This window comes from Pseudoalteromonas sp. SWXJZ94C (assembly GCF_015864385.1).
In the GTDB taxonomy this organism is placed as follows: domain Bacteria; phylum Pseudomonadota; class Gammaproteobacteria; order Enterobacterales; family Alteromonadaceae; genus Pseudoalteromonas.
In genome coordinates this window covers 57672-115342 of the sequence record NZ_JADYXF010000005.1, presented here as the reverse complement: position 1 = coordinate 115342, position 57671 = coordinate 57672, and the positions used below count along the sequence as shown (strand labels likewise).

52 protein-coding genes and 1 pseudogene (2 of these 53 cut by a window edge) are annotated in these 57671 nt (G+C 37.0%); 24 read left to right on the top strand and 29 right to left on the bottom strand.

All coding sequences use genetic code 11. The features are described 5' to 3' along the window. From I6F65_RS03455 to I6F65_RS03420, 8 genes are all read left to right on the top strand, one after another. Nucleotides 1–535: the 3' portion of an SDR family NAD(P)-dependent oxidoreductase gene (locus I6F65_RS03455; protein WP_024610739.1), read on the top strand. Its footprint begins 176 nt before the window's first position; 535 of the gene's 711 nt are visible here — the last part of the coding sequence; its start codon lies beyond the left edge, outside the window; it ends in the stop codon at nt 533–535. Further along, the gene (locus tag I6F65_RS03450) at nt 532–1788 is read left to right on the top strand and encodes an NAD(P)/FAD-dependent oxidoreductase (RefSeq protein WP_197111570.1); all 1257 of its coding nucleotides are present in this window, start codon (nt 532–534) and stop codon (nt 1786–1788) included. Before I6F65_RS03455 ends, I6F65_RS03450 begins: the two co-directional genes overlap by 4 nt. After that, the gene (locus tag I6F65_RS03445) at nt 1781–2518 is read left to right on the top strand and encodes a DUF1365 domain-containing protein (protein ID WP_197111568.1); all 738 of its coding nucleotides are present in this window, start codon (nt 1781–1783) and stop codon (nt 2516–2518) included. Before I6F65_RS03450 ends, I6F65_RS03445 begins: the two co-directional genes overlap by 8 nt. Before the next feature lie 39 nt (nt 2519–2557). Continuing rightward, nucleotides 2558–3820: a cyclopropane-fatty-acyl-phospholipid synthase family protein gene (locus tag I6F65_RS03440; RefSeq protein WP_024610742.1), complete on the top strand. Its 1263-nt coding sequence runs from the start codon at nt 2558–2560 to the stop codon at nt 3818–3820. After that, complete coding sequence (locus I6F65_RS03435; protein WP_029880411.1) at nt 3795–4298, top strand: DUF2878 domain-containing protein; 504 nt, start codon at nt 3795–3797, stop codon at nt 4296–4298. Before I6F65_RS03440 ends, I6F65_RS03435 begins: the two co-directional genes overlap by 26 nt. A 144-nt stretch (nt 4299–4442) precedes the next feature. Next, nucleotides 4443–4838 (top strand): chalcone isomerase family protein, encoded by a 396-nt coding sequence (locus tag I6F65_RS03430; RefSeq protein WP_139015432.1) that lies wholly within the window; start codon nt 4443–4445, stop codon nt 4836–4838. Between the two features lies 1 nt (nt 4839). Next, nucleotides 4840–5379 carry a DUF3833 domain-containing protein gene (locus I6F65_RS03425; protein WP_197111566.1) on the top strand — a complete coding sequence of 180 codons (540 nt, stop codon included), beginning with the start codon at nt 4840–4842 and terminating at the stop codon, nt 5377–5379. 208 nt (nt 5380–5587) lie between these two features. Continuing rightward, entirely contained in the window at nt 5588–5863 is a 276-nt protein-coding gene (locus tag I6F65_RS03420) for an HU family DNA-binding protein (RefSeq protein ID WP_024610746.1), read from the top strand. 92 nt (nt 5864–5955) lie between these two features. Here the strand turns inward: I6F65_RS03420 and ilvN are convergent, their stop codons facing one another. The 8 genes from ilvN to I6F65_RS03375 all read right to left on the bottom strand — a co-directional run bounded on the left by ilvN (nt 5956) and on the right by I6F65_RS03375 (nt 16416). Beyond that, entirely contained in the window at nt 5956–6453 is a 498-nt protein-coding gene (ilvN, locus tag I6F65_RS03415) for an acetolactate synthase small subunit (RefSeq protein ID WP_024610747.1), read from the bottom strand. Beyond that, nucleotides 6453–8177: an acetolactate synthase 3 large subunit gene (locus tag I6F65_RS03410; RefSeq protein WP_024610748.1), complete on the bottom strand. Its 1725-nt coding sequence runs from the start codon at nt 8175–8177 to the stop codon at nt 6453–6455. The genes ilvN and I6F65_RS03410 overlap by 1 nt, the downstream gene beginning before the upstream one ends. Nucleotides 8178–9310: 1133 nt before the next feature. Further along, nucleotides 9311–10318: an isocitrate dehydrogenase gene (locus tag I6F65_RS03400; RefSeq protein WP_024610749.1), complete on the bottom strand. Its 1008-nt coding sequence runs from the start codon at nt 10316–10318 to the stop codon at nt 9311–9313. 186 nt (nt 10319–10504) lie between these two features. Next, entirely contained in the window at nt 10505–12193 is a 1689-nt protein-coding gene (locus I6F65_RS03395; protein WP_197111596.1) for a hypothetical protein, read from the bottom strand. Between the two features lie 7 nt (nt 12194–12200). Continuing rightward, complete coding sequence (locus I6F65_RS03390; protein WP_024610751.1) at nt 12201–12587, bottom strand: DUF3192 domain-containing protein; 387 nt, start codon at nt 12585–12587, stop codon at nt 12201–12203. Between the two features lie 93 nt (nt 12588–12680). Next, nucleotides 12681–13454, bottom strand: a complete 774-nt coding sequence (xni, locus tag I6F65_RS03385; RefSeq protein ID WP_166110267.1) for a flap endonuclease Xni — start codon at nt 13452–13454, stop codon at nt 12681–12683. A gap of 10 nt (nt 13455–13464) precedes the next feature. After that, nucleotides 13465–14808, bottom strand: coding sequence for a nucleotide 5'-monophosphate nucleosidase PpnN (gene ppnN, locus I6F65_RS03380; protein WP_197111564.1), 1344 nt, complete (start codon nt 14806–14808; stop codon nt 13465–13467). Between the two features lie 72 nt (nt 14809–14880). Next, complete coding sequence (locus I6F65_RS03375) at nt 14881–16416, bottom strand: GGDEF domain-containing protein (protein ID WP_197111562.1); 1536 nt, start codon at nt 16414–16416, stop codon at nt 14881–14883. Nucleotides 16417–16620: 204 nt separating this feature from the next. Between I6F65_RS03375 and I6F65_RS03370 the strand changes: the two genes are divergently transcribed. The 3 genes and pseudogenes from I6F65_RS03370 to I6F65_RS03360 all read left to right on the top strand — a co-directional run. Then, nucleotides 16621–18408, top strand: coding sequence for a M61 family metallopeptidase (locus I6F65_RS03370; protein WP_024610754.1), 1788 nt, complete (start codon nt 16621–16623; stop codon nt 18406–18408). 220 nt (nt 18409–18628) lie between these two features. Further along, nucleotides 18629–20719 (top strand): bifunctional diguanylate cyclase/phosphodiesterase, encoded by a 2091-nt coding sequence (locus I6F65_RS03365; RefSeq protein ID WP_197111560.1) that lies wholly within the window; start codon nt 18629–18631, stop codon nt 20717–20719. Nucleotides 20720–20813: 94 nt separating this feature from the next. Then, nucleotides 20814–21104, top strand: a pseudogene (locus tag I6F65_RS03360) (S46 family peptidase); the annotation flags it as partial. Nucleotides 21105–21616: 512 nt separating this feature from the next. Here I6F65_RS03360 and I6F65_RS03355 read toward each other — a convergent pair. Then, a complete protein-coding gene (locus I6F65_RS03355) occupies nt 21617–22426 on the bottom strand; it encodes a hypothetical protein (RefSeq protein WP_197111557.1) in 810 nt (269 codons plus the stop codon). Between the two features lie 203 nt (nt 22427–22629). Here I6F65_RS03355 and I6F65_RS03350 point away from each other — a divergent pair, with 203 nt between their 5' ends. Then, entirely contained in the window at nt 22630–23901 is a 1272-nt protein-coding gene (locus I6F65_RS03350) for an O-acetylhomoserine aminocarboxypropyltransferase/cysteine synthase family protein (protein ID WP_166110248.1), read from the top strand. Between the two features lie 165 nt (nt 23902–24066). Here I6F65_RS03350 and I6F65_RS03345 read toward each other — a convergent pair whose 3' ends face one another. After that, a complete protein-coding gene (locus I6F65_RS03345; protein ID WP_024611089.1) occupies nt 24067–24753 on the bottom strand; it encodes a LipL32 family surface lipoprotein in 687 nt (228 codons plus the stop codon). Between the two features lie 1013 nt (nt 24754–25766). Here I6F65_RS03345 and I6F65_RS03340 point away from each other — a divergent pair. Then, nucleotides 25767–25964 carry a hypothetical protein gene (locus tag I6F65_RS03340; protein ID WP_197111555.1) on the top strand — a complete coding sequence of 66 codons (198 nt, stop codon included), beginning with the start codon at nt 25767–25769 and terminating at the stop codon, nt 25962–25964. A gap of 106 nt (nt 25965–26070) precedes the next feature. Beyond that, nucleotides 26071–26502, top strand: coding sequence for a hypothetical protein (locus I6F65_RS03335; RefSeq protein WP_197111553.1), 432 nt, complete (start codon nt 26071–26073; stop codon nt 26500–26502). A 598-nt stretch (nt 26503–27100) separates the two neighbouring features. Here I6F65_RS03335 and I6F65_RS03330 read toward each other — a convergent pair. From I6F65_RS03330 to hisG, 10 genes are all read right to left on the bottom strand, one after another. Then, nucleotides 27101–27289, bottom strand: a complete 189-nt coding sequence (locus I6F65_RS03330; RefSeq protein ID WP_197111551.1) for a DUF1289 domain-containing protein — start codon at nt 27287–27289, stop codon at nt 27101–27103. 2 nt (nt 27290–27291) lie between these two features. Beyond that, nucleotides 27292–27846: a hypothetical protein gene (locus tag I6F65_RS03325; protein WP_197111549.1), complete on the bottom strand. Its 555-nt coding sequence runs from the start codon at nt 27844–27846 to the stop codon at nt 27292–27294. Nucleotides 27847–27955: 109 nt separating this feature from the next. Further along, complete coding sequence (hisIE, locus tag I6F65_RS03320; protein WP_165727992.1) at nt 27956–28570, bottom strand: bifunctional phosphoribosyl-AMP cyclohydrolase/phosphoribosyl-ATP diphosphatase HisIE; 615 nt, start codon at nt 28568–28570, stop codon at nt 27956–27958. Then, nucleotides 28561–29340, bottom strand: coding sequence for an imidazole glycerol phosphate synthase subunit HisF (gene hisF, locus I6F65_RS03315; RefSeq protein ID WP_197111547.1), 780 nt, complete (start codon nt 29338–29340; stop codon nt 28561–28563). Before hisF ends, hisIE begins: the two co-directional genes overlap by 10 nt. Further along, the gene (locus I6F65_RS03310; protein ID WP_010552951.1) at nt 29322–30056 is read right to left on the bottom strand and encodes a 1-(5-phosphoribosyl)-5-[(5-phosphoribosylamino)methylideneamino] imidazole-4-carboxamide isomerase; all 735 of its coding nucleotides are present in this window, start codon (nt 30054–30056) and stop codon (nt 29322–29324) included. Before I6F65_RS03310 ends, hisF begins: the two co-directional genes overlap by 19 nt. A gap of 33 nt (nt 30057–30089) precedes the next feature. Continuing rightward, the gene (gene hisH, locus I6F65_RS03305) at nt 30090–30680 is read right to left on the bottom strand and encodes an imidazole glycerol phosphate synthase subunit HisH (RefSeq protein ID WP_197111545.1); all 591 of its coding nucleotides are present in this window, start codon (nt 30678–30680) and stop codon (nt 30090–30092) included. After that, nucleotides 30677–31738 (bottom strand): bifunctional histidinol-phosphatase/imidazoleglycerol-phosphate dehydratase HisB, encoded by a 1062-nt coding sequence (hisB, locus tag I6F65_RS03300; protein WP_007580650.1) that lies wholly within the window; start codon nt 31736–31738, stop codon nt 30677–30679. The genes hisH and hisB overlap by 4 nt, the downstream gene beginning before the upstream one ends. Continuing rightward, nucleotides 31735–32844 (bottom strand): histidinol-phosphate transaminase, encoded by a 1110-nt coding sequence (hisC, locus tag I6F65_RS03295; RefSeq protein ID WP_197111542.1) that lies wholly within the window; start codon nt 32842–32844, stop codon nt 31735–31737. Before hisC ends, hisB begins: the two co-directional genes overlap by 4 nt. Next, entirely contained in the window at nt 32834–34135 is a 1302-nt protein-coding gene (gene hisD / locus I6F65_RS03290) for a histidinol dehydrogenase (protein ID WP_197111541.1), read from the bottom strand. Before hisD ends, hisC begins: the two co-directional genes overlap by 11 nt. A gap of 5 nt (nt 34136–34140) precedes the next feature. Next, complete coding sequence (gene hisG, locus I6F65_RS03285; RefSeq protein WP_197111539.1) at nt 34141–35040, bottom strand: ATP phosphoribosyltransferase; 900 nt, start codon at nt 35038–35040, stop codon at nt 34141–34143. Nucleotides 35041–35460: 420 nt separating this feature from the next. Between hisG and I6F65_RS03280 the strand changes: the two genes are divergently transcribed. Next, nucleotides 35461–35697, top strand: coding sequence for a hypothetical protein (locus tag I6F65_RS03280; protein WP_197111537.1), 237 nt, complete (start codon nt 35461–35463; stop codon nt 35695–35697). 67 nt (nt 35698–35764) lie between these two features. On the opposite strand, the gene I6F65_RS03275 is transcribed toward I6F65_RS03280, so the two are convergent. Together I6F65_RS03275 and I6F65_RS03270 are read right to left on the bottom strand one after the other, a co-directional pair. After that, complete coding sequence (locus tag I6F65_RS03275; protein ID WP_197111594.1) at nt 35765–37621, bottom strand: cytochrome c/FTR1 family iron permease; 1857 nt, start codon at nt 37619–37621, stop codon at nt 35765–35767. 278 nt (nt 37622–37899) lie between these two features. Then, the gene (locus I6F65_RS03270) at nt 37900–39183 is read right to left on the bottom strand and encodes a sodium:proton antiporter (protein WP_166110224.1); all 1284 of its coding nucleotides are present in this window, start codon (nt 39181–39183) and stop codon (nt 37900–37902) included. A gap of 421 nt (nt 39184–39604) precedes the next feature. Here I6F65_RS03270 and I6F65_RS03265 point away from each other — a divergent pair, with 421 nt between their 5' ends. The 3 genes from I6F65_RS03265 to I6F65_RS03255 all read left to right on the top strand — a co-directional run bounded on the left by I6F65_RS03265 (nt 39605) and on the right by I6F65_RS03255 (nt 42630). After that, nucleotides 39605–41521, top strand: coding sequence for an ATP-dependent DNA helicase (locus I6F65_RS03265; RefSeq protein WP_166110221.1), 1917 nt, complete (start codon nt 39605–39607; stop codon nt 41519–41521). 9 nt (nt 41522–41530) lie between these two features. Then, nucleotides 41531–42232, top strand: coding sequence for a tRNA (adenosine(37)-N6)-threonylcarbamoyltransferase complex dimerization subunit type 1 TsaB (tsaB, locus tag I6F65_RS03260; protein ID WP_197111535.1), 702 nt, complete (start codon nt 41531–41533; stop codon nt 42230–42232). Nucleotides 42233–42300: 68 nt separating this feature from the next. Then, complete coding sequence (locus I6F65_RS03255) at nt 42301–42630, top strand: hypothetical protein (RefSeq protein WP_024611099.1); 330 nt, start codon at nt 42301–42303, stop codon at nt 42628–42630. 94 nt (nt 42631–42724) lie between these two features. Here I6F65_RS03255 and I6F65_RS03250 read toward each other — a convergent pair whose 3' ends face one another. Continuing rightward, nucleotides 42725–44014, bottom strand: coding sequence for an alkaline phosphatase (locus tag I6F65_RS03250; protein WP_197111533.1), 1290 nt, complete (start codon nt 44012–44014; stop codon nt 42725–42727). Nucleotides 44015–44404: 390 nt separating this feature from the next. On the opposite strand from I6F65_RS03250, the gene I6F65_RS03245 reads away from it, so the two are divergent. The 3 genes from I6F65_RS03245 (at nt 44405) to rnd (ending at nt 48206) form a co-directional block, all read left to right on the top strand. Beyond that, nucleotides 44405–45256, top strand: coding sequence for an alpha/beta fold hydrolase (locus I6F65_RS03245; RefSeq protein ID WP_197111530.1), 852 nt, complete (start codon nt 44405–44407; stop codon nt 45254–45256). 115 nt (nt 45257–45371) lie between these two features. Continuing rightward, the gene (gene fadD, locus I6F65_RS03240; RefSeq protein ID WP_024611102.1) at nt 45372–47024 is read left to right on the top strand and encodes a long-chain-fatty-acid--CoA ligase FadD; all 1653 of its coding nucleotides are present in this window, start codon (nt 45372–45374) and stop codon (nt 47022–47024) included. Nucleotides 47025–47075: 51 nt separating this feature from the next. Beyond that, the gene (gene rnd / locus I6F65_RS03235; protein WP_166110207.1) at nt 47076–48206 is read left to right on the top strand and encodes a ribonuclease D; all 1131 of its coding nucleotides are present in this window, start codon (nt 47076–47078) and stop codon (nt 48204–48206) included. A 463-nt stretch (nt 48207–48669) separates the two neighbouring features. On the opposite strand, the gene minE is transcribed toward rnd, so the two are convergent. Genes minE through minC form a run of 3 tightly spaced genes read right to left on the bottom strand, consistent with a single transcriptional unit; the run spans nt 48670 to nt 50454 of the window. Beyond that, nucleotides 48670–48933: a cell division topological specificity factor MinE gene (minE, locus tag I6F65_RS03230; RefSeq protein WP_008172115.1), complete on the bottom strand. Its 264-nt coding sequence runs from the start codon at nt 48931–48933 to the stop codon at nt 48670–48672. 1 nt (nt 48934) lies between these two features. Further along, complete coding sequence (gene minD / locus I6F65_RS03225) at nt 48935–49744, bottom strand: septum site-determining protein MinD (RefSeq protein WP_008172113.1); 810 nt, start codon at nt 49742–49744, stop codon at nt 48935–48937. 5 nt (nt 49745–49749) lie between these two features. Beyond that, a complete protein-coding gene (gene minC / locus I6F65_RS03220) occupies nt 49750–50454 on the bottom strand; it encodes a septum site-determining protein MinC (protein WP_024611104.1) in 705 nt (234 codons plus the stop codon). Nucleotides 50455–50609: 155 nt separating this feature from the next. On the opposite strand from minC, the gene I6F65_RS03215 reads away from it, so the two are divergent. Both I6F65_RS03215 and I6F65_RS03210 read left to right on the top strand, forming a co-directional pair. Then, a complete protein-coding gene (locus tag I6F65_RS03215; protein WP_024611105.1) occupies nt 50610–50891 on the top strand; it encodes a YcgL domain-containing protein in 282 nt (93 codons plus the stop codon). Then, on the top strand, nt 50884–51900 hold the full coding sequence (locus I6F65_RS03210) for a lytic transglycosylase domain-containing protein (protein ID WP_197111528.1): 1017 nt from the start codon (nt 50884–50886) through the stop codon (nt 51898–51900). Before I6F65_RS03215 ends, I6F65_RS03210 begins: the two co-directional genes overlap by 8 nt. A 40-nt stretch (nt 51901–51940) precedes the next feature. On the opposite strand, the gene I6F65_RS03205 is transcribed toward I6F65_RS03210, so the two are convergent. Then, complete coding sequence (locus I6F65_RS03205) at nt 51941–52486, bottom strand: GbsR/MarR family transcriptional regulator (protein WP_024611107.1); 546 nt, start codon at nt 52484–52486, stop codon at nt 51941–51943. Between the two features lie 402 nt (nt 52487–52888). On the opposite strand from I6F65_RS03205, the gene adhP reads away from it, so the two are divergent. Then, nucleotides 52889–53899, top strand: a complete 1011-nt coding sequence (gene adhP, locus I6F65_RS03200) for an alcohol dehydrogenase AdhP (RefSeq protein WP_197111526.1) — start codon at nt 52889–52891, stop codon at nt 53897–53899. A gap of 275 nt (nt 53900–54174) precedes the next feature. On the opposite strand, the gene I6F65_RS03195 is transcribed toward adhP, so the two are convergent. Together I6F65_RS03195 and I6F65_RS03190 are read right to left on the bottom strand one after the other, a co-directional pair. Further along, a complete protein-coding gene (locus I6F65_RS03195; RefSeq protein ID WP_197111524.1) occupies nt 54175–56592 on the bottom strand; it encodes a TonB-dependent siderophore receptor in 2418 nt (805 codons plus the stop codon). Between the two features lie 275 nt (nt 56593–56867). Beyond that, nucleotides 56868–57671: the 3' portion of an amidohydrolase family protein gene (locus tag I6F65_RS03190; RefSeq protein ID WP_197111523.1), read on the bottom strand. 471 nt of this gene lie beyond the right edge of the window; only the last 804 of its 1275 coding nucleotides appear in the window; the start codon falls outside the window, past its right edge; its stop codon occupies nt 56868–56870.

Here is a 57671-nt window from a genome sequence, read left to right as displayed (position 1 = left end):
AAAGCAATCGACAATAGGTTTTGCTCAATTTGACAGAGTGATCCTAAATGCAGGTAATTGTGAGTATGTAGATGATGCACGTAACTTTGATAGTGCTCTGTTTGAAAGAGTTGTATCGGTTAATTTACTTGCAATGGGATACTGCTTAGAAGCCTTACTTCCTAAAATAAACGTGGGTGGGCAACTCGTTTTAGTAAGCTCTAGTGTTACTTATTTACCGCTTCCTCGCTCAGAAGCTTACGGGGCATCAAAAGCCGGTGTAAGTTATCTAGCTAAAAGTTTAGCCATTGATTTAAATGACGTTGATGTAACACTCGTTCATCCTGGTTTTGTTAAAACGCCTCTAACTAATAAAAATGACTTTCCAATGCCTATGGCTGTATCTGCAAGCGAGGCTGCAGATTATATGATTAAAGGAATACATAAGCGTCGTAAAGAAGTGCATTTTCCTTATCGTTTTACCCTTATTTTAAAAGCACTGCGAATACTCCCTTTACCGCTTTGGCTTAAAATTGCAAAAGGATTAACCCGTTGAAAAAAATAGCAATAATTGGCTCAGGTGTATCTGGTTTAACATGCGGGCATTTGCTGCATAAGCATTACGATGTAACTCTATTTGAAAAAAATGATTATATTGGAGGACACACTGCAACGGTTGATGTTGATGTAAGTGGTATCAAATACGCAATAGACACCGGTTTTATTGTATTTAATGATAGAACATACCCTTACTTTGAAAAGCTGCTAAAGCATATTGGCGTTGATAAACAAAAAACAGAAATGAGTTTTAGTGTTCATAATGATGCAACAGGTTTTGAGTATAACGGGCATACGTTTACAAGCCTATTCGCACAGCGTCGCAATATTTTTAGACCTAAATTTTGGCGTTTGCTTTACGACATTGTTAGATTTAACAAGTTATGTAAAGCAATACACGAACAAGAAAAATATAAAACGGATCAATCGTTAAGGCAGCTTTTAGATGAACACCATTTTAATGACTTTTTTAAGTATCATTATATTTTACCAATGGGCGCAGCTATTTGGTCATCTAGCATAAAAGAAATGGAAAATGTAGGCGTAGAGTTTTTTGTTAAGTTCTTTTTTAATCACGGACTTTTAGACGTTACAAACAGACCTCAGTGGTATGTAGTACCAGGTGGTTCTCGCCAGTACATTAAGCCATTGATTAGAGGCTTTGCCGATAAAATTAAACTCAATACAAATATTAAATCTGTTACGCGTCAAGATGATGAAGTAACAATAGAGTTTGAAAATGGTGAGCAAAGCAAGTTTGATAAAGTAATATTTGCTTGTCATTCAGATCAAGCACTTGCGCTGCTTGGCGATGCTACAGAGCAAGAAAAGTCAGTATTAGGTGCAATCGCTTATACAGAAAACTCAGTGGTGCTGCACACCGATATAAACCTTTTACCAGATAGAAAAGCGGCATGGGCAAGTTGGAACTACCTGCTTAATAACAATACAAACAAAGCTGCTGTGGTTACATACCAAATGAATATACTTCAAGGTATACAGTCAGATACTCAATTTTGTGTAACGTTAAATCACCTTGAAGGGATTAACCAAAGTAAAATATTGCGCGAATTTACTTACCATCACCCTGTATTTAATCAAGAGTCTATTGCTGCCCAAAAACTTAAACATAGTATTGATGGGCAAAATAATAGTTATTTTTGTGGAGCGTATTGGTATAACGGCTTCCACGAAGATGGTGTACACAGCGGTGTAGATGTTGCAAAACAACTTGGGGTTGAATTTGACTAGTGCAGTTTATTTAGGCGATGTTAAACATCGCCGTTTTGCTGTTAAAGAGCACCGTTTTAGTTACCCGTTATATATGATGTGGGTAGATCTAAATAACCCTCAGCAGTTAAATGGTGTACACAAGCACTTGGGTACATCGGGCTTAAGAGCCTTAAAGTTTAATGAAGCTGATTACCTTAAAGATACCTCAGAACATGTTAAACGACCCCTTATTGAACGTGCTCACGATCAACTCGTCACGTTAGGTATTAGTGAAACCTTCTCCCATATTTATATGCTTGGGCAACTTCGTTGCCTCGGTGTGTACTTTAGCCCTGTTAATTTTTACTTTTTTGGTCACGATCACATCCGTTTTAAGTACATGATTGCTGAGGTGAGTAATACACCGTGGAACGAACGTCATTATTATTTAGTCCCCCTAGAAAAAAAAGTGAACTTTAAGAAGGTTTTTTCCGTATCACCTTTTATGAATTTAGATATGAACTATCATTGGCATATCAAACAGTCGCTTGATAAAACATTGATACACATTGAAAATAAACGAGATGGGGTATTACTATTTGATGCAACACTTCGTTTGAAACGTTTAGAGCTTAGTAACGAAGAACTTAGTAAGTTACTAAAACGTTTTCCGGCTATGACATGGTCGATTTTTAAAGGTATCTATCACCAAGCGTTAAAGTTATTTATAAAGAGAGTGCCTTTTTTAGGTCATTCAGGTAAGCCATAAAACATATACAGATAGTTAGAACAATAAATAGGTATTTTAATGGAAAAAGTGTCGAGCTTAAATTGTGCACAAAGCACTGGATGGTTTGCTAACGTATATAAAAAGTTAGTAACGAAAGCGTTTTCTTCGATTGAAACAGGTCAGATAGTTTTAGATGACAATAATGAACGAACTGTTTTTGGTGACGCATTGTCCGAACTTAAAGTTACTATCACAGTAAACGATAAGGCAATGTACAAGGCCTTTGCACTCTCTGGCAGTGTTGGGGCTGGTGAATCCTATATTTTAGGGCAATGGTCTTGCGATAATTTAACGCGCTTCATCGAAATATTCGCAGTAAATGAAAAGCAATTAGATAAATTTGAAAAGAAATTTGCATTTTTTAGCAACATAGCCCACCGATTTAATCATGTTAAAAACAAAAATTCTGAGTCAGGTTCAAAAAAGAATATTGTTGCCCACTACGATTTAGGTAACGATTTATACGAGTCATTTTTAAGTAAAGAAATGCTTTATTCTAGTGCTGTTTATCCTAAAAAAGATTCTACACTTGAAGAAGCACAGCAATTTAAGCTTAAACGTATTTGTGAGCAGGTCGAGTTACAACAGGGCGACTCAGTTATTGAAATTGGTACTGGTTGGGGGGCTTTTGCAATTTATGCTGCTACTCATTACGACTGCCACGTAACAACGACAACCATTTCTGATGAGCAACACGACTACGTAGCCGAAAAAGTTAAAGAGCTTGGACTTGATAATAAAATAACACTGCTTAAACTTGATTACAGATTGCTAAAAGGTAAATACGATAAACTTGTTTCCATCGAAATGATTGAAGCAGTTGGTCATGATTATTTGCCGAGCTTTTTTACTCAATGTGGAGAACTTTTAAAAGACAATGGTGCAATGCTTATTCAAGCTATTACTATTGGCGACCAACGTTATCAGCATTATTTAAAAAATTCTGATTTTATACAGCAATACATTTTCCCAGGTGGTTGCCTACCATCACTTAATGAAATGAGCGAACAGATCAAAAACAACACTGATATGGTTATACACACTATAAATGATATTGGTGCTCACTATGCGCGTACGCTGGCTGATTGGCGCTCTCGCTTTATAGAAAGCTGGCCTGATTTAGACCGTTCTAAGTTTGACGAGCGTTTTTATCGTTTATGGTTGTTCTACTTTGCTTACTGTGAAGGTGCATTTAGAACACGCGCAACGAGTACCGTGCATTTAATGGCACGTAAACCAAGATTTGTTAGTGATAATGACGAGATTGCACTCGCTTATTAATTTTATATTGTTTCAAGCAGTATGGTTTTTATCATTACTGCTTGAAGCAAACTCAATCGTTTTTTCAAGCGCTATAATTGCTTTGATGTTTTATTTGTCAAAGCAAAAAAAACAGGATGTTTTGCTTGTTTTAAAAACACTTCCAATCGCTCTGCTTTGTGAGTTTATTGCAGTAAAGCTTGGTTTATTTGAATTTAAGGTTTTTCCTTTTCCACCGTGGCTTGCTCTTTTGTGGGTAGCTCTACTTCTATGTATCAATACTTCAATGTCGTTTTTAACTGGGCTTAAACTATGGCAAGCATTTTGTGTGTGTTTGGTTTTTGCACCTTTAAGTTATTGGGGTGGTGCACGCTTTGAAGTATTAAGCTTAGGATTACCACTTTATCAGTTTTGGTTTTTTTATGGCGCACTTTGGGCTGCAACATTCACGTTGATTTTATTTATAAACAGTAAAATAAAGCTAATGATCTCTCGCTAATTTGCATCTTGGCTATTCATAATATCTAACATTTATTAATAAGGTTTTACTTTGAAATATATTTTATGTGGCGCTATTTTATGCGTGTTTAGTAGTACAGAAGTGCTTGCCAATAGCGACTTTAATAAGGTTGGTGAAGGTAAAATGGAATATTTGCTTTGGGATGTTTACGATGCAACGTTATCTACGTATTCGGGTAATTACGTATTGGGTGATAATCCGGTTAAATTCAAACTTACCTATTTACGTGATTTTGAGGCAAAAGATATTGTTAAAGCAACGCAAGAGCAATGGCAACGTTTGGGCAAAGAGCAGTCGTCAAAAACTTATAGTGACAAACTATTACAAATTTGGCCTGATATAAAAAAAGGTGAATCGCTTACTTTAATTACAAATGAGCAAGGTGGAAGTATTTTTTATCATAATGATAAAAAAATTGGTGAAATAAATGAGCCTGAATTTGCTACTGATTTTTTGGCTATTTGGTTAGATAAAAACACCTCTGAGCCTGAACTCAGAAAGCAATTACTAGGAAATTAATATGAAAATCGTGAATCTAGTTAAAAGTATTTTAGTCGGTACCTGTGCTTTGTTTTTAATAAGCTGTTCTGCACCTAGCGTAGATCATTATAAAAATACATCACCTGAGTTTGACTTTAAAACATTCTTTACAGGAAATTTGAAAGCCTATGGCGTTGTACAGGATTTTAAAGGCGAGCTAACCCGCAAGCTAGTGGTAGATATGCATGCGAGCTGGGAAGGCAACCAGGGCATTATTGAAGAAGATTTTGTTTATGATGATGGTGAAACACAAAAACGCATTTGGAAAGTAACTTTAAACAACGACAATTCATTAACCGGCACCGCAGATGATGTTTTAGGTACAGCTAAAGGTAAAAGTGATGGCAGTGTATTTCATTGGAATTATGATGTTGAATTGCCATACGACGGCAGTACTTTAGAGGTTAACTTTGACGATTGGATGTACTTGGTTACACAAACACGCTTGATAAACCGAACATCTATTGTTAAGTTTGGTGTTGAGGTTGGGGAAGTGACCTTAGTAATCGAAAAAATATAGTTTATCTTAAGTTGCGTAACGTGCGCCAAAATTGTACTCAAATTAAGTCTTTGTTAACCCAACGTGCTGTATTTTACCGAGAATTATTTTAATTTTACGTGTTTTTTAAGATTTTAAGCAAAAAATGCAATTTGCTGTTGCTAACTCTTCAAAAATACATAAAGATAGGTTTTGCGAAGGCAAAATAATAACGAATAGGAATCTAAAAATGAATAAAGCTCAATTAGTTGAAAAAATTGCTACTGATGCAGAAATTTCTAAAGCTGCTGCTACTCGTGCACTTGACGCGTTTACAGGCGCTGTAACTTCTTCTTTAAAAGAAGGTGATTCAGTAGCATTAGTTGGTTTTGGTACTTTTACAGTAAAAGAACGTGCAGCACGTACTGGCCGTAACCCACAAACGGGTGCTGAGATCCAAATCGCAGCGGCAACTATCCCAAGCTTTAAAGCAGGTAAAGGTCTTAAAGACCAAGTAAACCTTTAATAGGTTTAACAAATTAAATAAAAAAAGGGCTAATTAGCCCTTTTTTTTATATCTGTAAAAAAGCCATAAAATATGGCTTATATACAATAAAGTTATGCTTTTAAGGCTTTATCCCCTCGACCAATGCCAACAGCACCAGAACGTACAACTTCAACAATGTCAGTTTCATGGCGAAGCGTGTCTAAAAATGATTCAATTTTGTCAGTGCTACTTACTAATTGTAGACTGTAGGTTTGCCTGCCCATATCTAAAATAGCACCTTGAAATACATCTACAACACGAGTAACCGCAGCGCGAGTTGACTCATCTTGAGCAAATACCTTAACAAGTAATAGTTCTCGTTCTATATGACTCATTTCAGTCAAATCTATGATTTTTAATACATCGACAAGTTTATTAACTTGCTTAGTTATTTGTTCTACTACGCGGTCATCGCCCATAGTTGTAATAGTAATACGTGATAAAGACTGATCGTCGGTTGTACCTACAGTCAAGCTGTCGATGTTATAAGCGCGTTGTGAAAAAAGTCCGACAATACGCGACAATGAACCCGGTTCGTTTTCTAATAATATAGATAAAATACGACGCATTATGCTTTTACTCCTTTACGTAGCCACATCTCATCAATGCTACCTAACTTAATTTGCATTGGGTATACATGTTCTTTTTCATCGACAAGAATATCTAAAAATACTAAACGGTCGGTAATTGACATCGCTTTATCAATAGCGGGTTGTAGTTCAGCAAGCGTATTTACTTGGATACCTACGTGACCATAGCTCTCAACCAATTTAACAAAGTCAGGCAGTGAATCCATATATGATGAAGAGTGACGACCTCCATAAACCATATCTTGCCATTGGCGTACCATGCCTAAAGAGCGATTATTAAGAGAAACCACTTTTACAGCCAAGTTATATTGCAAACAGGTAGAAAGTTCTTGGATATTCATTTGAATAGAACCGTCGCCCGTAATACACACCGATTCTTTATCAGGAAACGCGAGCTTTACACCCATCGCGGCAGGTAAACCAAACCCCATTGTTCCTAAACCACCTGAATTTATCCATTGGCGAGGATGTTTAAACGGATAGTACTGCGCTGCAAACATTTGATGTTGACCAACGTCAGAGCTTACATAAGCATCGCCATTTGTTGCTTTGTATACCGCCTCTATTACAGCTTGAGGCTTAATTTTGTCGCCATCAGTATTGTAATTTAGACACTTTTGCTCACGCCAACTAATAATTTGACGCCACCAATCTTCTTGAGCGCTGCGATCAATTTGAATAGGGCTTTTATCTATACCAGCTTGAAGCTGTTCAAGTACAGTCGCTAAGCAGCCTACAACGGGAATATGCGCTTTGATTGTTTTAGAGATGGACGTTGGGTCTACATCTACATGTACAATAGTGGCATTAGGGCAAAACTTTTCAACATTATTAGTGACGCGATCATCAAAGCGAGCACCAAGTGCCAAAATTACATCTGCATTCGCCATTGCTTTGTTTGCTTCAAGCGTACCGTGCATGCCTAGCATACCAACAAAGTTAGGGTGAACACCTGATATACCACCAAGTCCCATTAACGTGTTTGTTATTGGCGCATTTAGCGATTCAACCAAGTGAGTTAATTGCTCTGATGTATTTGATATAACAATACCGCCACCAGAATAAATAACGAGCTTTTTAGCTTCTAAAATAGCTGTAACGGCTTTACGTATTTGTTTGGAATGACCCTTAGTATTAGGACTGTATGTTCTAAGTTCAGTTGTTTTAGGAAATTCGTATTCAAATTTAATCGCAGGATTAAGCATATCCTTTGGCAGTTCAACTACAACAGGCCCAGGGCGACCAGTGCTGGCAATATAAAAAGCTTTAGCCAATATAGTAGGAATTTCTTTAGCACTTCTACAGTTAAAGCTATGTTTAACTACAGGGCGAGAGCACCCGACAATATCGGTTTCTTGGAATGCATCGTCGCCAATAAGATTTGTAGGCACTTGACCTGACAACACAACCATAGGAATTGAATCCATATAGGCTGTTGCAATACCTGTAATACAGTTTGTAGCGCCAGGACCTGAGGTGGCAAGTACTACACCAACATCGCCTGTTGCACGAGCGTAACCATCAGCCATATGAGTAGCTGCTTGCTCGTGGCGTACTAATATATGCTCAATGTCGTCTTGTTGAAAAAGTGCATCGTACAAATCTAATACCGAACCACCGGGATAGCCAAATATGTATTTAACCTTCAGCTCTTTTAATGCCTGAACTACTAATTCAGAACCATTATATTCTTGTTTGCTCATCCTCATTCCTCTGTGCGCTATTTTATGCATAAAAAAACCCCCGCGTAGTGCGAGGGTTTTTAAAAAGCAGTATCACTTTTTAATACATCCCCGCTGGGCTTATAACTAAGACCAGTACGAGTACGACTAAAAGACGAATCTGCAATTTCATAATTTGTTCACTCTTTTAAAAAAGTAAAATGTTTACTTTAAATTAAAATTTCTCTATGAGGTTATTTTTAAGGGTTTTGAGTGTGCATGTCAACCGTGAATTGGCTTTTTTGGATTAAAATTCTAAATTTAGTTGTTTTTTAATTTGAAATCACAGTTTTGTCGTTTTTATGTCATTAAGTGAGAAGAAATTATGCGTTTAATATTTTTGCCTATATTTATTTTCGGCACTAAAAAGCCAACATAATTTTAATACTGATCAGTTAAGAAGTATTTAACGATCCATTGGCCAAACTTCTGGTTTGTTTATTAAGGTATCTAATGTCTTCAAGAGCCTTTTTTATGCAACTTACTCCAGTACTTTCTTTTGCTAATGGTTATGCCACAACTCAGTCGATTTAGGTTAGCTGAGTGATTTTTAGGCATACATTTCATCAAAGAATGCGCTGAAACTATCGAAGTTGCAAAGATAAGACGAATTCCTGTCGAAAGGGCTGTTTGGACAGTTATGTGTATGTCGTTTTATCGTGATGATCTTATATGGCGCATTGTCAGTAAATTAGGGGGCGACTGGTAACAAAAACGCTCAAGGGTAAAAAGATGAATATCATCACACCACTGACCGATTTATTGCGTTTCCCTAAATCTGGTATTGTTGATTTGCATAATGAGCGATAGAGATTAGAACTTGGGTATAGAGTAATGAAGCAGAGCTTACTCAATAGCCATTTCACGCTACGTAGTAAAAAACCAGAAATGATAGTGCAAGAGTTATCGGGTGTGATTTTCTGTTATAACTTACTCAGATACCAGATGATGAAAATGGCGAAGAAAAAGCTTGGAATATATGCAAAACATCTAAGTTTCACGACGTGTGTGAAACTAAAATCCAGTAAATAGCCCAATAAAAAATGCCAGTCAGCTGTTAACTGACTGGCATTAAGCATAAACAGGCTTTATATAAAGCTTATTAGTACTTTAAATTATAGACGGTCAATAACTGCTTGAGTGAAATCAGTTGTTCCGTGATTACCACCTAAATCGCGAGTGGTACGATCGCCTGATTTAATTACATCAGCAACAGCACTTCTAATGCGTTCTGCAGTGTCGCCCATATCTAAATGTTCAAGCATTTGGATAGACGCTAAAATTACAGAAGTAGGATTAGCTAGGTTTTTACCTGCTATATCTGGTGCACTGCCGTGCACAGCTTCAAATATTGCTGCATCTTCACCAATGTTAGCACCTGGAGCCATGCCTAAGCCGCCCACTAAGCCAGCACAAAGATCAGATAGAATATCACCAAATAAGTTTGTAGTTACAATTACATCAAACTCTTCAGGTGTCATTACTAGTTTCATACACGTAGCATCAACAATCATTTCAGTTGATTCAATTTGTGGGTAACGCTCAGCTACTTCACGAGCAACCTTTAAAAATAAACCAGAAGTTGATTTTAAAATGTTCGCTTTATGAACTGCAGTTACTTTTTTACGGCCTTCACGTACAGCTAGTTCGTATGCAAAAGTTACAATTTTTTCAGCGCCTTCGCGAGTAATTACTGATTTTGCTTCTGCTTCGTTACCATCTTCACTCACAATTTGGCCTGCACCTGAGTACATACCTTGCGTGTTTTCACGAATAGTAATGATATCGATATCATCGTAACGTGCTTTAGTACCTACAAACGATTTAACTGGACGAACATTTGCGTATAAACCAAACTGTTTACGTAAAGTTACGTTAATAGAAGTAAAGCCTTCACCTACAGGAGTAGTTAGAGGACCTTTAAGAGTGATTTTGTTTTTAGCAATTGTATCAACAGTTTCTTGTGGAAGTAGCTCGCCAGTTTTTTCAAGCGCTGCTAGGCCAGCATCAACAAATTCATAATCAAAATCACATCCTGCTGCTTTTAGAATTTCAAGTGCTGAGTCTATAATGCTAGGACCGATGCCGTCGCCTTTGATCACTGTTATGGTACGTTTGGCCATTAACTTTTCCTTTAAATAGTTTGATTTGCACATAATTTATTACTCTGAGAGAGTAACTGCTTGTTAGGTCATTTATGTGAATGAGGTATAAATTTAAGGGCGCATTTATACCAACTTATCGCCCATTTTGCCAGTTTATACTATAAATAACGGGTATAATTTTTATTTATAATGGTAATAAACTTACTAAATAGTATTCGAGAGGTTTAGCTCTTGTAATTGCTGATAAAAAGAATGCTTATCTTTCCAGCCCTGAGCTGTTAATTGATCACTAAGCGTTTGTTGCTGCCAAGGGCTCAATGCTAACTCAGGCTTAAAGACATATTGCGCTAACGTTTTTAATGCAACCCACAATTTATGGTGTGAGTTAAGTTGTTTTTTAGGTGTTTGTTCTGCTTCTAAAAGGGCTGCAGTCCATGGGTTATCACTTAAAAGTTGTTTAAGTTGTACGTTTAACTGCTCGTTATTAAGTAAGTTAACGCCAAAAAAAGCATAAAAAGGAATACTTAATGTTTTATTTGGGGTTTCGTCTATTAAAATTTTCCTTGATAAACGAGTGCTACATTGAGTTAATAAAAAATGAGTATAGGCATATAAAGGTAATGTAATGTGTTCAAATTGAAATTGCTTATTGTGACTCACTAATAAAGACATTATTTTTACTAAGCAATCTAAACGGTTTAATATAAACGCTTGTAAAGGGTGGGGGGTCACATAAACTAGCTGCTCAAACACTACGCGTTGAATAATAGCTGGCGCATTGAAGTATCCCACCATAGATAAACTGTGCTTTAAATCTTTAGCAGGCTGATGTTCTTTATTATACGGTTTTACAGCTTCACAAAGACTGTTAACTATTTGAGGATGAGGCAATATAATTTGACTTAACCCTTTATAGCTGTATTCGTGCTGTAATTTTATACGGCTGATTAAATCGAGCAGCGTTAATGACTCAGTAGTTAGCTTATTTGTTCTTCTAGTTATATGCTCGCTATTCCAAACACTAAGATGCAGCTTTGAGTCAGTGCAGAGCCATTGTTTAGCATTATCATTAAGTGATGCTTTGACTCGATGCCATGTCATTTTATCTTTATTTTCTGTATTAACTAATACGTGACGTTGTTCTGAATCAGTTGCTAAGTAGACCATTGCGCGTTCAAAATAGATTACTCGGCTACCTGGTAATAATGGACCGATATGAGCAATAAGTGACTTTATTAGTTTTTGAGCAAATAAGTTTGGGGTACGTATATATAAATCGGCTAATGCTTTGTAAAGGTCGATATGTTTTTTAGGAGTATTGTAGGTAATATTCATCGCAATGATATTAGCAAGTGCTACAAGCGTTATGCCGCCATCGTAAAGCATAATTTTAGGTGTACTGACCAGCGCTTGTTTATATTTATTTAATTTTGCTAAAATTTGTGTAATTGGTTTTACAGGCTCACCACCGGTTAATATTATTTTCCCCGCTAATTGATGACGTAATTTCCACGTTCTTTTTTCATTTTCGTTAAAGCTGACTTGTTCTGAAAGTTTGTTTAACTCTTGGCAAACACATAAATGCTCAACCAGTGCGGTGCTAATATAGAGCTCAGATAATTCTTCATTATATTTTTGGCTCTTACAAAGCGCAGCCGTTAATACGCATTGGCTAATTATTAAGTTAGTAGCGAAGTCATTTTTAGTATTAAAAAGAGTTAATTGAGCTTGAAGTGCAAATGGATTCTCATAATATAAAAGCCTGTATTGCTCAGCGAGCTTACATATTACGGGGTAGAGTGTTTGCCATTGTTTTTTATTATTATAGGATGCTAAAAATAGATGAGTATTTTCAAATAACTTATTTAGCTTTACCGAAACAGGCTCATCCATTATGGCATCACTTGATGATTTCTTGATATTTATTGTAGGCACTTGGTCCCCATAGCATAAGTTGACCATTTTTAAATAAAAGCCCAGTACATTCATCCATAGTCGTTATACCATCAGACGTAATATGCTGCGTGCGATAAAAAACAATTTGCAGTACTTGTTCTCCATCACGTTTTGCGTAAGTAAGATCTGGGCTACCTAGGTAATCAAGTACATTATTAAGAGTAGTTTGTTTTTCAAGAGTTAGCTTTTCAATAAAGCGTTTATTAAAGGCTTCACGATCTTGCCATATCATTGCCTGAGGATCGTCTTTATAAAAGGTAATTACCAACGTTGCTATAAGCGCATAAAGACCTAAACCTAAAATTAAATACCTAAAAAACTTTTTCAACATAGATTACTCTAACTGCCGTGACTAATAATAGTATACGTATTGCGTATACTACGTGCTATTAACTTGCGTATACTACGTGCTATTAACTTGCGACTAATTAAGTCTTAACTGCTTTAAACTAAAGCCTAAATTTATATCTGTTCGCAAACTGACCAGCTGCTTTGAAATAACATACATATCCATACCAGCGTCGAGCTTTTTATGAATGCTTGGGCTAAGTGATTTATCCTCTAAGGCGTGCTCAATTGATTCATAATTATTAATAAGCTGCTGAGCTGATTTTGTACCAATACCTTTTATACCAGGGATATCATTTGTTTTGTCACCGGCTAAAGCCCAAAAATCAATAAGCTTGGTTTGCTCAACCCCAAAACGCTCTTTTATACTATTCTTATCAAGATATTGTTTTTTAAAATAGTCGTAAACAGTGATGTAATCACCCAAATGAGGTAAAAAACCTTTATCGGTAGATACAACGGTATTGCTTATATTATTGCTTGCTGCCTTAGATGCAAGGGTGGCAATAATATCATCTGCTTCGTCGTTTATTGGCTCGAATACTACAATACCCGTTTCTTCAATCGCATTTTTAAAATGCAATAAAGCGTCTTTTAAGGTTTGTGGCATAGGTGCGCGCGAGTGTTTATAGTCTTTATAAAAATGATAACGCCAGCTTCTATCACCATCAAATACCGCAATGGCGTGTGTTGCATTGGTTGTATTTAAAAGTTTTTTGCATGCATGAGCAACACGAGCACTGCATGTTTGTATCATTTGCTCATCACTGTGATGTTTTTGATTTACGTCAACTGCGTAAATGCGCCTAATTAAGTTAAGCGCATCAATAAGGAGTAAGTGGGGCTTCAAACTATATAACTCATGCTTTTATTTTGTAACACGGAATGTATTTACTACCAGGGAGTTTCATACGACCTTGGACAACAAATGCTTGTAATAGCTTATCCATACTTTTCATCAGGGCAGGCTCGCCGCTTAAAATGTATGGACCATTATGTTTAATGGCTTTAACACCTTCGTCTTTTACATTGCCGGCAACAATGCCTGAAAACGCTCGTCGTAAATTAGCGGCTAATAGCTGCTTTGGCTGATTAAGGTGTAAATCAAGACCTGCCATATTTTCATGTGTAGGTACGAAAGGTTGCTGAAAATCGTTATCAATTTTTAGCGTCCAGTTAAAGTAATATGCATCACCTTCACTTTTACGATAATTACGTACATTAGACATTGCTGACTTTAGCTTTTGACCAACAAGTTCAGGGTTATCAATAATAACTTCAAACTTATCGAGAGCTTCTTTACCCAGTGTCATTTCAACAAATTTACAGAGCTCTTTAAAATAGGCTTCACTTTCTTTAGGTCCGGTCAAAATAACGGGTAAACACTGCTTAGTATTATCGGGATGAAGTAATATACCTAATAAATACAAAAGTTCTTCGGCAGTACCTGCACCGCCAGGGAAAATTATAATTGCGTGGGCGGTTCTAATAAATGCTTCAAGGCGTTTTTCTATATCAGGTAAAATAACTAATTCGTTAACAATAGGGTTTGGTGGTTCGGCTGCTATAATGCTTGGCTCTGTTAAACCTAAGTAACGATTATCTGTAATTCGTTGTTTGGCATGACCAATAGTAGCGCCTTTCATTGGACCTTTCATTGCACCTGGTCCACACCCGGTACAAATATTTAAACCGCGTAAGCCTAATTCGTAACCTACTTGTTTAGTGTATTTATATTCAACTTCGTTGATTGAGTGTCCACCCCAACAAACAACCATATTTGGTTCTATGTTAACGCGTAATGCATCAGCGTTTCTGAGCATATCAAATACCATATGAGTAATGGCTTTTTGTTCTTTAAGGTTTTTTTCGTATTTTTGACAAATAAATAAAATATCACGGATGACTGAAAATATATGTTCGTGAATACCTGTAATTATTTCGCCGTCAACAAAAGCAGTAGATGGTGGGTTTTTAAGCTCGATTTTAATGCCGCGTTCGCGGCTTACTAATCGTATATCAAAGTCTTTGTATTTATCGTAAATGTCGTTACTTTCGTCTGTATGACTACCCACATTAAGAACAGCAAGCGCGCAATTTCTAAATAGTTTGTAGCGCTCACTGGCTGAAGATTGCTCTAATAAATCAACTTCTAATTGCGAGAGTAAATCTAAAACACCAGTTGGGTTTAATTGTATTAGCATCGGTATTCTCCTTGCTATTTTTACGTAAATTAACTACTTAGCCATAATATTTCTTAAATAAGAAAGATGACATTATTTACTCATACAAAGACGATCTCTACCTGTATTTTTTGCTTCATAAAGTGCATCGTCAGCTCTATCAAAGGCGATAATTGGTGTATCTCCTTTTCTAAATTGAGTTGCCCCCAAAGATATTGTTATCTCAATTTGCTTATCTCTAAACTTAAAAGGAATGCTTTTAATCGCTTTTCTCAATTTGTCTAATGGGACGGCAGCATTTTCAATTGTCATATCGGTCATTAGTAATACAAACTCTTCACCGCCATAACGGGCGATAAAATCTGATTTTCTAACTGATTTTTGTAACGCTTTTGCAATAACCTGCAATGTGATGTCGCCGGCTGTATGTCCAAACCTATCATTAATAGATTTAAAGTGATCAACGTCAATGACTACAAGGGTAACATCTGAAGCTTGGACATTAAATAGGTGAATTTCGTGATTATATCGTTCATCAAATGCAGCACGGTTAGGTAGTTTTGTTAGACTGTCTAGCAAGCTTTTAAAGCGTTGTTCGTTTAGTCGCTTTTTATACTTAGTGAGTTTGTTTTCGAGGGTACCAATACGGCTATTTATTTTATCAAAGCTCGATACCAATACTTCTCTATCAGCGCGTTCTAGCTGCTCTTTTGCAATAAAGTCTTTACTGAGTGATTTTAGTTCGTTGTCTACAAGCTCTTTTAAAGATGAAATTGAGGTCGCATTTTGCGTTTTTTCGTTAAGATTTTTTATCTTATCTTTAATATTTTTATTTAAAGTATCAAATTCCAGTCCCATAGACTGCGAGTGTTTGCTTGTAGAAACGATTGAATTGTGAAGTTCTTCAAGTGTTTGATTAAGAGAAGCTAAAAAGCTTTGCGCTGACTCTCTCTCTTTATTAATATTTTTAACAATAACGCTAATTATATTTATTGCAGCGTCAAGCAATGCACTCATTGTATCGCTTTTTGTAATTTTGTTTTTAATTATTTTAATTTCTTCAGCTGCTTCATCTTCAAGAACTAATGCGTTAGCTAGTTCAAGTAGTTCTTGGGCTAACGCTGGGGTTGCTGTTGATTGGTCGTTAGAACCGCTATTTAGTTTAGAATTTAAAGCATGATGATAAAAAGTAATCAGTTGGTTTAATAAAGGAAGAAAGTCGTGCGTAGATTGAATGTTATTAATTTCGTTATCTAATAAGTTTCTTAGTGATCTGCGAGTATCATCTGGTAATCCAATGATTTTTTGTAATTGTTTTCCCGCGTTAAGTACACTTGCATATAAGTCACGTTGTTGCGCTAATTGTACAGATTCTTGATTTTTTAATAACGTAATGATTTCGGTTATTAAAGGTGATAGATATTCAAAACTAACTCCCTTAGTAAGAGCATTTCTAAATTTAGCGAGTCTATTATCTAACTCAGTATCAAGCCCTTTACAGCTTAGCGATAATTTAGCAGAAAAATTAGATAGGGTGTCTACTTGATATTTACGTGCATCCTCAACAGCCATTCGAGCGTCGATTGCTTGTTTGAGTTTTTTATCTGTAGCGTTAGATTTTTCAGACACCTAAGCATACCGCCATCAAGTTAGTTATATTACCTTCAGTTTACAACAAATTTTTATTAAGTGTAGCTATCTAGCTAAAAACTTAGCATTTTTAATAATGTAATGCGTATAAACTTATATACACAGCCATTTATCGTATTTAATTCACTTTTAAATAAGGGCTTGTTAGTCTTACTAATAATTAAGTTTCCACTAAGAGTCTCTATGAAAAAGTTATTAGCCCTTTCTATTTTAGCTGCATGTTCAGCACCTGTTTTTGCCGATGTAAATTATTCTTTAGAAATATCGCAACCACAACACCATTTAGGTGATGTAAGTGTTGAGTTTCCTAAAACAGCGCAATCACATCTTGATATAAAACTTCCAGCATGGCGAACAGGTCGCTATGAAATGCTAAACCTTGCTAACGGCGTTCGCTATTTCAAAGCTAAAGATGGAGATGGCAAAGAGTTAAAGTGGGAAAAAATAGATCACAGTACGTGGCGTGTACATCTTAATGAGCCAACAGAAGTTAATGTTGACTATCAAGTGTATGCAAATGAGCTTGGTAAGCGTGCCCGCCACATAGATGATAGCCATGCATTTATAGATGCGTCAGGCTTTTTTATGTTTAGTGAATCATTTCGCCAAGAACCTGTAACCGTTAATTTAGAAGTGCCTAAAAAGTGGCGTTCGGTATCGGGTATGGACAATTTAAAAGGTAAAAATTCATTTAAAGCCGCCGACTACGACGTGCTTGTTGATTCGCCAATCGAAACTGGTATAAATCAACTACACACATTTGAAGTAGATGACCGTGAATACGACTTAGTAGTATGGGGTGATGGTAATTACGATGTAGATTTAATGCTTACAGACCTTAAAAAATTAGTTGCTACCGGTAACGTAATTTGGGAAGGCTATCCGTATGAACGTTATGTATTTATGGTACATGCAACGTCGGGTGCTGGTGGTGCAACTGAGCATTTAAACTCAACTATTATACAGCGCCCACGCGATCGATTTGGCAGCCGAGAAGATTACCTCGCTTTTATAAGCACCGCTGCACACGAATTTATTCATACATGGAACGTAAAAGCGTATCGCCCTCAAGGTTTAGTACCGTATGACTACACTAATATGAACTATTCAAAATTGCTTTGGATTGCGGAAGGTTCAACAAGTTATTTTGAAGATCATTTATTAGTGCGTTCAGGCATTGAAACAACGGATGAGTTTTTTAAAGTGATGAGTAAAACTATTAATCGTCATTTGCAAACACCAGGTCGTGAAGTACAAAGCGCAAGCGAGACAAGCTTTGATAAATGGATTAATCAAGGTGGCGACCACGCGCGCAACTACAGCACAAATATTTATTCAGAAGGTTCATTACTTTCACTTGCTTTAGATATCGACTTGCTAGAAAAAAGCCAAGGTAAAATAAGCTACCGCGACGTGCATAAAGCACTTTATAACAATCATAAAATGCCAGCAGGTTTTACAGACATAGATGTGCTTAACATTTTAAAAGATTTAACAGGGCGTGATTACTCAATTTGGTGGCAAGAAAATGTAGAGTCGCCTGCAAATATTAACTTTGATGAATTGCTTGCTAAAGTGGGTTTGAAATTTGAGCGCCCAGAAAAAGCAAAAGCGCTTGCAAGTATTGATGCTACGGCTAAAAATACAGGCGAGCTACTTACGCTAGGTTACGTTCGTCGAGGCGGAAGCGCATGGAAAGCTGGTTTAACTACCGATGATAAAATTGTTGCTATAAACAAGCATCATGTAGGTAAAGATTTAAAAACTAGCTTAGAAATATATAAAGCAGGCGATAAAGTAACCGTTGACTATCTTCGTCGTGATGCACTTGAAAGCTTAACATTAGTATTATCAGAAGATTTTGATAAGCCTAAAGCAGTTGCTGCTGATAAAGACGCAACGCCTGAGCAAAAAGCGCTGTTTAAAGCGTGGATTGGTGTGGAACATCCAAATGATGTGACAAAAAAATAAATTCAGTTTTTATAGAGTTTAAATATAGTAACAATTATTAAAAAAGAGCTTCGGCTCTTTTTTTGTTTTGCATAATGACGTATATAATGTACATGGAAATTTAATATTAAAATTAAATTAAATTAAATTAAATTTAATTTAATTTAATTTAATTATTATTTAATTATTATTTAGTATTTTTCTATTATTAAATAAAGTTATTTATGGATATAACCTCAAAATGAAATTAGATAACGAGACTTCAAACTTAACCCATCAATTTGTAATTAACGACTATTTGCATCAGTTATTTGATACGGTAAATGTTATTTCTGTTCAAGGTTATGACAGTGAACGTCGTGTTATTTATTGGAATGAAGGGAGTGAGCGACTTTACGGATATACCAAAGAAGAAGCCATAGGGCAAAAAATAGAAGATCTTATAATTCCAGAATCAATGTGTGAATTTGTAATTGACGCACACAGTGATTGGGTAAAAAAAGATATAGAAATTCCAGCATCTGAAATTACCTTACAAGACAAAGGTGGAAACAATGTACCGGTTTTTTCTAGTCATGTTATGTTTACAAATCAATACAATACAAAACAAATGTACTGTATTGATATTGATTTATCGGATGTAAAAAAGGCACAAGCAGATGCGTCATTTAATGAGCATATGCTAAAAACTATTTTTGAGGCAATTCCTGACTTATTTTTCTTGATGGAAAATGATGGAACTATTATTGAGTATCATGCGAGTAACGAGACCGATCTTTACACCAAGCCAAAGCAGTTTATCGGAAAAAAAATGGGTGATGTACTCCCTAACGATGTAGCCAAAAAATTTGAAACCTATATCAGTCTTGTATTAGAAAAAGAGCAAATGATGAGCTTTAAATACGAGCTAGCTTTGCCTCATAGACTCGTTTTTTTTGAAGCAAGAATAAATAAAATAACAAAACATAATCAGTTAATGGTTATTATTCGAGATATAACAGAGCAGCATAAGTCAGATGAACTAATTAGACATCAAGCGTATTACGATAGTCTAACTTTACTCCCAAATCGTTTTTTAGCACTTGATCGTTTGTCGCAATTACTTATTGAAGCACAAAGAAATAATGAGAAAGCGGCAGTACTGTTTTTGGATTTAGATGATTTTAAAAAAATAAATGATTCTTTAGGTCATGAAACTGGAGACAAACTTTTAATTGAATCAGCGCAAAGGCTGCAAGAGGCACTGCGAAAAGATGACACGGTAGGGCGCCTAGGTGGAGATGAATTTATCATATTATTACGAGGTGTAACTGATGATCATGCTGCGTTAAAAATTACTGAAAAATTGCTCAACAATTTTAGAACCCCTTTTAAAATTGAGGGGCGGGAACTCATTCTAACAGCGAGTATTGGTGTAGCCATATACCCAGAAAATGGCACTACAGTCGATGATTTATTACGAAATGCTGACACCGCAATGTATCAAGCTAAATCATATGGTCGTAATACTTATTCATTTTTCACTAAAAAAATGAATGTAATTATTCAGCGCCAACTAGTAATAGAAGAGCAAATGCGTGGTGCCCTTGAACGTAATGAATTCGAGCTATACTACCAACCTCAAATTGATGTTAAAAATAAACACATGATTGGCGCAGAAGCGTTATTACGCTGGCATAACCCCGTGTTAGGTAATGTAACTCCCGATGAATTTATACCTATTGCCGAAAATACAGGACTAATTGTACCCATTGGCAAATTTGTAATTAGCAAAGCTTTACACTTTTTAAACACATGGCAAAGCACCTGTAAACGCCAACAAAAATATACAATGGCTGTTAACTTATCTCCTCGTCAATTTAGAGATGTAAGATTACTTAGCTTTATTCAAAACTCACTGAGTGAAGCAAACGTAAATCCCGAAAGTTTAGAACTTGAAATCACAGAGGGAGTATTGATGAGTTGTCACACTAATGTTGTTGATATACTGACTGAGATTACTGCATTAGGCATTAACTTATCAATGGATGACTTTGGTACCGGTTATTCATCATTAAGTTATTTGAGAGAATACCCTTTTAATGTACTAAAAATAGATAGAAGTTTTATTGATGGTATTGTGCTAAACAATGAAGATTGTAATCTCGTAAAGGCAATTATTGCCATGTCGCACAGTTTAGGACTGACAGTTGTAGCCGAAGGGGTAGAAACAAAAGAGCAGCATACTTTATTGAACGAATTAGGCTGTGATTTTATGCAAGGTTTTTACTTTAGTAAACCAATACCAGCAAAACAGTTCCTTGATTTATCGATGAATTTTTATAAAAAATAAGATTAAACATTCGATTGTAATAAATCATTGCACGGCTATTGACCTTATTATCCCATGTTTGTATCGCCAAAAGGCTTAGTGGTTACAAGAGTAAATTAAAGCCAAGCTTTATGGTGATTACACCGGTGGCATGAATACAGTACCAGTTAACTTTTTATCAAATGTAGACACTACCGGTGGTAACTCAGGTTCGCCAACACTTAACGGTAAAGCAGAGCTTGTAGGCTTACTGTTTGACGGTGTTCACGAAAGTATTATTGTTGATTGGGATTACAACCCTGAGCTTAATCGCTCAATCCACGTTGATTCGCGCTACATGCTGTGGGTAATGGATAAAGTAGATAATGCACAAAACTTGTTAGACGAAATGACAATCGTAAAATAAGTAATTAGTGAGATAAGAGAAGGGCGCTTACCGTAAAGGAAGCGCCTTTTTTGTTGAGGGTTAATCGATTAATTGTTTTTCTTGTGTAGGCTGGAATTTACCTCGCGCGCAATAAAGAAAAACCGCAAAAGCGCGGCGTAAAGCCCCGCCCACCAATGTAACCCCAGCTTTGTAGGCGGGAGTTTACCTCGCGCGCAATAAAGAAAAACCGCAAAAGCGCGGCATAAAGCCCCGCCCACAAATATAACCCCAGCTTTGTAGGCGGGAGTTTACCTCGCGCGCATAAAGAAAAACCGCAAAAGCGCGGTATAAAGCCGCGCCTACCAATATAACCCCAGCTTTGTAGGCGGGAGTTTACCTCGCGCGCAATAAGGCAAAAACGTGGCATAAAGCCCCGCCTACCAATATAACCCCAGCTTTGTAGGCGGGAGTTTATCTCGCGCGCAATAAAGGAAAACCCAAAATTATTTAGATGGGTGTCATTCTAATTCTTTTTCTCCAATTCTTAAATGTTAGCCCCATGCTCCCTTAGCCATACCCCCACGGGCATGAGATACATAAATAAAACTATCATCGAGCTCCACTTTAAACCTTTTAGGCTTACTGTTAAAAATAAATTTATCTATATATTCGGCTGCATCCTGTGTTAATTCATAGGATACTTTTTCAGATTTTTGTGAATTGTCAATTTGTTTAATAATTTTGTGTCGAGCCATATTTTCCCCCGCCGAGAAAATATTAGCCTCCATTATCACGCCACTATCAGATGTTCCGTAGGGAATTTTTTGAATGAAAAATAGTCTTAAGAAATTTTTTTCGTCTTCAGTTATTTTCGCCATAAACTCAGTAAGTTTGATTTTTCTTTCAAATTCCAAGTGTTTCGCTAAGACTTTTTTGGCAGTCGTATCGATCTCGTATAAATATAAATTATCTGAAACTTTATCGATCCGCTTAATGTAGCCACGTTGCTCCAAATAAATAGCGTCATCATTTTTTATATTGTATTTTTGCGGCTTCTCAATAACGTTATTTAGTAACTCAATTTTTGAAATCGATAGTTGAGGAATACATTTTTCAGCCTTTATTTTAAATTTATTTTTACTAAAGAATTTTTTATATAGAAAAAGCACAAGTATTATCAAAGGGATACTTAAGGCAAGTAACCAATTAGGTATACTGGTACTAGAAGTAATCAATCTATAAGTAAATTTTAATAAAAAAGGGAAATAAGGCAATGCTACTATCGTAATAAATGCAATTATTCCTGTTGCAATGACTTTACTCCATACAGGATCTTTCCAAATTCTTGTTAACCGCTCCATTGGTAGATACTTCCTCATACTGTCTAACAGATCATTATTTCGACTTAGACTACCTTGAATTATCGGAAAGTCCAATGTCCGTTTCTCACTCTTCGTTACCCTTAACTTAAATCAAACCACCTCAACATCCTTTAAAATATTTCATGTGCATTTTATAACCAAGAAGTGCTAGCTTAGTGGTAAATTAATTGAAGGAAATAATTATGAAATTAGAGTCATTAGCACTGCACCACGGTTACGAATCTGAGGCTACCACTAAATCTGCAGCGGTGCCTATCTATCACACTTCTTCTTATACATTTGATAACACGCAGCATGGCGCTGATTTATTCGATTTAAAAGTACCTGGAAATATTTACACCCGCATAATGAACCCAACCAATGCCGTACTTGAACAACGTATTGCCGCGATGGAAGGGGGCATTGGTGGGCTAGCAGTAGCATCTGGGATGGCTGCTATTACGTATGCTATTCAATGTTTGTGTGAAGTCGGTACTAATATTGTAAGCACCAGCCAAGTATATGGTGGCACGTATAACTTATTTGCACATACCTTACCTAGGCAAGGTATTGAAGCACGCATGATTAAAGCCGATGACTTTACCGCGTTTGAGAATGCGATTGACGACAACACCCGCGCTGTTTTTTGTGAATCTATTGGTAATCCTGCAGGTAATATTGTTGATATTGAGCGTTTAGCACGCATTGCACACAGTAAAGGTGTGCCGCTTATAGTTGATAATACTGTGGCTACGCCGTATTTATGCCGCCCATTTGAGCTGGGCGCCGATATAGTGGTTCATTCACTTACTAAGTATATAAACGGGCACGGTACTGCCATTGGCGGCATGATTGTCGACTCAGGAAAATTTGATTGGAAAGCGAATGCTACGCGTTTTGCAATGATGAACGAGCCCGATCCGTCGTATCACAACGTGGTTTATACCGAAGCCTTTGCTGAAGCTGCATTTATTGGACGCTGCAGAGTAGTGCCACTTAGAAATACCGGCGCAGCCCTTGCGCCTAAAAACGCATCTGACATTTTAATCGGCCTTGAAACCTTAGGCTTAAGAATGGATCGCCACTGCGAAAATGCACAGCATCTGGCTGAGTATTTAGAAAATCATCCAAAAGTGCTTTGGGTTAATTACGCAGGATTAAAATCAAGCCCGTATAACGAAATGAGCCAAAAAATCACCAGTGGTAAAGCATCGGGTATTTTAAGCTTTGGTATTGAAGGTGGGCTAGAGGCAGGTACTCGTTTTATTGATGCGCTAAATATGATTTTACGCTTAGTTAATATTGGCGATGCTAAGTCGCTTGCGTGTCATCCTGCATCAACTACACATCGCCAATTAAACGATGATGAATTAGCAAATGCCGGTGTAAGTCGCGATTTAATTCGCTTATCGGTCGGCATTGAAAACATTGCCGACATAATTGCCGATGTAAGCCAAGCGCTCGATAAAGCGTAAATTATTTTTGTTAGAAAAAAGCTTAATCGGCTAAAAATAAAATACTTAAGCACGACTTAAAATAATTACTTATCTACCAAATTATCCAATAGTAAAAGTGATAGATACAAAAATGCCGCTCATTTTAAATGAACGGCATTTTTAATTACCTAATAAAATTAGATATTAACCTTCGTTAACTAGAGCTTGAAGTTCTTCAAGGCTTTTAGCAATTTTGATGCCTGGTACGTTAGTACCAACAGTCGCTTCAAAAGAACCTTCGATAGCTGAACGGAAAGATGTAAATGAGATACGGTAAACACCACGTACTAACGCTTTAGTTGGGCTGCTTACTTCACTAACGTGGCGAATTAAAGAGTTATAAGTACTTCCACCTGGGTTAGCTGGTAATTCGCTGCTGTCATCATTGTAAGTTAGAGTTTGTAAAGATTTACCACCTTTACTGATCTTAGCGCTATCAACGATGTCTAATCGATCTAATACAATGTAAGTATCGAAGAACGTATCAGGATTACTTTCATTAAGTTTTGTATATGCATCACTTACGAAATCAGTGTCACTTGGCGTGCCCGATGCTGGAGAAACCATTGATACACCAATTTCATCAATTGCTGCTGGTACCCATACGAATAAGTAGTATGCATCTTTTTCTTTGTACGTACCTTGTGGAGCAGTACCTTTATCAATGTAACCGAAGTAGCTAGCATAGTTTGCATATGGTAAACGTGCTTCTATTCCAGCAACACTTTCTGAATTAGAGCTTTTTAAAGCCGGACCAGTAGTCATACAAGCTGTTAAAGATGTTGCCATTGCCGCAACTAATACTGCTTTTTTTACGATTGAAAAGTTCATTCTATTCCTTGTTATATTTTGTAATTATATGTTAAATCATCATGATTTTACGGCGGGGATTATATATTAGAATTGTTGGCTATGAAATACTCTTTTTGAAACTTTTTTATACTTTATTTCAAAGTATTAATTCATTTTTAGAAATATAATTATATAAAAATTTGATAAAGGAAGGTGTTTAAATTGTAGAATAAAAACAATTTTACATTACTACATATTGAATTTATTAATAATACAATGCTGATTGTTAAAGTTTTTTATTTTATTTTTCACCAAATCACATTATTGCAAACGCAGATGAACTGGTGGTAATAGTTTGAGTTTTTCTAATTTTAATTAGGCGAATTCAATTTTAACGTTATTTTTTAAATTTAGGGCTGCTTAGTTTAATTTGATGACCATTTTTACGTCGCTACTAAGCTGCGATTGTTTTTTATATTTATCGTAAAGCTCCGATATATAAAATCTATCTGTGACACACTCGTTTTTCTGAGATTATTATCCATTGTGAATAGGCACGTTCTTCATAAGAGTTAACTCATTTACAGTGTTCTGGTCACTCATTCTTGCTTTCGATAAGCGACGAAGTTCTAAAAAATTGAGCTTACGAAACCATATGTTTAAGGGATTAAACATAACAGTCCACAAGTTAAAGATAGTAAAAATTAATAGAGTTAATTCGTCGAAGTCATAACGCTTTTTATCTATTAAGTGAACAGCAGTTGATTGAGCTAAACAAATATTATACTAAAGCTAAAGATGATCCTATAGACGATACGATGAAGGAACTATAGTTCTTTAAGGTAAACTTGGATTCAGGAGAATATTTACTAAAACAGCTATATATGCCCAAGTAGCAGATCTGACAATTGACCAAATCTTAGCAATTATACAAAATTCTCATTCAGGTACTCGTCTAAAAATATTTATTATAGTTCTAATTGTAATTCTTTAAAATATTCTTGAAGATAAGGTAATATTTTGTGATTTAATTGCTGATTTAGCCGTATACTTTGATTAAAGTAGGGATATCAAGCATTGCGGCGGCGCTTACCGCTTACCGCTTAGCATTAGGAGAAACAACTACAGTGGCTTTTGCTAGTTTGGCTGTTGTTATAGCACGCACTTTAGATAAACTAGATGGATATTTTAGTATTATCGAAAAGCTTGGTTTAATTTCACGAAAAATAGAAGATGTAATAATTGAATAAATTGTCAGAAAGGAGTTGGAATGAGAAGAAGCTCTTTAATGGCGGATTACTAATGATATTTACCCGCACTACGATATATTTACCTTTAACTAGTTTGGCTTAGATTATGTTTATAAAAATAAATTATTTGTTTGCATTGTTATCGATGGTATTTATTTCATCTAGTAATGCTTCTATTTCAAAATCATTCCCCTTAAATAATGTTGGTTGCATTATTGTTAATGATGGGTATTTTGAAAATGAACCTAAAATATTAAAAAGTAATGTTGTAAAACTTTCCATAGATATTAATGATAATAATTTAATTTATAAAAATGATGAAATTACCATGAAAGCATCAGCGGCAGTTACAATGCAAACTGGGATACAAGATCCATGGATTAGTTCTTTTAAACTAACAGTATTACAAAATAATAAGGACAGTATCAGTATTAGAAGTTATCCAAGGAGTAGTGATAACGGTAATATGGACATTTACTTTACTATTTCCTCTGAGCGACGCGGGGAAGTATTTGTGTCGTGTAGTGCAAGAGAATAATTTTAATTATGCGCTCAGATTTAATATTACCAATATCAGTCATAGCCCTAATGTTTTTTATTTCTAGTATTAGTCCAAATATAATAAATACATTATTGAGTTTAGTTGTAACAATATTTAGTTTTGGATGTTTTGGCCTTATTTACCTTGTACATAAATATCCAGCGCAAAATGAATCATCAGCTTCTAATTCGGTGTCATCAAAAATATTTCTCGCTTTTTTTATGTTTTCTTTGTCTTTACTTATGGGATGGTCGACTTATCTATTCATGCTAGAGCCTAATGCTATTGAGTGTAAATATAACTTTGAATGTGAAATGGGTCCTTACGGTTGGTCTGTTGCTTTATTAACATTTGGAGTGTCTGTATTAACTTTCTATATTAGCTTAGCTTTAGTTAATTCAGTTTTTAAACGAAATTAACCTAATTTAATTAAGTGCTTGCGATGGTGGTGTTAACCTAAAACATCTTTGGGAGTTATTATATTAATATTAGCTTTTATATACAAAAGTTAGTCTTACTCTATACCTTTTCAGTTTAAACTAAGATGATTATCTTGTTTAAAAATAGTCTAATTTAAATATAAAAAAGGCGACTATTAAAGAGAGGTATCTGCACGAGGGGTTTCTAAAATCGCTTTTTTTTCATCTTCAGATAATATTATCCAATCAAAAATCTCCTCATTTGTGCGCCCACATCCGGTGCAGTAACCGCTGCGCCTTTCGCATATTCCTAGGCAATCAGTTTTAAATTTAGATGGTTTTTTGTTTTGATTTAATTGGCGCATTATTAAAGCCCTAACGGTGGTGCAATTTCAAAGCGAGTAGTGAACCCATTACCTTCTTGATTGGTAGAGAGTGTAATGACAGGGGTTTTAGTATCAAGTACAAAGGTGCTGTAAATTGAACTTGCTGTTTCTTTTTGGCTTTCAAACCAACCTGTTGTGGTTAAGCATTGGCGTAATTGCTTAGCCAGTTTTTGATGAGATTTTACTGTTTGCGTTTGTGTATTAACGGGTGTTTGGCATTGGTAGCTTGCTTGCTCTGACTTATTTAAAGTAACCGTACAGGTTGCTCCAATAATGTGAGTATTAGTACGCCATTGATTAGTGAACTGGTTATCTACTTTATCTGTTTTGATTGAATTAAAACCAGACTCATAACCATTTATTAGGTTATTTATGGTGCTGCATTCATCGGGTGTTACTGTGGTTTTTACAGACTGATTCGTTGTAGTAGTGGCTGCTGTAGTTGTAGTCTGATTAGTTTTGCTGGTACAGCCCGCTAAAATAAACGCGAAGACTAAAATAAATGCGACAATAGAAGGAGTAATATAGTTTTTCATAGTTCACAGTAACCGATTAATTTAGCCACGCACTATATCACACGTGATTTACTGTAAAAATAAAAAGGCCCATAAGATATGAGCCTTTTTCAATTTGCTTTAGCAGGTGCTATTTATGGCGACCTTGCAAGCATTTAACTACATCTTCAAGGGCTAAGCCTTGGCGTTGTAGTAATACTGTAAGGTGATAAATTAAATCAGCAGACTCGTTTGTTAGCTCATCGTTATCGTGTTTCATAGCGGCAAGGGCAACTTCTACGCCTTCTTCACCTACTTTTTGACAACTACGGCTTAAGTCTTTTGCAAATAATGAGGCTGTGTAGCTTTTTTCAGGGTCGTCGTTTTTACGCGCAACAATCACATCTTCTAACTGTGCTAAAAAGCTCAAGCTTGGTTTTGCATCATCACCAAAACAACTTTGTGTACCTAAGTGGCACGTTGGGCCTTCTGGGTTGGCAAGTACTAAAATTGAATCGTAGTCACAATCTGTATGCACAGATACTACGTTTAAGTAGTTTTCTGATGACTCGCCTTTAGTCCACAAACGCGACTTAGAACGAGAATAAAACGTTACTTTATTACTCTCAAGCGTAACGTTTAGTGCTTCGCTGTTCATAAAGCCTTGCATTAAAATAACACCAGAACGGGCATCTTGAATAATAGCAGGGATCATTTCACTTTTAGCGAAATCGACTTGAGCTTGGTTTTGTTGTGTTACTTGCATAATCTTGCTGCCACTTGGTTATCTGTTAAAAATTGTTTAAGTTCGCCAATGTTAATCACATTTTTATGAAAAACGCTGGCGGCTAATGCACCATCTACTTTACTTTGTTTAAATACATCAACAAAATCTTGCATAGAGCCCGCACCGCCTGAGGCGATTAAAGGAATGTTACATAGCTCGCGAATTTTACTGAGTTGCTCGTTGTCGTAACCGTTACGAACGCCATCTTGGTTCATGCAGTTTAATACAATTTCGCCTGCACCCAAGTCTTGTACGCGTTTAACCCATTCTTGCGTTTTATAACGCGTACGGCTTGATGCATTAGGATCGCCAGTTAATTGGTAAACTAAATACTCGCCAGTAGTCTCATCAAAAAAGCTGTCTATGCCGACTACTACACATTGCTTACCAAACTCATCGTGTAATTCTTTAATAAGTTCAGGGCGCGCAATAGCAGGGCTGTTAATGCTAATTTTGTCTGCACCGCGCTCTAAAACGCGCGCTGCATCAGCTACCGATTTAATACCGCCGGCTACACAAAATGGAATATCGATATTACGCGCAATGCTCTCTACCCAATTTACATCAAGAAGGCGTTTTTCAACGCTTGCACTGATCTCGTAAAAAACCAGTTCATCTGCGCCAGCTTCGCTGTAGGCTTTAGCCATTGTTAAAATGTCGCCAACTACTTCATGACCTTGAAACTTAACGCCTTTGACTACTTGGCCGTCTTTAACGTCTAAACAAGGGATTATGCGTTTTGATAACATGCCAACGCCTCCTCAACGCTAAATGCGCCATCAAGCAGTGACTTACCTAAAATAACGCCGCCCACACCTAGTTCTTTAAGCTTTTTAATATCATCCAGTGAGCTTACGCCACCTGAGGCTTGCACTTTAATTGTGCTGTTGTGGCGAGTTAGGTCTTCGTAAAGTTCAAACGATGGACCCGTCATAGTGCCATCTTTACTGATGTCCGTGCATAAAAAATCAATAACACCTAAGCCTACGTAAAAATCAACTAGCTCAAGTAAACCAAACTCAGATTCACTTAACCAACCGTGCGTAGCAGGTGCCCAGCCAGTGGCTGTTTTATTTACATCAAGGGCAATAACAAAGTGCTCTGCGCCAAATTGTTCAATCCAGGCTTTTACTTGTTCGCGTTTTTCAACTGCCATTGAACCAATAACAACTTGATTTGCGCCGGCTTTTAGCCAATCACTTACATCTTGCTCTGAGCGAATACCGCCGCCCACTTGGTACGGTACGTTAAGCGCTTTGGTTGCAGCTTGAATATGTTTCCACTGTTTTTTACTTGGATCGCGTGCACCTTCTAAATCAACAAGGTGCAGTTTTCCTGCGCCGCTGTCTGCGTACTCTTTTAAACGCGCGCCAAGCTCGAAAGGGTAAAACTGTGCTGTGTCGTATTTACCTTGGTACAAGCGCACAATCTGATTTTGTAATACGTCTAATGCTGGAATAATCACAAATAATCTCTTTTTTGTTAGTTAATGGGCAGCTTACAACTGCCAATCAACAAAATTTTGTAATAAACGTGCGCCAACTTTTGCGCTGCGCTCTGGGTGAAATTGCATGCCAGCGTAATTGTCTTTAGCAACAATGGCTGAAAAGGTTTGACCGTATTCGCCGCTTACAAGTGTTGCGTCGTTTACTGTGTGCGCAAAGCTGTGAACAAAGTACACTTGCTCATCAAGCGTTAGCCCTTTAGTTAATGCATGCTCTTTATTAACGCTTAAGTTATTCCAACCCATATGCGGCGACGTTAAATTGCCTACATCGAGCGCTTTTACTTGTCCTGGTATTTTACCAAGGCACTGTACGTTACCTTCTTCGGTGCTTTCGCACAGTAACTGCATACCTAAACAAATCCCCATAAGCGGGCGCTGGTATTCGTTAATAGCTTGCTGCCAACCTTGGTCGGTTAAACGTTTCATTGCCACAGATGCATGACCAACGCCTGGCAATATAGCGCGCTCAAAACCGGCTAATTGCTCGGGTGTAGTAATTACTGTTGGCGTTTGCCCTAAGCGTTCAAACGCAAAGCGTACTGAATTAATATTGGCACAACCGGTGTTAATTATGGCAATCATAAACATCCCTTAGAGCTGGCTGTTTGTTGGGTGGTGTCTTGTGCTACTGCCATACGAAGGGCGCGCGAAAACGCTTTAAATAAGCCTTCTACTTGGTGATGACAGTTACCGTCGCTTACCGATAAAATAAGGCTAATAGCGGCATTATCACTTAAGCTTTTGAAAAAGTGCTCAACCATTTGTACGTCTAAATCACCGGCTTTTTCGCGGCTAAAGTTAGCGTTTAATACAAATGATGCACGACCCGATAAATCAATTTGTGCTTCAGCTTTACATTCATCCATAGGAAGAGCAAAACCATAGCGCGCAATTTGCGATTTAGTCCCGAGGGCTTGTTTAAGTGCAACACCAAGAGCAATACCAATGTCTTCAACCAGGTGGTGCTCGTCTATGTGTAAATCGCCTTTGGCTTTAATGTTTAAACCAATGTTTGCGTGCGTGCGAATTTGATCAAGCATGTGATCAAAAAAGCCAAGTCCGGTGTCTATGCTGCCATTTTTAGTTTGATCTAAGTTTATTGCCACATCAATTTGGGTTTCTTTGGTATTGCGTGTAACACGACCTTCGCGGTTTGCGGTGGTCAATTTAGTCACTATCGCACTCCAATCGCCGTCGTATAAAATACCTTCACAACATAGGTTTTGAGCAAGACCAATATCAGTTTCACGGTCGCCAATAACAAAAGAGCGCGCTAAGTCTACTTTGCCTGAGCGCATAAGCTCGGTAAGTAAGCCTGTTTTAGGTTTACGGCAATCGCAGTTTTGCTCGTTAAAGTGAGGGCAAATTAATACTTCGTCAAAGCTAATGCCTTGGCTTTGCATTATGTCCATCATTTTGTCTTGTGCAATATCAAAGTCAGCAGTCGGGAAGCTATCTGTGCCTAAACCATCTTGGTTGGATACCATAACTAAACGGTAACCTGCAGCTTGTAATTGTAATAACGCAGGGATAACGCCAGGTAAAAATGCTAGCTTTTCAAGGCTATCTACCTGTTTGTCGGTAATTGGCTCTTCAATGATAGTGCCGTCGCGGTCGATAAATAAATAGGGGTTGCTCATGATACTTCGTTTCCTGCTAAAGATGCTGTGGAAGCTGGCGTTTGTAGGCCATCTAACCAAATTTTTACTTGTTCAAGTTCTTGTTCACTACCAATTGAAATCCGTAGCCAGTCGTCTTCACCGTATAGCGTAAAAGCGCGCATAACCAAACCTTGCTCAAGTGCAATTTTAAAATAGTTTTTATCGGCTAATTTTAAAGTAACAAAGTTACCTTCACCAGTGATAATTTTTAATGCAGCAGGGGATGCGTTTAGCCAATCCACTAATTTAGCTTTTAAGCTATTTAAAATAGTAACTTGGCGGCGCATTGATGTAATTGCATCGGGTGCAATTGCTTGCGCTGCAATACTTGCTACTACGCCAGATACCGGATACGGCGCAATGACTTTACGAATTGGCGCAAGAGTTGCTGCTTGTGCAAGGGTAAAGCCTGTTCTAAGGCCTGCCAACGCAAAGGCTTTAGAAAGCGTACGCAAAACCACTACATTACTAAACTCATTAATAAATTTAGTGGCGCTTTGCTCTGGGCAAAACTCTATATAGGCTTCATCAACAATAACTAATGCTTTACCTGCAAGTGCTGTTGCAATCGCTTTTACTTTATCAAGTGGCGTTAAGCTACCCGTTGGGTTATTTGGGTTACAAATAAACACCAGTTTTGAGCTGCCAACAGCTGCGATTATTTCGTCAACACTGCCATTTAGTAATAACTCTTGGGTAAGCGCATTAATGCCAACGTTGTGTGTATCGGCCGTTACTTTGTACATACCGTAGGTTGGTAAAAATAGCGCAATACTATCTTTAGCTGGTTCACAGTATGTGCGCACTAAAAGCTCAATGCCTTCATCTGCGCCACGCGTCATTAATATATTTTCGCTTTCAAGCTCTGTATAAGCTGCGTAGCGGTCAATAACCAGTTGCGGTTGTGGATCGGGATAGCGATTTAAATCCTCAATACTCAGTTCAAGATTTCTAGCATACGGGCTTTCGTTAGCATTTAGCCACGTAGTACCGGTTAGCTTTTCACTTTTTGCAGAGCTGTATGCAGCAAGGGCTGCAATATTTTTAGGTAATAAGCTAGACGCTTGTGCGCTCTCATTGCTCATTTTTAATTGCCTCTAAACGAATTGAAACCGCATTAGCGTGGGCATCAAGGCCTTCTGCATCTGCAAGTGGTAAAATAGCTTTTGAAAGCTGTGTTAAACCACTTTTAGTAATTGTTTGCACTGTGTATGTACGAAAAAAATCAAGCAAGTTTAAGCTAGAATATGTTGCACTGTAACCATATGTTGGTAACACGTGGTTAGTACCCGATGCGTAATCGCCTGCAGATTCTGGCGTGTAGTCACCTACAAATACTGAGCCTGCGTTTTTAACTTTATCTAGGTATGGTGTTGCATCGCCTAGTTGTAAAATTAAGTGCTCTGGGCCGTATTGCGCCGATACATCAAATGCTTGCTCAATTGAATCGACCAAAATAAGCGAAGAATTAGCGAGCGCTTGCTCGGCTGTTTCTTTGCGACTCAAATTAGCCAACTGGCGTGTAAGTGCCTGCTGAGTTTGTTCTATTATACTTTCGCTGTTACATAATAAAATAACTTGCGAGTCTGCACCGTGCTCTGCTTGTGAGAGTAAATCGGCGGCTATAAATTCTGGGTTTGCACGTTCATCTGCAATAACTAATACTTCAGACGGACCTGCTGGCATATCAATTGCCATACCTGGAATAGTTTGCGCAACGAGCTGTTTAGCCATTGTTACAAAGCTATTACCTGGGCCAAATATTTTGTTCACTTTAGGAACCGATTCGGTGCCATAAGCCATTGCTGCAATTGCGCCTGCGCCACCACTTTCTATTAAAGTAGTAATGCCACATAACTTAGCTGCATATAAAATAGCAGGGTTAATCGCTTTATCACCTTGTACCGGTGTAGCAAGTACAACGGTTTTTGCGCCGCTTAACTGCGCTAATACACCCTGCATAATAACCGACGATGGCAGTGGAGCACTGCCACCGGGTACATAAATACCGACTGCTTCGATGGCTTGATATTTCAGTTCACATACAACGCCTGGTTGGGTCGATAATTTAATATCTTTTGGCAATTGCGCTTCGTGAAAACGTTTAACGTTTGCATAAGCGGTATCAATTGCGTATTTAAGCTCTGCACTTAGTGCTTGCTCTGATGCGTTAATTTCATCAAGCGGAACACATAAGCGAGGGTTAGATCTATTATCAAACTCTTTAGCCATGCTAAGTAAGGCTTCATCGCCTTGCTCTTTTACTTTAGCTAAGATAGTTTTGCATATAGCTTCAACCTTGGCACTGGCAGAAACTGCAGGGCGCATTAGCGCCGCTGCTTGTACTTGTGAAGATTCCTCATTCCAACGAAGCATGGCACTTACTCCATCATTTTTTCAATTGGCATAACTAAAATAGAGTTAGCGCCTAGGGCTTTTAACTGCTCCATTGTTTCCCAAAATAATGTTTCGCTGCTTACCATGTGAAGTGCTACGTATTCATCGTTACCAGCAAGGGCAAGTAGAGTAGGTTGACCAGAACCAGGTAAAATTTCACAAATTTCATCAAGTTTGTTTTTTGGTGCGTGTAGCATGATGTATTTACTTTCTTTAGCTTGTCTAACACCACGTAGGCGCGGCATAAGCTTATTGATTAGTGCTAGTTTGTCGGCATCTTGAAGATTTTTATTTTGAATTAAACAGGCGTTTGATTCTAAAATTGTTTCGCCTTGAATCAAGCCGTTAGCTTCAAGTGTTGCGCCAGTAGATACTAAATCACAAATTGCATCAGATAAACCCGCACGCGGTGCTACTTCAACAGAACCAGTAAGCATTACTGTACTTGCGTTAATGCCTTCGCGCTTTAACCACTGAGTTAAAATTTCTGGGTAGGTAGTAGCAATACGTTTGCCTTCAAACCAGCTCTTATCACGAGCGCCAAGCTCTTGTGGCCATGCAAGTGCAAGGCGACAGTAACCAAAGTCTAGTTTTGAAAGTTTGGTTACTTCACTTGGAACACCTTGGCGTTCACGTTCTGCTTGAACTTCTACTAGTACGTTTTCGCCAACTATGCCTAAGTCACATACACCGTCCATTACTAAACCCGGAATATCGTCATCGCGCACACGTAGTACGTCAATTGGCATATTAGTTGAGTGTGCGATTAAGCGTTGTTCACGAAGGTTAAGTTTAACACCTAACTGTTTAAGCAGATCTTGACAATCTTTAGATAGGCGGCCGCCTTTTTGGATGGCGATACGTAGACGATTACTGTTGTTCATTATTCATTTTCCTTTAATTTAAAAACTAAAAACCCCGAGGGGAACCTCAGGGCGAAAATGAATCAATGTTATTTGAATCGCCAGAGGTTCCTTTTAGGAATAACCTCTCAGCGAAAGACCTGACAGGTTATTCCGGTGAATGGTGGTGATGATGTACTGTTGTCAGGTTTAAGCGCATTTTTTATCCTATATAACTGCCCGTTATTTTGTTAACGTGCAGTTGTTATCTGTTTAAGTAAATTTCGCATTCATAAAAACATAAACGACCATATTATGGCAAGTTTTTTTTAGCTTAATTAAAGCATATCTTATAACTGTCGATAATATTAAAGTAAGATGAGTGATTTCAACAATATATTTGTTTGTTTATTAGTCAAACTAAGTGATTAGTTAATAAAACAATAAAATAAGGAAGTACATATGGATATCATGATCCCTTATTTAGGAAGAATAACCAGGCTAGAAGTTGAGTCTAAAGGAGCATTCCATATTGCAGGAGTGCAAAGTGTTGCTGCGACTGAAAAGGTTGAGCTAGAGAATAAAAAAAGGCGTGAGTTACAAAAAAAGAAAAAGCTTAATACGTTTGATGATCAAACCCAAAGAGCAAATACAAACTCAGATGATGAAGATGGTCCACATTTAGATACATGGGCTTAGTACATTTTAGAACTTTAAGTTAATGAGAATAAAAGGCCCAAATTGGGCCTTTTAACTACATTTTAGTTTACTTTTGGTTTTTGCCTTTAAAGATATAAAATCCAAATATCGCAATAACAATTAACTGGGCAGTCACTCCTTGCCATGTTGATTTAATACCAAGCCATACTAAATCAATATTAATAGGCAAGGTCGCAATGCCAACAATATCTGCCTCTTGAAGCGCCGTTACGGCTTTGCCCATAAGCACAAATGAAAGTAAGAACAACAGGTACGTTGTAATTGCAAAAAACTTAGCAACAGGTAATTTTATTGAGTATTTTACTAACACCCAAGTAATTACAGCGAGTATTGCTACGCCAATGGCAAAGCCCATAGCAATAGACGAGTACTGATCAGTGGTGCTTTGTGTAAGCAGTGACTGATAAAACAATACAGTTTCGAATACTTCACGATAAACGGCTATAAACGAGAGCCCAGCTAATCCCCAGAGGGTTCCTGATTCAAGACGTTTATTAATATTGTTTTGAATATAAGCTTGCCACTGTTTTGCACTGGTTTTGCTGTGCATCCAAACACCGACATAAAGTAATATTACGGCGGCAAGCATAGCGCCAACACCTTCCATTACTTCTCGGCTTGCACCACTTATTTCTATCAATGTTTGCGCAGCAGCCCACGTTAAGCCACCAGCAATAAGCGCTGCAATCCAACCTACATGAACATATTTTAACGCATCTTGGCGCTTGGTTTTAATAAGTACGGTCATTAATGCAATAATTACTAATAGTGCTTCTAGTCCTTCGCGAAGTAAAATAACCAAACTTGCTGAAAGCAGGGCACTGTCGGTTAATTTTGTTTCGTTAAGCATGTTGCTTGCTTTTGCTAATTGGGCAAGCGCAGCTGTTACTTTTTCATTTACGATGGCAGTGTCTTTTTCTTCTTTAAACGTTTTGCGCAAATCCATTAATTGCACTTCAATGCTTTTACGTAAATTTTCATCGTATGCATTTAAGTTATTTTCAACTAGTTCAAAACCATCTAAGTAAGCACTAATCGATAAGTCACTTGCTTGAGAATAATTACCTTTAGCATGTGCCTGTTGGGCTGCAAGTAATTGCGTACGTGTAACCGATATAGGATCTTTTTTTGCGCTAAACAAATGTTCAGGGTTGCCACGCAGCCATTGCACATATTGCTTTTGAGTATCATTTAGCCCTACGCTGAGTTGTGCAGGATTAAGATTAACAATTTGTGATGCTGTTATGTTTTGCTCAACGTTTTTAGGTTGTTCTACAGACTGAAACGCTAAACTACCTACATAAAATGCTAAAGACCAACGCTGTTGCTCGTTAAATTGAGTAAAAGCGACCATCGGTGTATCTTCAATGCCGTTGCTTACAGCATCAAACAATCCCATTAAAGAACGGTTAGTTGCACGTTCTTCATTTGTAAAATTAGTCGGTTCTGGTGTTAAGTTTTTAGCTAAAGGACCATCGCCTTTACCACTTGGACCATGGCACATTGAGCAGTTAGCCGAAAAGAGGGCTTTAGTTTGCTCAATAGGTAGCAAAGAATTGGGTAAAGAAAGTTGTGGCATGAATTTTAGTAAGGATTCGCGAAGAACAGAGCTAGCAGCACGAACTTCCTCAACGCTGCCTTTGTTAGATATAATACTGTGCAACGTTTGTGCGTGAGTTTTTACAATATCAAATTCATTTGTATTACTTGTAAGTGACGTTGCTTGACTGATAATTACATTAGAAAACTCAGTCATTTCTTGATATTCGTCAGCGTCAAGAACTTTACCATTACCCACTGCGGCAACGTAATCAACACCTACATATTCGGCAAGCTGTGCAATTTGTTTAATTTTCGTTTGCTGTTCAGGTGAAGCCGAAACAGAAAAACTACTCAGTACCATAAAAAATAGCATAAAAGCAGCATACAAATGACGCTTAGTTAAAGAAATGGTATTTAAAAATGCAAAATAGGAATTACTGGACATCGTATAGCCCTAGAGGTGAAAACCAAAAAGTATAATCATTTTCATTTGCATTTCAAGGGAATTGTACTAAGAGAGGAGGAATAGTCGAAAATATAATTTTTTATGTTACTACGATGTTTTTAAACTTAAAAAATTAGTAAATAAAGCCAAGTTTAACCTTATTTACTAATTTTAATTATTTATAAAAGGTAAAGCTATTTTGATTCTTCAGCTGACTTAATACTGCTTTGTATTAATGGTGAAATAGTTAAACCTTGTACAATAATAGAAAATATAACGACAACGTAGGTCACAATAACAATAAGGTTATGCAAGTCAGATCCCGCTATGTAAACCTGATCGCGAGGAATAGCCGCCGCCATTGCAAGTGCAAGTCCGCCACGTAAACCACCCCAAGTTAATATTTTAACACTGTGCTTGTCGTAAGTTCTAAAGCGTTTAAAGATAACAAACGGTGCTCCAACACTTATAAAACGCGCGAGTAATACAGCAGGTACCATTAACAACCCTAAGCCAATTTCTCCGATTGTAATAGGCATAGTCACAATTAGCATACCAATTATCAAAAACAATAAAGCATTTAAAAAGCTATCGGTTGCATGCCAAAAATCTTTTACGTAGCGAGTGTCTTCTGGACCGGTGCGTTCAGTTGCTTTAGTTCGCGTAATATTACCCATTAATATACCACTGGTAACCATGGCAAGTGCCCCTGATATTTCCCAGATATTGGCTGCGGCAAAGCCGGCTGAAGGTATAGTGAGTGTTATTAACAGTCGAATGTTTACATCACGGCTGTTAATTATTAAAAAGTGACCAACTAAAGCAATTATTAAACCAAATGCAATACCACCAAGTGCATCAACAAAAAATAGCTCAGCCACATCATAAAAGTTTGCATCGGTACCATAAAAAGCAATCGAAAAAATGGTTGTAAAGATTACTAAACCAATACCATCATTAAACAATGATTCGCCTTCAACTTGTACAGATATACCCTCTGGAGCACGCATTTGCTTAATGATTGCAAGTACAGCAATTGGATCGGTTGGGCTAATTAAAGCACCAAACAGTAAACAATAAATGAACGGGACAGGCCAGCCCAATAAAGCAAATAAGTAAAAACTAAAATAGCCAACAATAAAAGTAGAAACAAGAGTAGAAAACAATACAAGTGCCGTTATTTCCCAGCGTTGTTTTCTCAGTGCTAACAGGTTTATTTCCAGTGCACCTGCATAAAGCAAGAAACCTAACATACCTTTGAGGAGTAATTCGTTAAAGTTAATACTCGAGACTATTTTTGTCATTTCAAGTGCGTTTTGATCGCCTAATAATTTAACTGCAACAATCAACAGCAATGAAATAACAACCGAGCCTGTTGTAATCGCAATTGTTGTTTGCATTTTAAGAATATATTGATTTGCAAATGCAATAAAAATAGCAAGTGCAGAGAGAAAACAAATGAGGTACCAAGCATTCATTGATTAACCTTAACAAATTATAAATGACATATAAAAAATAGGATTTTAAACCGCGCTAATGGTACTCCTGTCATATTAGTGTGTCACAAGTTTTATGGTATTAATTGCCTTTTAATTATGGCTCAAGTGGACATTTAGTTAATGTTTATTTAAGAGTGTTAAAACGAGTGGTTATTACTTTAAAAGTAAGTTATTTACTTCAATTATATTTATCTACATACCGTTTTAGTAAGTGAAGCGATGTGATTAATTTTACGTACTTATGTAAAAATTAAATCTTCTAAACAAGTATTGAACAATAACAAATTTGTTAGGTTACAAATAAATTATAACCAGATGGTTTTAATTTATTACACAAGATTTCTAATTGCTTGCCCTCAACGCTTTGCTTACGTAAAATCCCGTTATTATTTCTTGTAAAGTGATTGGTATTATCAAACAGCTGTTTAGTGCAACCGGGCCGTTGGCGTTATCTTTAGATGGATATACACCACGTCAGCCTCAAATAGATATGGCTGTAGCCGTTGCAGATGCATTAAAAAGCAGTTCCCAATTGGTAGTTGAAGCCGGTACAGGTACAGGCAAAACGTTTGCTTATTTAGCACCTGCACTTAAGTCGAAAGGCAGAACCATTATTTCTACAGGTTCAAAAGCCCTACAAGAACAGTTATACCATCGTGATTTACCTCAGTTAGTTAAAGCTTTAAGCGCTTCTAAAAAAACAGCCTTATTGAAAGGACGAGCTAACTACTTATGTACTTACAGACTAAATCAACATGTTGCTCATGTACCGACTGATGATTCTGATGTAATGCACCAACTTGCAATGGTTGCTAAGTTTGCAAGTGAGACACAAACAGGCGATTTAGCTGATTGTATTGGTATAGAAGATGATGCCAAAGTGCTGCCTTATGTAAATTCAACGGCCGACAATTGTTTAGGTAAAGAATGCCCCGATTTTCAAAGTTGTTATGTACGTAAAGCGCGATTAACAGCGGCTGATGCTGATGTGGTTGTTATTAATCATCATTTATTTTTTGCAGATATGGCAGTAAAAGAAAGTGGTTTTGCTGAACTTATGCCTAAAGCTGACGCTTACATATTCGACGAGGCTCATCAGTTAAGCGAAATTGCCAGTGATTACTTTGGCGAAAGTGTGGGTACTAAAAAGCTGGTGGATTTAATAAATGATTTACGTGCTATTTATAGATCCGAAATTCCAGATATGTTGCAGCTAGGTAAAAGCTTAAATAAATTAGAAACGAGTGTTGCCGATTTACGACTGCAGTTTGGTGTAGATGGAAGTAGAGGGGATTGGCGAGAAAAACTCAGCGATAAATTAATATGTGCTGCGCTACATCGCGTAATTAGCGACTTAGATTTTGTTTACCAAGTATTAAAGCTGTGCTTAGACCGAAGCGATAAAATAGAGCACCCATTTGAGCGTACACTGGCTTTTAAAGGTCAGTTAGAGCGAGTTTTTGACACGGCTCAAACTGGTTTTAGTTATTGGTATGAAACAACACGGCGTTATTTAACTATTAATATAACGCCATTAAATGTATCAGCTAAATTTGCTCAGATGATGCAAGACACCGGTGCGGGCTTTGTTTTTACATCAGCAACGCTCTCTGTTGACAACAAACTAGAGCACTTTAATGCAAGCCTTGGCTTAAAACCAAAACAAAGCATGATGGTAGATAGCCCGTTTGATTATCCAAATCAGGCGCTACTATGTTTACCTCGCTATTTACCAGAATCGCACGCTGATAATATGCCACATGCGATTGTAAAATTAACACTTGAGCTTATAAAATCAGCGCAAGGACGTTGCTTTGTACTTTTTACTAGTTATCGAATGATGCACTTAGTGGCTGAAGGGCTTACTACACAAATAGACTATCCGGTTTATATGCAGGGGCAGATGTCTAAGCGTATTATTTTAGAAAAATTTACGCGCCACGGTAATGCTGTATTACTTGGCACTGCTTCTTTTTGGGAAGGTGTTGATGTACGCGGTAGCACGCTAAGCTGTGTTATTATTGATAAGTTACCATTTGCAGCACCAGACGATCCATTACTACAAGCCAAAATGCAAGATTGCCAAATGCAGGGAAAAGATCCATTCGCGCATATACAATTACCACAAGCTGTTATTGCACTTAAACAAGGTGTTGGACGTTTAATACGAGATACTAAAGATAAAGGCGTACTTGTAATATGCGATAACCGCCTAGTTACACGCCAATACGGGCAAGTCTTTTTAAAAAGCCTGCCGCCAATGCGCCGAACGCGTAGTTTAGAAGATGCCAATAAATTTTTACAACAAATTAATTAGAGTAATAAAATGATCAAAAGTAACATTCTTGCCCTTGACGCTTCAACTGAAGCATTATCAATTGTTTTGCATTTTCAGGGCCAAACATTTCATCATTTTGAAGAATGTCCGCAACAGCATAGTCAAAAAATTCTACCGCTTATTGACGAGTTATTAACTAAAGCAAACTGCAAACTAAAGGATTTAGATGTTATAGGATTTGGTCAAGGACCTGGCAGTTTTACTGGTGTACGTATTAGTGTAGCTATAGCGCAGGGCTTAGCATATTCAACTAATTTACCGCTTGTAGGTGTATCAACTCTAGGAATTATGGCGCAACAAGCATTTGAACAAAACGGTAGTGTGAGCGTTTACCCAAGTATAGATGCACGTATGGGCGAAATATACTTTGCACATTACCAAGCGCAAAATAATTTAATGCTTTTAGTTAATCAAGAGTGCGTAATAAAACCTGACTTACTAAATAATGATTATATTACTACCACTGAGCCATCTGTAGCTGTAGGCACAGGCTTTAAAACATACCCTGATGCACTGAACAGTTTTGATAATGTTACAATTAATAGTGATATTACATTGCCAGACGCTCGTTATATGTTGGCTCAAGTTGAAGCTGCTTTTTTAGCGGGAGACGTTGTAAAAGCGAGCGATGCACAACCTAAGTATGTACGTGATACGGTTACTTGGAAAAAGTTACCAGGTCGTGAGTAGCAACATTATTTGCAAATTGGTTGTTTTTAAATCATAATTTTAAGTAAGATTAAGGTTGGAGACGCGTAATGACGCTGCCTATTGGTTCAGGTTTTTTTACAGGGGATATTCCAGGTAGGGTTAGCTCTACTAAAATTGTTACTAATAAACCACAAAGTTTATTAGAACAACCTGCTGTCCAAAAAACGAATACTGATTATGTAAAAAGCAGTAAAGAGGGCGTAGAGCTTGCCAATCAGCTGTTTAAAACCAGTGCTAAAAGCAATGAATACAGCCAAACAATTTATGACCAACCATCAGCTAAAATTAGTAAAGCAATTTCGACTTACACTGAATTCGCTAATTTAGAGCGCAGAGCAGAAGTTAAAAATTTAATAGGCGTTGATATATACGCTTAAAACTTTAGCGTTTTAATTTAGTAAAATCGTGTAGCTCAATAAAAAGCCCGAACATATGTTCGGGCTTTTGTATTATACAAAACAAAGTCTTAAATTATTGTTCAATAAAGCCAATTAGCTTATCTGCAATATCTGTATTGTTTTGCGAACCAATAAATTGCTCGCTGCCTTTGCCATAAGCAAATACTTGAACGTCTACAGCGGTGTGCCCGCCGGTTGTCCAGCCAGTAAAGCTTGTATCACTAATAATACTTTTAACTGCTAAGTTAAGTGCCTTTTCGCCCATTTTTTTAGCTTGTTCGAGTTTAATTTGATTTTCAGTTGTAAACTCAATATTTGTATTAGCAGTCCAAACCGACTTTAAATTATTAGACTCCATAAGCAGAACAGTTAATTTAGAAGCTGATGCTTTAATCCCTTTAACTACCTCAGTTTCCCATTTATATTGGCCGTGCGCACCAATAGTTAGGCCGCCCGTTGAGTGATCGGCTGTTATAACTAAAATAGTGTCTTTGTTTTTATCAACATACGCTTTTGCTTTCTCGATTGATTTAGCAAAGTCGTCCATTTCAGCCATAGCACAGGCTATATCGTTGGCGTGCCCACACCAATCAATTTGGCTTCCCTCAATCATTACAAAAAATCCTTCTTTGTTTTGACCGTCTAGTAAATCAAGTGCTTTAGACGTTAATTGAGTAAGGCGAGTTGGGTTTTCATCTAATGCAAAAGGCAAGCCTTTAGATGCGTATAAACCAATTGCAGGTATTTGTGTAATTTGCCCTAGGTTTTTAATGTCGTCACCATATTGATAACCGGCTGCTTTAAATTCATCAACAATATTACGATCTTCACGAATAAAGTATTTAGTACCACCCCCTAGCATTAAATCGACAGGTAATTTACCGGCAATTTTATTATCAATGTAATCATTTGCTATATCATCGTAGTTATTTCGAGACTCGTTATGGGCTGCAAAGCTTGCTGGAGTTGCGTGGTTAATTTGTGATGTTACAACAAGCGCTGTGGTCATACCGCGTTCTTTAGCTATTTCAAGCATCGTTTTAACTGGTTTTTTATCTGTATCTACCGCTATAGCACCATTATAACTTTTATGACCGCTACTAAGCGCTGTTGCACCTGCTGCGCTATCAGTTACATATGTATGGTCATCAGGGTAAGTATGCGCCATGCCTTTTAAAATTGTATCGAAAACAGTACCTTCGATCTCTTTAGTCGCAGGGTCGTCTTTAAAATAGCGATAAGCAGTGGTGTAAGCCGGACCCATGCCGTCACCAATCATATAAATTACATTTTTAGGAGCTGATTCTGCGTAAGCACCGCAAGTGGTGCATAAAAGTGCCAACAAACTGATCTGTTTTTTCATGGTTGTACCTTATGTGTACCTTAATTTAATAGCCGCATTTATTGTATACCGTAAGTGTTATAAATAAATGAATATATGAGATGAATAACAATTAATAAGCTTACTTTATCTAACAGATCATTTTTATAGTTTATAGTTACTATAACCGTTTGATATACCCAGATTCAGTGAAAAACTTAGCACAAAATAAATATTAATTAGGTTGCTTGATAGCTATTAAGACCTAATATTTACTTAAGGTTTTGAAATAATTGGTTTTATTACATTAATGCACTTAGTATTGCATAATATAAGCTGTTAATTGGCTAGATAAGTGGGTTGAATTTACATGTTAGTGGTCTGACAACTTGTATGCTATAAATAATAATAACTAAAAAGAAGAGGTATGGTGTGCAGCCCTTTAATATTAAAACCAATAATTTAAATATTCATGGTTTAAAGACCGGTTGCGGTGATGAGATTGTTATTGCTTTACATGGCTGGTTAGATAATAGTAGCAGCTTTGTACCTATGCTAGTTAATGCACAACCAGAGCAAACTTGGTATTGTGTTGATTTTGCAGGGCATGGTTTATCGTCTTGGCGAAGTGATGATGCACATTATTATTTTGTTGATTATATAGATGATATATACCAACTTATAAATGCACTTGGTGTTAAAAAAGTACATTTAGTTGGGCATTCTATGGGGGCTATGGTCGCGGGATTGTTCGCTAGTTGTTTTAATAGTTATGTAAAGTCAGTTACCTTTATAGAAGGAATTGGTTGCATTACCACCCCAAGCGAAAGTGTGTGTGAGCAGTTAAAAAGTGCGGTGTTAAATAGGTCGCGATTAAAAAGTAAAAAGCCGAGAATTTACAAATCTAAAGAGCTTATTTATGAAGCGCGATCACTAACAACCGACTTAAATAATGAACTTATTGCGCTTTTAATGGATCGAAATATAAAATCAGTATCAGGCGGATTTAAATTAACAACAGATCCAAAGCTTAAAAATCACTCAGGTTTTAGGTTTGATGAGGCGCAATGTATTGGTGCAATAAAAGATTTATCTGCACCATGTCAGTTAATTTTAGGCAATGAAGGCTATTCATTTGTGAAACAAAATTTGGCAAAGTATGTTAGTTATTACAACAACTTGAATGTTATTCATGTGGATGGGGGACACCATTGCCATATGCAAAGTAGTGAACTATGTTTTGAGCACATAAATGCATTTATGGTGCAAAGTGGTGCATGTTAATTGTATATTAACGCTAAATGTGGGATTATCATCGCATTAGAGTATTTGCTCAATTGTTAAAGTGCCTTACTTAGATTAAGGTTAATAAAAATATAATTATAAACAGGGGCTAAGAGTGGAAAAAATCTGGCTTAAGCGCTACCCAGAGGGTATGCCTGAAACAATCGATCCTGAGCATTACAACTCGTTACTCGAAGTATTTGAAAAAAGTTTTAGTGATTACAAAGATTTACCTGCATTTTCTAATATGGGTAAAACGTTATCTTATGACGAAATTGATACAGCGACTAAAAAAGTTGCTTCCTACATCCAAAATAACTTAGGTCTTAAAAAAGGCGATAAAGTTGCTGTTATGATGCCTAACTTACTGCAAACACCAGTAACTATCTTAGGTATTTTGCGTGCAGGTTGTGTGGTTGTTAACGTTAATCCACTTTATACTGTACGTGAGTTAGAACATCAATTAAAAGACTCTGATACAACAGCTATTTTTATACTTGCAAACTTTGCTGACACGCTCGAAAAGTCACTTGCACATACTGATGTTAAACACATTGTAGTGACGCAAGTAGGCGATATGGTGGGTGGTATTAAAAAGCACATAGTAAACTTTGTTGTTAAGTATATTAAAAAAATGGTACCTAAGTTTAGTTTACCAAACCCAATTAAGTTTTCTGATCTATTAGATGCAGACGAAAATGCATATAAACGTCCAGAAATGGGTTTAAATGATTTAGCATTTTTACAATATACCGGTGGAACTACGGGTGTATCTAAAGGTGCGATGTTAAGCCATGGAAATATGGTAGGTAACTTAGAGCAAGTATCAGGTTGTTTAGATAATGTATTGGTTCGTGGTAAGGAAGTGGTTGTTACCGCTTTACCGCTTTACCATATTTTTGCACTAACGGCTAACTGCTTAACCTTTATGAAATATGGTGGTTTAAACTTATTAATTACCAATCCTCGTGATATGCCAGGGTTTGTAAAAGAGTTAGGGCAAACTAAATTTACAGCTATTACTGGCGTAAATACTTTATTTAATGGCTTATTAAACACACCTGGTTTTGCAGATCTTGACTTTAGTCATCTCAAAATGTCACTTGGTGGTGGTATGGCTGTCCAACGTCCTGTTGCTGAAAAATGGCACAAAGTGACTGGCTCAAAATTAATGGAAGGCTATGGTTTAACCGAATGTTCTCCTTTAGTTACTATAAGCCCTTATGACTTAGAATCTTATAATGGCTCGATTGGTTTACCAGCACCTAATACAGACATTAAGCTAATACTAGATAATGGTGAAGAAGCTGCAAAAGGCGAACCTGGCGAGCTATGCGTTAAAGGCCCACAGGTTATGGTGGGTTATTATAAACGACCAGACGCTACCGCTGAATGTTTAAAAGACGGCTGGTTCGCAACTGGTGATATAGCGACTTATGATGATGAAGGTTTCTTTTTTATAGTAGACCGTAAAAAAGATATGATTATCGTATCGGGCTTTAATGTATTTCCAAACGAAATAGAAGAAGTGGTTGCAATGCACGAAGGCGTGCTAGAAGTAGCTGCTATTGGTGTACCTCACGATGCAAGTGGCGAACAAGTTAAAGTTTTTGTTGTGAAAAAAGACCAATCCTTAACTGAAAAAGATATAATAAAACACTGTCGTGATAATTTAACTAATTACAAGGTTCCAAAACTCGTTGAGTTTAGGGATGAGTTGCCTAAAACTAATGTAGGTAAAATACTCAGAAGAGCCTTGAAAGATTAGCAACCTATAAAAAAGCCGGCAATAGCCGGCTTTTTTATTGTAGGAGACTAAGTGCAATACCAATTGATTCAAACCCAAAACCAACTCAATACCTTTGTTGAGCAGATTCAAAACAAACCTATTTTAGCTATTGATACCGAATTTATGCGCCGTCGCACTTTGTATCCTGAAGTTGCACTTATTCAGGTTTTTGATGGAGAACATTTAGCGCTTATCGATCCACTTGCCGAACTGTCATTATTTGATTTTTGGCAAATTTTAAAAGATCCCGCTGTTTTAAAAGTTCTACATTCGCCATCAGAAGACATCGAAGTATTTCAAAAGTACGCAGGATTTGTACCAGCCCCATTATTTGACACACAGTTTGCATTACAATTACTTGGTGAAGGCAACTGTATGGGCTTTGCCCTTATGGTAAAAGAGCTATTAGGTATTGAAATAGATAAAAGTGAATCTCGTACCAATTGGCTGCAACGCCCGTTAACAACAAAACAACTTGATTATGCAGCTGCTGATACATTTCATTTATTGCCCTGTTTTGAATTAATTATAGAGCGTATTAAAGCCGCTGATTTATTTGATATTGTAATAAATGAAAGTGAGTTAATTGCTAATAAACGTGCTTTTCAAACACCGGATGATCTTTTATACAAAGACATAAAAAATGCTTGGCAACTTAAACCACATGAATTAGCCGTTTTAAAAGAGCTTGCTGCATGGCGTCGAAGTAAAGCAATACGTAAAAATTTAGCGCTTAACTTTGTTCTTAAAGAACATAACATGACTGAGATTGCTAAACGTGGTCCGTCTAGTTTAAATGCACTTAGACAAATACCAGGCGTTGAAGCAATTGAAGTTAATCGATCTGGTGTAGAAATTCTTAAGTGTATTGAGGTCGCTAAACTGATACCAGATGAGCAGCACCCAGAGACTCTAAAGCGTTTAATTGATTTTCCTACTTATAAAAAAGTAGCAAAAGATGTAAAACAAAAAATCACTAAAGTAGCAAAAGAGCATAATATTCCTGAAGATGTTATGGCATCTAAAAAGCAAGTTAATCAATTAATTAGCTGGAATTGGAAACTAACTTCAGAACAAAAACTAAAGCATATCAAGCCCGATTTATTAAGCTCTTGGCGTTATGACTACGTTAAAGCAGCGCTAAAAGAATGGGATACTTAGTACTCTAATTCTATCGAATAAATAAAGCAGTATTAATTTTTTAATACCAACAACTTACTTTGGGTTAATGCTGCTTACATCTATTATAGGTTTCAATTGTACTTATAATTTAATATTTAGCTGATTGCTTTAGACACATATTAATAGCGTGCTAAAAAGCGAGTTTAGTTGACATGTTTTTAATTTAAATATGACGTTTGTAAGTCGCTATAAACTTTTTTTAGTTTAAGGATTAAACACAGAGATAAGTTTTATATACAGGTAGTTTGTAAACCAAAATGTATCGGCAGGTTATATTGCTTTATGTAGTTAAAGTATAAGTAAAAAGTATATGCAAGCTACTGAAAGGTTTAAACAAACAGCTAAATATTTCATACTGTAATAGAGCATGACAATTTTTAATTGTTCAGTAAATAGTGTTTAAAGAAGAGGGCGCCATTAATTAGTAGCGCCCATTCTTTAATTACTTTCTTTCTTCATCAGGTAATGTAACGTTTAGCTCAAGTACGGCTAAATCATCTTCGTTTTGATCAAACTGTACCTGTACTGCATCGCTGCTTACGTTCACGTATTTGCGGATCACATCTAAAATATCTTGTTTTAATTGTGGTAAGTAATCCGGAGTTCCTCGTTGGGAACGCTCGTGCGCGACAATGATCTGCAATCGCTCTTTTGCTAATGACGCACTATTTTTCTTTTCTGAGCGGAAGTAGTCAAGTAAAGACACGTTAACCTCCAAAAATCCGTTTAAATAAGCCTTTTTTCTCTACATCTAAGAAGCGAAAATCGACGGTTTCACCGAGTAAGCGATTAATTGCATCAGCATACGCCTGACCAGCATCAGACTCACTGTCTAATATAACCGGTTGACCCGAGTTTGATGCGCTCAATACTGCTTGCGATTCAGGAATAACACCTAATAATGGAATTGCTAAAATGTCTTGTACGTCTTCAACAGATAGCATTTCGCCTTTAGCAACACGTTCTGGATTATAGCGTGTTAATAATAAATGCTCTTTAATATTTTCTAAACCTTCTTCAGCACGTTTTGATTTGCTGTGTAAAATACCTAAAATACGGTCAGAATCTCGTACTGACGAAACTTCAGGGTTTGTCGTTACAATTGCTTCATCTGCAAAGTACATTGCCATCATTGCGCCAGCTTCTATACCCGCTGGTGAATCACAAACGATATAATCAAAGTCTTCTTTTAGTTCGTTAAGTACGCGCTCAACACCTTCGCGAGTTAGTGCGTCTTTATCACGTGTTTGCGAAGCGGGTAATAAAAATAATTTATCTACACGCTTATCTTTAATAAGTGCTTGGTTAAGTTTTGCTTCACCGTTAATTACGTTTACAAAGTCATATACTACACGGCGTTCACAACCCATGATTAAATCGAGGTTACGTAAACCAATATCAAAGTCGATAATAACTGTTTTATAGCCTTTTAAAGCTAAGCCAGTGCCAATAGCAGCACTTGATGTTGTTTTACCAACACCGCCTTTACCCGAGGTAACGACAATTACTTTTGCCATGAGATTTATCCTTTAACCAAAGCTGAAATTTCTAATGATTCATTTTTTTGTTGTATTTGCACAGCATTACCCCAGTGTTCGCCTTGTAGCGAATCGCTGATCCAGTAATTGCCATTTATAGAAACAAGCTCTGCTTCTAAGCGGTGACAAAATATGTGTGCGTCTTTTAACCCTTTCGCGCCAGCAATAGCTCGTCCGCGAAGGGTTCCATATATATGTACATTGCCATCGGCAATTACTTCTGCACCGTGGCTTACAGCACCTAGTACAATTAAGTCTCGATCTTTTGCATATACTTGCTGTCCTGAACGTACCGTACCGTTAATAATTTGCGCTGGCAAAATAACGTTTTTTTCTACGATAGAAGTATTAGGCTCTTGTTTAACAGGTTCAGACTTAACGTCTTGTGAATAATTTAAAACAGATAGACCAGCAGCCTTTGCTTGTACATTTTGCTCATCAGAACCATTACAAATACCAACAGCATTAAAACTCATGCGTTCTATTAATGATTTTAAATGTACAAAATCGAGAGAACTATTTTTTATCTCAATTAAATTAACAACAATAGGAGCACCTTCAAAGAATTTAGGTGCTTGGGCTATTTTTACATACAACTGCTCTGCTAAAAGGTTTATATCAGTACTATAAAGATGCAAAACTGATAACGTAAAAAGATTTCCTTTTAGCTCAAAAATTTGGTCTGACATACACGCTCAATTGGATTGTCTGATCAGAAATTAAATTTAGATAAACGTAGGCTGAATAGGCCCTTTATTCAAATTTCTAATCTAATTTTTCTAACTTATTATTACTCTCATGTTATAGTGCGAAGCATTGTTAAGCAAGAATTTATAGGGTCATAATGCTGACTGCAGTGTATAAAAGTAAGAAAAAAGCGGATACGTTCTTATTTGTCGAAAAAAGAGATGATTTTGACAAAGTTCCGGAACCTTTAATGACTATGTTTGGTCAACCTCATTATGTGATGATCATAAACTTAGCAAAGCGTGAGCATTTAGGTGGTTCTGATTTAGAGTCTGTAAAAGCGTCATTGATTGAGAAAGGCTATTATTTACAGCTTCCACCACCAGAGCCTAATTTGTTAAGTCAGTTACGAAAAGAAAATGGAGTGGATAGTGATTAAAAAACTTATCGTTTTATTATGTGGTGTATGTTTAAGCTCATCTGTGATGGCAAAAACCCAAGCAGAATTTCAAGAGTATTTAACTAATTTAAAGCAAGAGGCAATCGCTAAGGGTTACGAAGAACAACTTATTGATGATGCTTTTGCAACGGCTACTTATAAAGAAAAAATTGTGTCAGCTGATAAAAATCAGCCAGAGGTAAAAGAGACTCTTGAAACTTATGTACCAAAACGAGTACCTCAATGGAAAATTGATCGTGCACGTAAATTATACGGCGAAAACAAAGAAGTACTTGAGCAAGTAGCAAAAGAGTTTGGTGTGCAAGCACGCTTTATCGTTGCGCTTTGGGGTCTTGAAAGTAACTTTGGCGCTATTCAGGGTGGTCATAACGTTATTTCATCCCTTGTAACACTTGCTTTTGACGGGCGAAGAGAAGCACTTTATAAACGCCAACTTTGGGCGGCACTCGATATTTTAAAATCGGGTCATATTACCTTAGACAAATTTAAAGGGTCGTGGGCTGGTGCAATGGGTCAAACGCAATTTATGCCGACCTCATTTAATGCATACGCAGTTGATTACAATAACGATGGTCGCAAAGATATTTGGACGACAAAAGAGGATGCTTTTGCTTCTATTGCTAATTATTTAAAGCAAGAGGGTTGGAATGACTCACTTACTTGGGGTCGCCAAGTTCAATTACCTGAAAATTTTGATAGTAAATATGTATTAGTTCGTGGAACAAAAACACGCAAGCAGTGGTTAGAATATTGGAATGATTCAGAGCGTTCGCTAGCTGATTGGCAAGCATTAGGTGTACGCAAAGCTGACGGCTCTGACTTACCTAATGTCGATGTACGTGCAGCACTTGTTATGCCAGATGATATAAATGGCCGTATGTATTTAGCGTACGATAATTATAAAGTGTTTATGCATTGGAATCGTTCATACTACTTTGCTACAAGCGTTGGTTACTTGTCAGATAGAATTGGTTACCCAAAAATCTAATTCTTGAGGTATACATATAAATAAAGCCGCAATTGCGGCTTTATTCTTTTTTAAATATCTTATCTTTTAAATCAATAACTTTACCAATCCCAGAACCAAGCTTCATAAGTTTATTAAGCTGCTCAGGCGTTAAGCGCTGTAGTTCAGACGACCACTTTGTTACGGTTTCAAGCAGGTTATGAATTTCCCCCATCTGTTTTTGTGCGTAAAGCTCATCGTCATTACTGGCTTCGTCTAATAAGTTATCACGTAGCAGTGTTAAGGTGGGTTCAATTTCGCGCTTTTTTCGCTCTTCAAATACGCGATTTGCCATATCCCAAATATCACCAGCAGGAGCATAGTATTCTTTGCGATCTCCTGGAATATGTTGCACTCTAATTAATTGCCACGATTGCAATTCTTTAATACCCATACTTACATTACCGCGAGAAATACTTAACGCATCGGCAATTTCGTTTGCGGTCATAGGATTTTTAGTAATAATCAGCAAGCCACACATTTGCCCGATTGTACGATTGAATCCCCAGCGACTGCCCATCTCACCACAATGCATTACAAAGGCAAAATTCTTTTCGGATAAACTCATAGCTTATTAACTTTCAATAAATTCAGAAAGTAATGCTAGCACGCTCATTTTGTATAGCAAGTTCTTAGCTCTTATATAAATAATTTTTAACGACTAAAGTCTGATTTAGATTAATATTTATACATCTATATTGGGTTATGTTGTACAGATGATAGTTAACCTGAACTCTGGATAATAAATCTATCTCAAGCAGTTATTTTCAGCGCTAACTGCGTTGAATTTACTTGCAATAGGCCCGCTATTGACGCGTAGATTCGCCTTGTTTTCACTGAACATCTCTGGCTAGAGATAAACAAATTTAAATATCATCATGGCTAAATATGTTAGTAAATCTCTTAACCAGAGTTCAGGTTCGTTAAATAAATCCTTATTTTTAATTTTTTCACATACGATGGAATGACTATGAAAGCTGCAATTAATAATGAATATAAAGGTAAATTACAAATAATAGATCTGCCAATCCCTGAGGTTGGAATAAACGACGTTTTAGTAAAAATAGCGGCTTGTGGTGTTTGCCACACCGACTTACATGCTTGTCATGGCGATTGGCCAGTAAAACCCAAAATGCCCTTAGTACCAGGTCACGAAGGTGTTGGCGTTATTGAAAAAGTGGGTACTAATATAAAGCATTTAGACGTTGGCGACAGGGTGGGGATTCCTTGGCTTTATAGCGCATGTGGCCACTGTGAGTTTTGTTTAGATGGGAAAGAAACATTGTGTTTATCCCAACATAATACCGGTTACTCTATTGATGGTAGTTATGCTGAGTATTGTTTGGCACACGGTGATTACGTTGTAAAAATACCAGAGGGGCTTGGATTTTCAGAAGCCGCTCCTTTATTTTGCGCAGGTGTTACAACTTACAAAGCGTTAAAAGTCTCCGGTGCTAAGCCAGGGCAGTGGGTTGCTATTGTTGGTGTGGGTGGTCTTGGCCACTTAGCCGTACAATACGCTAAAGCAATGGGCTTTAATGTAGTTGCTGTTGATACAGGTAAAGAAAAGCTCGCCCTTGCTAAAGAACTCGGAGCAGATATAACACTCGATTTTAAAGATGTTGTTCCTAGCGAAGCTATTTTTGAACAAGTAGGTGGCGCGCATGGCGTTGTGTGTACTGCGGTATCTAAAGCTGGGTTTGAACAAGCTTATAAAAGTGTACGCCGTGGCGGTAAATGTGTATTAGTAGGCTTACCTCCAGAGGATATGCCGCTTCCTATTTTTGATACTGTTCTTAATGGCATTTCGGTAGTGGACTCTATTGTTGGTACACGTAAAGATTTACAAGAATGTTTAGAGTTTGCAGCGCAAGGTAAAGTAAAAGCAATTATTGAAGAAAAGCGCTTAGAGGACATTAACGAAATCTTTGATGATATGCTCAAAGGTGAAATTAACGGTCGCATAGTTGTTACTATCTGATCAAAATTAAGCGTTTATAAAACACAAAAAAGCACGGTTTCTAAATTAGAAAACCGTGCTTTTTAAGTATTTAATCAGTTAACCTGAACTCTGGATAATAAATCTATCTCAAGCAGCTATTTTCAGCGCTCACTGCGTTGAATTTACTTGCAATAGGCCAGCTATTGCAAGTAAATTCGCCTTGTTTTCACTGAAAATCTCTGGCTAGAGAAAATAAATTAAATATCACTATAATTCAATAAATTGGTAAATCTCTTAACCAGAGCTCAGGTTAGTTATAGAGTGTAACTAAAACTTAGTTTTGCATTACGCTCTTCGCCTGGCATACCACCTAAAAACATTGCTTTTGAGTAATACTTTTTATTAAACAAGTTATTTAAGTTTAACTGCATATGCCATTTATCAGTTGTATACGATACAGCTGTATCGTATATCGTGTAACTTGGTACATAACCATCTGGAATCGAGAACGAACTTGAATTAGTACTTCTGTTATCTACAAATGTAATACCACCACTAATATTCACAGCTTCAGGTAAGTTAAACATATCTGCGTAGTAAGTTACCCATGTGCTTGCTGTTACGTAAGGGACACCTTTTTGGCGTGTATCATAACTGCTGCTATTAGGATTACTTTTGTCACGTGCATCTTGATAGATACCGTTTACGTTTATTTTCCATTTATCATTTAAGTAAGCATTTAAATCAAGTTCAATACCTGTTGTTTCTTCTTTACCATCATAATAGCTTTCAGGTACATCTGAGCTTGATGTTAAAGCGTCATAAAGCGGGTTTGTGTATTCTAAATTAGTACGAGAGCTTTCAAATATAACAACAGAAGCCAGTAGTTGATCATCAAACGCTTTAAATCTAAAACCTAAATCGTTACTTATTGATTCAGAATCTTCTCTGTCTGCTTCATTACCCGCAACAGATCCCAATACACTATACGCTGTACGACCTTTTGAGTGATTTACAAATACAGATAAATCTTCAGATGGCTGATACGTTGCACCAAGATTATACGTTAAGCCAGAATCTGATGTACTTGCTTCAGGTGTTGGCTCTGCACTGCTTGAGCTATAGCGCTCATCTACACCAAAGTGCTCGTAAGTTTGCTCAATTCGGTTATATGCAACACCAATACGCGTTGTAAGTTCTTCAGTTAGGTAACCAACATGTTGAATGCCTAAACCCCATGCTTGTACTTTTTTATTGTAGTCGCTTGTTTTAAGCGGATCGTAATCTTCAAAGTTACCTGTTGGCCAATTTGGTTCTCTTATATCGTAAATATACGGAAGTGAACCTTGGTACGTTACATCACCAACATCGTTTGTGAGTACGTAATCTTGATCCCATATTGAGTACTGTTTAAAACGAATATCTCTATCTTCGTAGTTTGCGTTAACAAGTAATTCGTTATCTACGTCGCCTAACGTAAAGTCATAACGTAAATCTAAAAAGTACTGCCACGATTTTTCATCTGCTTCTACTTGGCGGTATTCTTGGCGGCGTGCTGCATACGGGTAAAGTACACCGTCTTCAACTAAAGGAGCACGAGGATCGTTATTTATAATTCCATCACGAGTAGAGTAAACGTAGTTATAAGCACCTGTTTGGCGAGCAAAGCTTGATGTGTAGTTACGGTACTGTAGCTGCTGATTTAAAAACAAATCGTCAGTGATGTAATAGTTATGCGTTAATTTAAAACGCAACTCTTCACCTTCGTTAGCATCAGCCATTGGTGAAATAATACCATTTGTGCCAAAGCTATAAGGTGTTAAGCCATCTGTTGAAGATAATGAATTAGCAAGTTGGTCGCGTTGTGCATTACTTAACTGTACGCCGCTTCCTGTTGGATCGTTTACTAAATCGGCACCTGTTACTTCACCCGCGCTTAAACCGTTTGCAGTTTCGGCATTGTAAATACGAATAGGGTGACCAATAGAATCAACAGCTATTTCATCTTTTATATATGCTGCAGAAAGCATGATGTTTTGTCTGTCGTTAAGCACGTATTTAAGTGAGGTATAAATCTCGTCTCGATCTTCTTTTAAGTCTCGAAAACCGTCACTTGACGCTGTTTTAGCCATTACACGATAAGCTAAATCATCTGTTATGGCGTTGGTGCTATCAAACGATAATGAATAGCTATCCCACTGACCAAGCTCAACTGCCACTTTATGCTTTTCTTCAAACTCTGGTTTTTTTTCTATTAAGTTTATTACACCACCAGCACTACCAATCCCGTATAAACCGGTAGCAGGACCTTTTAATACTTCAACCGACTCAACATTAGTTAAAGAACGGGTAGGGTTAAATGTATTGCCTAAACCAGCACCACCGTACATACCATCGTATGTGTAGTTAGCATCTAAACCACGAATTACTAAATTATCACCAATACCGTAGTTATTACCAGCTTGAGTTAAGCCACTCACGTTTCTTACTAAATCTTGTAAGCTATCAACACCTTGAGATTCAATTAGTTCACGGTCTATTATTACAACCGGTGCAGGTGTTTCCATAAGAGACATGTTTGATTTAGTTGCTAATCCTGAGCTCATCACAACACGGTTTTGTTTTTCGTATACGCTAATGCGCTCTATGTCATCTTCTACAGTTGTTGCTGCAATAGCTGCATGTGCATTTAAGCAAGCTAAGGTAATTAATGAGTATTTAAATTTTTTCATGAGGTGATACGTATTCGCATTTAATAACTTTGCGCGAATGATAATGGTTATTGTTTTTAAAGTGAATGGAAAAGTTCAATTATTTTAATAAATTAGAACTGTTTGATTGGTATTTAAGCGATTCGCGAGATTTTATAACATCTAACCAAGTTATTTAACATTTAATTAAAGTAAAATGCAGAGAAAGGGAAAGCAAAATGTTAATTTAGAAATAATAAAGACCGAGCTTTAAAGTACTCAGTCTTTATTTTGTATTTAATGTTGTGCAGTCATTATTAGTTAGCTTTGTAAACAACACCTGCTTTCATAACAAAAGGCACTTGTTCTAAAAGTGAAATGTTTTTTAAGGGATTGCCTTTTACTGCAATTATATCTGCAGCGAAACCCGTTTTAATTTGTCCTAGCTGCTCACCCATTTTTAATAATTTAGCGCTATTAATTGTAGATGCTTGGATTGCTTGTAGCTCACTCATTCCAAATTTCACCATGCGTGAAAACTGTTTTGCATTATCGCCATGTGGGTAGATTGCAGCATCGGTACCAAAAACCATTTTAACGCCAGCTTTAACAGCACGGCTAAAACTATCACGCTGCTTTTTAGATACTTGGCGTTCTTTATTTAGGTTTTCTTCATCTACGCCGTTTTGCTCGCCATAAGTTAAAGTGTATTCGGTGTTATAAATATCCATAGAAAGCCAAGTTCCATGCTCTTTGGCAAGCGCTATCGCTTCGTCATCTAAAAAGCTCGCGTGCTCTACGCTGTCTACACCGGCTTTAATCGCTGTTTTTATACCGCTTGTACCATGTGCGTGAGCAGCTACAGGTAAATCTCTCATATGGGCTTCATCAACAATGGCTTTCATTTCTTCAAAAGAATATTGTTGTGCGCCTACTTTAGTGCCTTTTGAAAACACACCACCCGTAGCACAAAATTTAATAGCGTTTGCACCATACTTAATGTTTTCGCGTACTTTTATTCGCGCAGCCCACGGACCATCAGCTACACCGCTGGAAGTATATTTAAGTTCAGGTGGTAATCTATTGTTATCGCAATGTCCGCCTGTAATACCTAAAGATGG

Bases quoted from the DNA above. Each gene is read 5' to 3' on its own strand.
- I6F65_RS03350 (WP_166110248.1), top strand. From the start codon at position 22,630: ATGAAATTAGAGTCATTAGCACTGCACCACGGTTACGAATCTGAGGCT.
- I6F65_RS03365 (WP_197111560.1), top strand. From the start codon at position 18,629: ATGAAATTAGATAACGAGACTTCAAACTTAACCCATCAATTTGTAATT.
- ilvN (WP_024610747.1), bottom strand. From the start codon at position 6,453: ATGCGTCGTATTTTATCTATATTATTAGAAAACGAACCGGGTTCATTG.
- I6F65_RS03430 (WP_139015432.1), top strand. From the start codon at position 4,443: ATGGAATATTTGCTTTGGGATGTTTACGATGCAACGTTATCTACGTAT.
- ppnN (WP_197111564.1), bottom strand. From the start codon at position 14,808: ATGCTAATACAATTAAACCCAACTGGTGTTTTAGATTTACTCTCGCAA.
- tsaB (WP_197111535.1), top strand. From the start codon at position 41,531: ATGATCAAAAGTAACATTCTTGCCCTTGACGCTTCAACTGAAGCATTA.
- hisG (WP_197111539.1), bottom strand. From the start codon at position 35,040: ATGAACAACAGTAATCGTCTACGTATCGCCATCCAAAAAGGCGGCCGC.
- hisH (WP_197111545.1), bottom strand. From the start codon at position 30,680: ATGATTGCCATAATTAACACCGGTTGTGCCAATATTAATTCAGTACGC.
- I6F65_RS03370 (WP_024610754.1), top strand. From the start codon at position 16,621: ATGAAAAAGTTATTAGCCCTTTCTATTTTAGCTGCATGTTCAGCACCT.
- I6F65_RS03345 (WP_024611089.1), bottom strand. From the start codon at position 24,753: ATGAACTTTTCAATCGTAAAAAAAGCAGTATTAGTTGCGGCAATGGCA.
- hisIE (WP_165727992.1), bottom strand. From the start codon at position 28,570: ATGCAAGTAACACAACAAAACCAAGCTCAAGTCGATTTCGCTAAAAGT.
- I6F65_RS03330 (WP_197111551.1), bottom strand. From the start codon at position 27,289: ATGCGCCAATTAAATCAAAACAAAAAACCATCTAAATTTAAAACTGAT.
- I6F65_RS03435 (WP_029880411.1), top strand. From the start codon at position 3,795: ATGACGAGATTGCACTCGCTTATTAATTTTATATTGTTTCAAGCAGTA.
- I6F65_RS03410 (WP_024610748.1), bottom strand. From the start codon at position 8,177: ATGAGCAAACAAGAATATAATGGTTCTGAATTAGTAGTTCAGGCATTA.
- I6F65_RS03195 (WP_197111524.1), bottom strand. From the start codon at position 56,592: ATGAAAAAATTTAAATACTCATTAATTACCTTAGCTTGCTTAAATGCA.
- I6F65_RS03390 (WP_024610751.1), bottom strand. From the start codon at position 12,587: ATGTTGAAAAAGTTTTTTAGGTATTTAATTTTAGGTTTAGGTCTTTAT.
- I6F65_RS03335 (WP_197111553.1), top strand. From the start codon at position 26,071: ATGTTTATAAAAATAAATTATTTGTTTGCATTGTTATCGATGGTATTT.
- I6F65_RS03270 (WP_166110224.1), bottom strand. From the start codon at position 39,183: ATGAATGCTTGGTACCTCATTTGTTTTCTCTCTGCACTTGCTATTTTT.
- I6F65_RS03440 (WP_024610742.1), top strand. From the start codon at position 2,558: ATGGAAAAAGTGTCGAGCTTAAATTGTGCACAAAGCACTGGATGGTTT.
- I6F65_RS03355 (WP_197111557.1), bottom strand. From the start codon at position 22,426: ATGGAGCGGTTAACAAGAATTTGGAAAGATCCTGTATGGAGTAAAGTC.
- hisF (WP_197111547.1), bottom strand. From the start codon at position 29,340: ATGTTATCAAAACGCATAATCCCTTGTTTAGACGTTAAAGACGGCCAA.
- adhP (WP_197111526.1), top strand. From the start codon at position 52,889: ATGAAAGCTGCAATTAATAATGAATATAAAGGTAAATTACAAATAATA.
- minD (WP_008172113.1), bottom strand. From the start codon at position 49,744: ATGGCAAAAGTAATTGTCGTTACCTCGGGTAAAGGCGGTGTTGGTAAA.
- I6F65_RS03255 (WP_024611099.1), top strand. From the start codon at position 42,301: ATGACGCTGCCTATTGGTTCAGGTTTTTTTACAGGGGATATTCCAGGT.
- I6F65_RS03250 (WP_197111533.1), bottom strand. From the start codon at position 44,014: ATGAAAAAACAGATCAGTTTGTTGGCACTTTTATGCACCACTTGCGGT.
- I6F65_RS03400 (WP_024610749.1), bottom strand. From the start codon at position 10,318: ATGGCCAAACGTACCATAACAGTGATCAAAGGCGACGGCATCGGTCCT.
- minC (WP_024611104.1), bottom strand. From the start codon at position 50,454: ATGTCAGACCAAATTTTTGAGCTAAAAGGAAATCTTTTTACGTTATCA.
- I6F65_RS03325 (WP_197111549.1), bottom strand. From the start codon at position 27,846: ATGAAAAACTATATTACTCCTTCTATTGTCGCATTTATTTTAGTCTTC.
- I6F65_RS03275 (WP_197111594.1), bottom strand. From the start codon at position 37,621: ATGGTACTGAGTAGTTTTTCTGTTTCGGCTTCACCTGAACAGCAAACG.
- I6F65_RS03395 (WP_197111596.1), bottom strand. From the start codon at position 12,193: ATGGATGAGCCTGTTTCGGTAAAGCTAAATAAGTTATTTGAAAATACT.
- I6F65_RS03280 (WP_197111537.1), top strand. From the start codon at position 35,461: ATGGATATCATGATCCCTTATTTAGGAAGAATAACCAGGCTAGAAGTT.
- hisD (WP_197111541.1), bottom strand. From the start codon at position 34,135: ATGCTTCGTTGGAATGAGGAATCTTCACAAGTACAAGCAGCGGCGCTA.
- hisC (WP_197111542.1), bottom strand. From the start codon at position 32,844: ATGAGCAATGAGAGCGCACAAGCGTCTAGCTTATTACCTAAAAATATT.
- I6F65_RS03215 (WP_024611105.1), top strand. From the start codon at position 50,610: ATGCTGACTGCAGTGTATAAAAGTAAGAAAAAAGCGGATACGTTCTTA.
- I6F65_RS03205 (WP_024611107.1), bottom strand. From the start codon at position 52,486: ATGAGTTTATCCGAAAAGAATTTTGCCTTTGTAATGCATTGTGGTGAG.
- I6F65_RS03425 (WP_197111566.1), top strand. From the start codon at position 4,840: ATGAAAATCGTGAATCTAGTTAAAAGTATTTTAGTCGGTACCTGTGCT.
- I6F65_RS03420 (WP_024610746.1), top strand. From the start codon at position 5,588: ATGAATAAAGCTCAATTAGTTGAAAAAATTGCTACTGATGCAGAAATT.
- hisB (WP_007580650.1), bottom strand. From the start codon at position 31,738: ATGAGCAACCCCTATTTATTTATCGACCGCGACGGCACTATCATTGAA.